General features: G+C 66.9%; 54 protein-coding genes and 2 tRNA genes (2 of these 56 only partly in view). 32 read left to right on the top strand and 24 right to left on the bottom strand.

Translation table 11 applies throughout. The features are described from left to right. The 3 genes from WS54_RS25650 to WS54_RS25640 all read right to left on the bottom strand — a co-directional run. Positions 1-1,101: the 5' portion of an MFS transporter gene (locus WS54_RS25650; RefSeq protein ID WP_034208110.1), read on the bottom strand. 204 nt of this gene lie to the left of the window's left edge; only the first 1,101 of its 1,305 coding nucleotides appear in the window; its start codon is at positions 1,099-1,101; its stop codon lies off the left edge, out of view. Between the two features lie 146 nt (positions 1,102-1,247). Further along, complete coding sequence (locus WS54_RS25645; RefSeq protein WP_034208109.1) at positions 1,248-2,006, bottom strand: SDR family oxidoreductase; 759 nt, start codon at positions 2,004-2,006, stop codon at positions 1,248-1,250. A 204-nt stretch (positions 2,007-2,210) separates the two neighbouring features. Beyond that, positions 2,211-3,650 carry an aldehyde dehydrogenase family protein gene (locus WS54_RS25640; RefSeq protein WP_059782315.1) on the bottom strand — a complete coding sequence of 480 codons (1,440 nt, stop codon included), beginning with the start codon at positions 3,648-3,650 and terminating at the stop codon, positions 2,211-2,213. 389 nt (positions 3,651-4,039) lie between these two features. Here WS54_RS25640 and ppa point away from each other — a divergent pair, with 389 nt between their 5' ends. After that, entirely contained in the window at positions 4,040-4,567 is a 528-nt protein-coding gene (ppa, locus tag WS54_RS25635; protein ID WP_034208107.1) for an inorganic diphosphatase, read from the top strand. Between the two features lie 54 nt (positions 4,568-4,621). On the opposite strand, the gene WS54_RS25630 is transcribed toward ppa, so the two are convergent. Further along, complete coding sequence (locus WS54_RS25630; RefSeq protein WP_059782316.1) at positions 4,622-5,452, bottom strand: GIY-YIG nuclease family protein; 831 nt, start codon at positions 5,450-5,452, stop codon at positions 4,622-4,624. Between the two features lie 49 nt (positions 5,453-5,501). Next, positions 5,502-6,536, bottom strand: coding sequence for a helix-turn-helix transcriptional regulator (locus tag WS54_RS25625; protein ID WP_059782318.1), 1,035 nt, complete (start codon positions 6,534-6,536; stop codon positions 5,502-5,504). A 152-nt stretch (positions 6,537-6,688) separates the two neighbouring features. Here WS54_RS25625 and WS54_RS25620 point away from each other — a divergent pair, with 152 nt between their 5' ends. After that, positions 6,689-8,935, top strand: a complete 2,247-nt coding sequence (locus tag WS54_RS25620) for a glycoside hydrolase family 3 C-terminal domain-containing protein (protein WP_059782321.1) — start codon at positions 6,689-6,691, stop codon at positions 8,933-8,935. Between the two features lie 71 nt (positions 8,936-9,006). On the opposite strand, the gene WS54_RS25615 is transcribed toward WS54_RS25620, so the two are convergent. Further along, entirely contained in the window at positions 9,007-10,185 is a 1,179-nt protein-coding gene (locus WS54_RS25615; protein WP_059782323.1) for a GNAT family N-acetyltransferase, read from the bottom strand. A 109-nt stretch (positions 10,186-10,294) separates the two neighbouring features. Between WS54_RS25615 and WS54_RS25610 the strand changes: the two genes are divergently transcribed. Beyond that, on the top strand, positions 10,295-12,028 hold the full coding sequence (locus tag WS54_RS25610; protein ID WP_059782325.1) for an NAD+ synthase: 1,734 nt from the start codon (positions 10,295-10,297) through the stop codon (positions 12,026-12,028). Positions 12,029-12,111: 83 nt separating this feature from the next. Continuing rightward, on the top strand, positions 12,112-12,450 hold the full coding sequence (locus WS54_RS25605) for a P-II family nitrogen regulator (RefSeq protein WP_006398637.1): 339 nt from the start codon (positions 12,112-12,114) through the stop codon (positions 12,448-12,450). Between the two features lie 176 nt (positions 12,451-12,626). On the opposite strand, the gene WS54_RS25600 is transcribed toward WS54_RS25605, so the two are convergent. Then, positions 12,627-13,706 (bottom strand): porin, encoded by a 1,080-nt coding sequence (locus WS54_RS25600; protein ID WP_034208101.1) that lies wholly within the window; start codon positions 13,704-13,706, stop codon positions 12,627-12,629. A gap of 541 nt (positions 13,707-14,247) precedes the next feature. Continuing rightward, a complete protein-coding gene (locus tag WS54_RS25595; protein WP_034208100.1) occupies positions 14,248-15,174 on the bottom strand; it encodes a LysR family transcriptional regulator in 927 nt (308 codons plus the stop codon). A 135-nt stretch (positions 15,175-15,309) separates the two neighbouring features. Between WS54_RS25595 and WS54_RS25590 the strand changes: the two genes are divergently transcribed. Further along, positions 15,310-15,807 carry a GNAT family N-acetyltransferase gene (locus tag WS54_RS25590; protein ID WP_059782326.1) on the top strand — a complete coding sequence of 166 codons (498 nt, stop codon included), beginning with the start codon at positions 15,310-15,312 and terminating at the stop codon, positions 15,805-15,807. Positions 15,808-15,873: 66 nt separating this feature from the next. Here WS54_RS25590 and WS54_RS25585 read toward each other — a convergent pair whose 3' ends face one another. The 4 genes from WS54_RS25585 to WS54_RS25570 all read right to left on the bottom strand — a co-directional run bounded on the left by WS54_RS25585 (position 15,874) and on the right by WS54_RS25570 (position 19,083). After that, on the bottom strand, positions 15,874-16,653 hold the full coding sequence (locus tag WS54_RS25585; protein WP_034208098.1) for an ABC transporter ATP-binding protein: 780 nt from the start codon (positions 16,651-16,653) through the stop codon (positions 15,874-15,876). Between the two features lie 18 nt (positions 16,654-16,671). Continuing rightward, complete coding sequence (locus WS54_RS25580; RefSeq protein ID WP_034208097.1) at positions 16,672-17,385, bottom strand: ABC transporter permease; 714 nt, start codon at positions 17,383-17,385, stop codon at positions 16,672-16,674. After that, complete coding sequence (locus WS54_RS25575; RefSeq protein WP_059782328.1) at positions 17,382-18,071, bottom strand: ABC transporter permease; 690 nt, start codon at positions 18,069-18,071, stop codon at positions 17,382-17,384. Before WS54_RS25575 ends, WS54_RS25580 begins: the two co-directional genes overlap by 4 nt. A 229-nt stretch (positions 18,072-18,300) precedes the next feature. Then, positions 18,301-19,083, bottom strand: coding sequence for an ABC transporter substrate-binding protein (locus tag WS54_RS25570; RefSeq protein ID WP_059782352.1), 783 nt, complete (start codon positions 19,081-19,083; stop codon positions 18,301-18,303). A gap of 364 nt (positions 19,084-19,447) precedes the next feature. On the opposite strand from WS54_RS25570, the gene WS54_RS25565 reads away from it, so the two are divergent. Continuing rightward, a complete protein-coding gene (locus WS54_RS25565) occupies positions 19,448-20,158 on the top strand; it encodes a pirin family protein (RefSeq protein ID WP_059782330.1) in 711 nt (236 codons plus the stop codon). Between the two features lie 69 nt (positions 20,159-20,227). Here WS54_RS25565 and WS54_RS25560 read toward each other — a convergent pair whose 3' ends face one another. Beyond that, a complete protein-coding gene (locus WS54_RS25560; RefSeq protein WP_059782332.1) occupies positions 20,228-20,782 on the bottom strand; it encodes a periplasmic heavy metal sensor in 555 nt (184 codons plus the stop codon). A gap of 224 nt (positions 20,783-21,006) precedes the next feature. Here WS54_RS25560 and WS54_RS25555 point away from each other — a divergent pair, with 224 nt between their 5' ends. Both WS54_RS25555 and WS54_RS25550 read left to right on the top strand, forming a co-directional pair. Next, on the top strand, positions 21,007-21,732 hold the full coding sequence (locus WS54_RS25555; RefSeq protein ID WP_006493394.1) for a response regulator: 726 nt from the start codon (positions 21,007-21,009) through the stop codon (positions 21,730-21,732). Next, positions 21,716-23,035 carry an ATP-binding protein gene (locus tag WS54_RS25550; RefSeq protein WP_059504872.1) on the top strand — a complete coding sequence of 440 codons (1,320 nt, stop codon included), beginning with the start codon at positions 21,716-21,718 and terminating at the stop codon, positions 23,033-23,035. Before WS54_RS25555 ends, WS54_RS25550 begins: the two co-directional genes overlap by 17 nt. 42 nt (positions 23,036-23,077) lie before the next feature. On the opposite strand, the gene WS54_RS25545 is transcribed toward WS54_RS25550, so the two are convergent. After that, on the bottom strand, positions 23,078-23,344 hold the full coding sequence (locus WS54_RS25545) for a double-stranded DNA-specific endonuclease (protein ID WP_011545926.1): 267 nt from the start codon (positions 23,342-23,344) through the stop codon (positions 23,078-23,080). Between the two features lie 509 nt (positions 23,345-23,853). Between WS54_RS25545 and WS54_RS25540 the strand changes: the two genes are divergently transcribed. From WS54_RS25540 to WS54_RS25500, 9 genes are all read left to right on the top strand, one after another. Further along, positions 23,854-25,611 (top strand): ABC transporter permease, encoded by a 1,758-nt coding sequence (locus tag WS54_RS25540; RefSeq protein WP_059504874.1) that lies wholly within the window; start codon positions 23,854-23,856, stop codon positions 25,609-25,611. A gap of 22 nt (positions 25,612-25,633) precedes the next feature. Continuing rightward, positions 25,634-26,971 (top strand): ABC transporter ATP-binding protein, encoded by a 1,338-nt coding sequence (locus tag WS54_RS25535; RefSeq protein WP_034208090.1) that lies wholly within the window; start codon positions 25,634-25,636, stop codon positions 26,969-26,971. Positions 26,972-27,475: 504 nt separating this feature from the next. Further along, positions 27,476-30,475, top strand: a complete 3,000-nt coding sequence (locus WS54_RS25530) for a type VI secretion system Vgr family protein (RefSeq protein WP_034208089.1) — start codon at positions 27,476-27,478, stop codon at positions 30,473-30,475. A gap of 95 nt (positions 30,476-30,570) precedes the next feature. Further along, positions 30,571-31,257, top strand: a complete 687-nt coding sequence (locus tag WS54_RS25525) for an ankyrin repeat domain-containing protein (RefSeq protein ID WP_236872774.1) — start codon at positions 30,571-30,573, stop codon at positions 31,255-31,257. Positions 31,258-31,354: 97 nt separating this feature from the next. Beyond that, positions 31,355-32,170 (top strand): DcrB-related protein, encoded by an 816-nt coding sequence (locus WS54_RS25520; protein WP_059781217.1) that lies wholly within the window; start codon positions 31,355-31,357, stop codon positions 32,168-32,170. Between the two features lie 12 nt (positions 32,171-32,182). After that, positions 32,183-33,526, top strand: a complete 1,344-nt coding sequence (locus tag WS54_RS25515) for a PAAR domain-containing protein (protein WP_218929447.1) — start codon at positions 32,183-32,185, stop codon at positions 33,524-33,526. Between the two features lie 5 nt (positions 33,527-33,531). Further along, a complete protein-coding gene (locus tag WS54_RS25510; RefSeq protein ID WP_159086705.1) occupies positions 33,532-34,002 on the top strand; it encodes a hypothetical protein in 471 nt (156 codons plus the stop codon). A 64-nt stretch (positions 34,003-34,066) separates the two neighbouring features. Next, a complete protein-coding gene (locus WS54_RS25505) occupies positions 34,067-34,549 on the top strand; it encodes a tetratricopeptide repeat protein (RefSeq protein WP_034208085.1) in 483 nt (160 codons plus the stop codon). A gap of 70 nt (positions 34,550-34,619) precedes the next feature. After that, on the top strand, positions 34,620-35,306 hold the full coding sequence (locus WS54_RS25500; RefSeq protein WP_059781221.1) for a hypothetical protein: 687 nt from the start codon (positions 34,620-34,622) through the stop codon (positions 35,304-35,306). Between the two features lie 21 nt (positions 35,307-35,327). Here WS54_RS25500 and WS54_RS25495 read toward each other — a convergent pair whose 3' ends face one another. Then, positions 35,328-35,822, bottom strand: a complete 495-nt coding sequence (locus tag WS54_RS25495) for a hypothetical protein (RefSeq protein ID WP_050017462.1) — start codon at positions 35,820-35,822, stop codon at positions 35,328-35,330. Continuing rightward, on the bottom strand, positions 35,819-36,370 hold the full coding sequence (locus tag WS54_RS25490; protein WP_059499103.1) for a hypothetical protein: 552 nt from the start codon (positions 36,368-36,370) through the stop codon (positions 35,819-35,821). Before WS54_RS25490 ends, WS54_RS25495 begins: the two co-directional genes overlap by 4 nt. Before the next feature lie 287 nt (positions 36,371-36,657). On the opposite strand from WS54_RS25490, the gene WS54_RS25485 reads away from it, so the two are divergent. The 3 genes from WS54_RS25485 (at position 36,658) to WS54_RS25475 (ending at position 39,058) form a co-directional block, all read left to right on the top strand. Next, a complete protein-coding gene (locus tag WS54_RS25485) occupies positions 36,658-36,867 on the top strand; it encodes a hypothetical protein (RefSeq protein WP_082725076.1) in 210 nt (69 codons plus the stop codon). 138 nt (positions 36,868-37,005) lie between these two features. Next, a complete protein-coding gene (otsA, locus tag WS54_RS25480) occupies positions 37,006-38,427 on the top strand; it encodes an alpha,alpha-trehalose-phosphate synthase (UDP-forming) (protein ID WP_034208082.1) in 1,422 nt (473 codons plus the stop codon). After that, positions 38,420-39,058: an AAA family ATPase gene (locus tag WS54_RS25475; protein ID WP_236872773.1), complete on the top strand. Its 639-nt coding sequence runs from the start codon at positions 38,420-38,422 to the stop codon at positions 39,056-39,058. Before otsA ends, WS54_RS25475 begins: the two co-directional genes overlap by 8 nt. 30 nt (positions 39,059-39,088) lie before the next feature. Here the strand turns inward: WS54_RS25475 and WS54_RS25470 are convergent, their stop codons facing one another. Together WS54_RS25470 and WS54_RS25465 are read right to left on the bottom strand one after the other, a co-directional pair. Next, the gene (locus WS54_RS25470) at positions 39,089-40,456 is read right to left on the bottom strand and encodes an MFS transporter (RefSeq protein WP_059781224.1); all 1,368 of its coding nucleotides are present in this window, start codon (positions 40,454-40,456) and stop codon (positions 39,089-39,091) included. Positions 40,457-40,641: 185 nt separating this feature from the next. Then, a complete protein-coding gene (locus WS54_RS25465) occupies positions 40,642-41,022 on the bottom strand; it encodes a DUF5594 family protein (protein WP_034208080.1) in 381 nt (126 codons plus the stop codon). A 117-nt stretch (positions 41,023-41,139) separates the two neighbouring features. Here WS54_RS25465 and WS54_RS25460 point away from each other — a divergent pair, with 117 nt between their 5' ends. Next, complete coding sequence (locus WS54_RS25460) at positions 41,140-41,496, top strand: hypothetical protein (protein ID WP_059781226.1); 357 nt, start codon at positions 41,140-41,142, stop codon at positions 41,494-41,496. A 186-nt stretch (positions 41,497-41,682) separates the two neighbouring features. Here the strand turns inward: WS54_RS25460 and WS54_RS25455 are convergent, their stop codons facing one another. Further along, a complete protein-coding gene (locus tag WS54_RS25455) occupies positions 41,683-42,012 on the bottom strand; it encodes a hypothetical protein (RefSeq protein ID WP_059499109.1) in 330 nt (109 codons plus the stop codon). 143 nt (positions 42,013-42,155) lie between these two features. Here WS54_RS25455 and eco point away from each other — a divergent pair, with 143 nt between their 5' ends. Then, positions 42,156-42,656, top strand: coding sequence for a serine protease inhibitor ecotin (gene eco / locus WS54_RS25450; RefSeq protein WP_034208077.1), 501 nt, complete (start codon positions 42,156-42,158; stop codon positions 42,654-42,656). A 21-nt stretch (positions 42,657-42,677) separates the two neighbouring features. Here eco and WS54_RS25445 read toward each other — a convergent pair whose 3' ends face one another. Beyond that, complete coding sequence (locus WS54_RS25445) at positions 42,678-43,310, bottom strand: TetR/AcrR family transcriptional regulator (RefSeq protein WP_059781228.1); 633 nt, start codon at positions 43,308-43,310, stop codon at positions 42,678-42,680. 115 nt (positions 43,311-43,425) lie between these two features. Between WS54_RS25445 and WS54_RS25440 the strand changes: the two genes are divergently transcribed. Then, positions 43,426-44,166 carry an SDR family NAD(P)-dependent oxidoreductase gene (locus WS54_RS25440; protein WP_059781231.1) on the top strand — a complete coding sequence of 247 codons (741 nt, stop codon included), beginning with the start codon at positions 43,426-43,428 and terminating at the stop codon, positions 44,164-44,166. Positions 44,167-44,221: 55 nt separating this feature from the next. On the opposite strand, the gene WS54_RS25435 is transcribed toward WS54_RS25440, so the two are convergent. Continuing rightward, positions 44,222-44,554, bottom strand: a complete 333-nt coding sequence (locus tag WS54_RS25435) for a hypothetical protein (protein WP_059781233.1) — start codon at positions 44,552-44,554, stop codon at positions 44,222-44,224. Positions 44,555-44,776: 222 nt separating this feature from the next. Continuing rightward, positions 44,777-44,853, bottom strand: a tRNA-Met gene (locus WS54_RS25430). Positions 44,854-45,026: 173 nt separating this feature from the next. Between WS54_RS25430 and WS54_RS25425 the strand changes: the two genes are divergently transcribed. From WS54_RS25425 to WS54_RS25410, 4 genes are all read left to right on the top strand, one after another. Continuing rightward, complete coding sequence (locus WS54_RS25425; protein ID WP_082725077.1) at positions 45,027-45,608, top strand: RNA polymerase sigma factor; 582 nt, start codon at positions 45,027-45,029, stop codon at positions 45,606-45,608. A 12-nt stretch (positions 45,609-45,620) separates the two neighbouring features. After that, positions 45,621-45,929 carry a hypothetical protein gene (locus WS54_RS25420; RefSeq protein WP_034208072.1) on the top strand — a complete coding sequence of 103 codons (309 nt, stop codon included), beginning with the start codon at positions 45,621-45,623 and terminating at the stop codon, positions 45,927-45,929. A gap of 2 nt (positions 45,930-45,931) precedes the next feature. Then, positions 45,932-46,228 (top strand): 4Fe-4S binding protein, encoded by a 297-nt coding sequence (locus WS54_RS25415; RefSeq protein WP_059781237.1) that lies wholly within the window; start codon positions 45,932-45,934, stop codon positions 46,226-46,228. Between the two features lie 97 nt (positions 46,229-46,325). Further along, positions 46,326-47,048: an O-methyltransferase gene (locus WS54_RS25410; protein ID WP_108041966.1), complete on the top strand. Its 723-nt coding sequence runs from the start codon at positions 46,326-46,328 to the stop codon at positions 47,046-47,048. Positions 47,049-47,086: 38 nt separating this feature from the next. Here the strand turns inward: WS54_RS25410 and WS54_RS25405 are convergent. Both WS54_RS25405 and WS54_RS25400 read right to left on the bottom strand, forming a co-directional pair. Then, positions 47,087-47,161: transfer RNA gene (locus WS54_RS25405), tRNA-Arg, on the bottom strand. 147 nt (positions 47,162-47,308) lie between these two features. Then, on the bottom strand, positions 47,309-47,491 hold the full coding sequence (locus tag WS54_RS25400) for a rubredoxin (protein ID WP_034190709.1): 183 nt from the start codon (positions 47,489-47,491) through the stop codon (positions 47,309-47,311). 198 nt (positions 47,492-47,689) lie between these two features. Between WS54_RS25400 and WS54_RS25395 the strand changes: the two genes are divergently transcribed. The 5 genes from WS54_RS25395 to WS54_RS25370 all read left to right on the top strand — a co-directional run. Next, the gene (locus tag WS54_RS25395; protein WP_059781239.1) at positions 47,690-48,094 is read left to right on the top strand and encodes a DUF4399 domain-containing protein; all 405 of its coding nucleotides are present in this window, start codon (positions 47,690-47,692) and stop codon (positions 48,092-48,094) included. Positions 48,095-48,370: 276 nt separating this feature from the next. Then, the gene (locus WS54_RS25385) at positions 48,371-50,320 is read left to right on the top strand and encodes an ATP-binding cassette domain-containing protein (protein WP_034208058.1); all 1,950 of its coding nucleotides are present in this window, start codon (positions 48,371-48,373) and stop codon (positions 50,318-50,320) included. A gap of 220 nt (positions 50,321-50,540) precedes the next feature. Beyond that, a complete protein-coding gene (parE, locus tag WS54_RS25380) occupies positions 50,541-52,523 on the top strand; it encodes a DNA topoisomerase IV subunit B (protein ID WP_034208057.1) in 1,983 nt (660 codons plus the stop codon). 69 nt (positions 52,524-52,592) lie between these two features. Next, a complete protein-coding gene (gene parC / locus WS54_RS25375; RefSeq protein ID WP_034208056.1) occupies positions 52,593-54,914 on the top strand; it encodes a DNA topoisomerase IV subunit A in 2,322 nt (773 codons plus the stop codon). Positions 54,915-55,161: 247 nt separating this feature from the next. Next, positions 55,162-55,576, top strand: partial view of a CopD family protein gene (locus WS54_RS25370; RefSeq protein WP_059499163.1) — the 5' portion only. It continues 44 nt past the right edge of the window; the window shows 415 of its 459 coding nt (coding positions 1-415); it begins with the start codon at positions 55,162-55,164; the stop codon falls past the right edge of the window.

Raw genomic sequence — 55,576 nt, 5'->3', positions numbered from 1 at the left:
CGCGGTCGGCAGGCTCCAGAACAGCGGCAGCGTCGTCAGGATGCCGATCGTCGCGAGCGTGAGGCCGAGCATCGCGAGCGCAGTCTGGTGCGCCCAGATCACCGACAGCACGAGGCCGAGCGCGCCGATCGCGGCCGGAATCGCGAGGTGCCAGCGGCGTTCGCGGCGCTTGTCCGCGCTGCGCGCGATCAGGATCATCGCGACCACCGCGGCCGCATACGGAATCGCCGACAGCAGGCCGATCACGATCGTATCGGTCACGCCCGTCGCCTTGATGATCGTCGGCAGCCAGAAGCCGACGCCGTAGAGCCCCATCACGAACGAGAAGTAGATCAGCGCCATCAGCCACACGCGCGGGCTCGACATCACCGCGCCGAGCGGCAGGTCTTCCTTGGTGGCTTCCTCGGCGTCGACGTTGCGGGCGAGCAGCGCCTTTTCTTCATCGGTCAGCCAGGTCGCCTTCGCGATCCGCTCGTCGAGCGTGAAGAACACGAGCACGCCGGCGAGCACCGACGGAATGCCTTCGAGCAGGAACAGCCATTGCCAGCCGTGCCAGCCGCTCACGCCGTCGAACGCCTTCAGGATGAAGCCCGAGATCGGCCCGCCGATCACGCCGGACAGCGCGACGGCCGTCATGAAGAACGTCGTCATCCGGCCGCGCCGGTGCGCGGGATACCAGTAGGTGAGGTAGAGGATCACGCCGGGAAAGAAGCCCGCTTCGGCGACGCCGAGCAGAAAGCGCATCACGTAGAACATCGCGGGCGTCGTGACGAACATCGTCAGGATCGAGATCACGCCCCACGTCGCCATGATGCGGGCGATCCAGACGCGTGCGCCCACGCGGTGCAGGATGATGTTGCTCGGCACCTCGAACAGGAAATAGCCGAAGAAGAAGATCCCGGCGCCGAGCCCGTACACGGTATCGCTCAGGTTCAGGTCGCTCGCCATCTGCAGCTTCGCGAACCCGACGTTCACGCGGTCGAGATACGCGACCACGTAGCACAGCAGCAGGAGCGGCACGAGTCGCCACGACACCTTGCGGTAGGTTGCTTCCTCGAATGCGCCGGACGAGCCCGGCAGCGACTGCGTCGATGTTGCCATGTTGTCTCCTGTCGATCAGGGTGGGCGCTCGAGCGATTGTCCGGATCCCGTGCGCCACTGTCGTTGTCGTTGGCCGGAGCAGACGCAGCGGTGCGTCCGAGCCGGTTTCGTGCGAAGCAAGAGAATGATCGTGATGCCCGGTACGGCTAGATGCAGCGCCCGCCGTCGACTTCGAGGCAGACGCCGGTGATGAATTCGGCCTCGTCGGACGCGAGGTACAGCGCGGCGTTCGCGATGTCCTGCGGCGTCGAGAAGCGGCCGAGCGGGATCGTCGCGAGGAAGCGGCGGCGATTTTCCGGGGTGTCCTCGCAGCCCATGAACTCGGTCATCAACGCGGTTTCGCCGAGTACCGGGTTGATGCAGTTCACGCGGATGCGGTCGGCGCCGAGCTCGGCCGCGAGCGACTTGCTCGCGGTGATCATCGCGCCCTTCGTGCTGTTGTACCAGACGAGGCCCGGGCGCGGCCGCACGCCGGCCGTCGACGCGACGTTCACGAACACGCCGCCGCCCTGGGCGCGGAAGTACGGCACGAAGGTCTGCACGCACCAGAACAGGCTCTTCATGTTGACCGCGTACACGCGGTCGAATTCGGCTTCCGTCACGTCGAGCACGGGCTTGTTGCGGTGCGTGGTGCCGGCGTTGTTCACGACGATCTGCACCGCATGGAAATCGTCGAGCGCCGCCTGCAGCAGCGCGCGCCAGTCGTCCTCTTTCGATACGTCGCCGGCCACCGCGATCGCCTTGCCGCCCGCGAGCGCGATCTCGCTCGCGACGCGCTCGGCCGCCGCGCCGTTCAGGTCGTTGACGACGACGTTCGCGCCTTCGCGCGCATACGTCTTCGCGATGCCTTCGCCGAACCCCGAGCCGCCGCCCGTGACGATGGCCGTCTTGCCGCTCAACCGCATGGTGTGTCTCCTCATATCTTCGATTTGCTTCGAACTTCAGTTGTGGCCCGCTGTGAGGCGGGCTGCCTGACCGGTTGGCGGCCATGGCACAGCGTGTGTCTCATGCGAGCCATCGAGTTCGAATCACGGCTGTGCCGGTCATGAGAGTCGTCGTGCGTCGGCAGGCGCCCGGGCGTTGCCTGCCGACTGTCGCGCGCCGTGCGTTCAGCCGTGCCGGATCGCGATCGTCTTGAGCGCGGTGAAGCCGTAAAGCGCCTCGAAGCCTTTCTCGCGGCCGTGGCCCGAATGGCCGACGCCGCCGAACGGCAACTCGACGCCGCCGCCCGCGCCATAGTTGTTGATGAACACCTGGCCCGCGCGCAGGCGCCGCGCGAGCCGCATCTGGCGTGCGCCGTCGCGTGTCCAGATGCCCGCGACGAGGCCGTACGGCGTGCCGTTCGCGAGCGCGACGGCTTCGTCCTCGTCGACGAAACGCATCGCCGCGAGCACGGGGCCGAACACTTCCTCCTGCGCGAGCCGATGCGCCGGCGGCACGTCGCGCAACAGCGCGGGCGCCTGGTAGAAGCCGCTTTCGGGCGCGTCGGCGACGACCTGCCCGTGCGCGGCCATCGGAATGCCGTCGTGCTGCGCGTCGGACAGGAAATCCCACACGCGTTGCTGCTGCTTCGCGTTGATCAGCGGGCCGCAGTCGAGATCGGCGCGGCTCGGGCCGACGCGCAGCCCGTTGAACGCGGTGGCGAGGCGCTCGACGAGCGGCTCGTATACCGCGCGCTCGATCAGCACGCGGCTGCCGGCCGAGCAGGTCTGCCCGCCGTTCTGCACGATCGCGGACACGAGTACGGGCAGCGCCGCGTCGAGATCGGCATCGGCGAACACGATCTGCGGCGACTTGCCGCCGAGTTCGAGCGTGACCGGCACGTGGTTCTCGGCCGCCATCTGCGTGACCAGCTTGCCGGTGGCCGGGGATCCCGTAAACGAGATGTGGTCGATGCCCGGATGGCGAGCGAGCGCGGCGCCCGCTTCATGGCCGTAGCCGGTGACGACGTTGAGCGCGCCGGCCGGCAGCCCGGCTTCGGCGGCCAGCTCGGCGACGCGCAGCACGGACAGGCACGCGTCCTCGGCCGGCTTGACCACGCAGGCGTTGCCGGCCGCGAGCGCCGCGCCGACGCTGCGCCCGAAGATCTGCATCGGGTAGTTCCACGGCACGATATGGCCCGTGACGCCGTGCGGCTCGCGCACCGTCAGCACCGTGTAGCCGGCCTGATAGGGGAGGGTTGCACCGTGCAGCTTGTCGGCGGCGCCCGCGTAGAACTCGAAGTAGCGCGCGAGCGCGGCGGCATCGGCGCGCGCCTGCTTGAGCGGCTTGCCGGTGTCGCGCGCCTCGATCGCGGCGAGTTCCTCGAGATGGTCGGCCACGCGAGCCGACAGCCGCATCAGCACGCGGCCGCGTTCGGCGGCGCTCGCGGCGCCCCACGGGCCTGCGAATGCGTCGCGGGCCGCGGCGACCGCGCGTTCGACGTCGGGCGCCGTGCCGCGCGCGATCGTCGCGAACGGCTGGCCGTCGGACGGATCGACGACCGCGATGGTTTCCAGTTGCGCGGGCAACGTCCATTCGCCCGCGATGAAGTGCTTCGCCTCTTCCATGCCTGCTCCTGTCGACCCAAGTTAGCGCTTTAGCGCTTACTTGGGTCCCATGCAACGCGGTCGACCCAAGTTAGCGCTTCAGCGCTTGCTTGGGTCCCATGCAACGCGGTCGATCCAAGTTAGCGCTTCAGCGCTTGCTTGGGTCCCATGCAACGCGGTCGACCCAAGCTGGCGCGTTGGCGCTTGCCCGGATCCCGTGCTTTGCGGTCGACGTGCAACGCCGCCGCCGGTTCGACGGCCGGACATCCGGAACGATTATCGCGCCGATCGTCATCCGGACGCCACCGGTCGATTGGCTATAATGGCGCATTCCTTTTGGGGGACGCCCGCGGCGGTGCATCGGCCGAGGCGCCCTGTCCCGAATTCCCATCGACCTACAGAGAGTGCTCATGAGCTTCAATCATGTTCCGGCCGGCAAGGACCTGCCGCAAGATTTCAACGTGATCATCGAGATTCCCGCGCAAAGCGATCCGGTGAAGTACGAGGCGGACAAGGAACTGGGCCTTCTCGTCGTCGACCGCTTCATCGGCACGGGCATGCGCTACCCGGTGAACTACGGCTACATCCCGCAGACGCTGTCGGGCGACGGCGATCCGGTCGACGTGCTGGTGATCACGCCGTTCCCGCTGCTGGCCGGTTCGATCGTGCGTTCGCGCGTGCTCGGCATGCTGCAGATGACGGACGAATCGGGCGTCGACGCGAAGCTGATCGCAGTGCCGCACGACAAGATCTGCCCGATGACGGCGAACCTGAAGACGATCGACGACGTGCCCGAGTACCTGAAGGACCAGATCAAGCACTTCTTCGAGCAATACAAGGCGCTCGAGAAGGGCAAGTGGGTGAAGGTCGAAGGCTGGGCCGGCATCGAAGCCGCGCACAAGGAAATCACCGACGGCGCCGCGAACTACAAGAAGTAAGCGGCGTGCCGGCCGACGGCCGGCTCGTGCGCAACGCGAACCGCGCGTGTCTCCTCAGGAGGCCGCGCGGTTTTGTTTTGCGCGCGCGGTTTTCCGGCGGGCGGACGGGGAGACGGGCGGCAGCGGGGTGGCCGGTGCCGGCTTCGCGCGTTTCGCGCGGGGCGGGGCAACGGCCGGAGCGATCGCCGCGGCGGCTTTCGTGGCCGCCGGTCGGCGCCGGCCCGGTGCGGAAGCGGCGTCTTCGCGTACGTTCGCGGCCGCTGCGGCGGCAGCCGGGGCCCTTCTTTTCGACTGCGTGGAGGAGGGCGAGCGTGCCTTTTTTACCGGTGTGCCACGCGACGCGGTCTTTTTTGCGGCGGCATCACCGTCGGTTTTTGCATGTTTCGCGTCCGGCGCGGCTTTATTTGCCTTCGTCGACTTCGACGCTTGTTTGCCCTTCGCAGGCTTCGCGGCCGTTGCGGATCCGGCACGTTTCCCGGTCTTCGCCTTTTTCGCGGTGGCCGCCTCCGTTGCAACTGTCTTCTCCGCATCGTCGACGTTTTCCGCCTTTTTCTTCCGCCCGCGCGCCATCGCGTTCGTCCCGGCCGTGTCGCGGCTTTCGTCGAGCGTGATCGCCGCCGGCAACACCGATTCCAGCGTCCGCAAACCGGCCGCCAGCTCGCGCTTTTTCGCGGGCGTGAGCCGCTTCACCCAGTATTCGGCGCGCGACGCGCTCGACCGGTCGGGCAGCGGAAACGACGCGAGCACCGCGCGCGGCTTGCGCGAGCGCGTGTAGCGCGCGCCCTTGCCGGACGCGTGTTCGTCGAAGCGCGCGGCGACATCGGTCGTGATGCCCGTGTAGACGCTGTCGTCGGCGCATTCGATCAGATACAGAAACCAGGACATGGCAGGGCGGCGGGATGCGAAGCCGCCAGTGTCTCAGAAAAAATGCGCGTCAACGCCACCGGTCGCCATGCCCGTCGCGAAAGCGGCTCGGCGCCGCACCGAGTTCGCGCGTGAAGAAGCGCGTGAACGCGCTCGTCGAACGGAAGCCGACGCGCACGCCGATCTCGCCGATCGGCAACCGCGTGTTGAGCAGCAGGTCGCGTGCCTCGCCGAGCCGCGCCCGAGCGACGAGCGCGTGGAAACCGACCGCTTCGCGATGCAGGCGCCGGCGCAACGTCCAGCGCGACATCGCGAAGCGCGTGCATACGTGCTGCATCAGCGTATCGGTCGGCACGTCGGTGTCGTCGGACGTGCGCAGCCAGTCGCGCACGCATTGCTCGACCGACGAGCCGAACGTCGAACGTGCGCGCACGCGCTCGCGTGCGGCGTCGGCCGCATGACGCTGGATGCCGGCGAGCGGCGCGTTGTAGCGCTCGAACGGCGTGTCGAAGCGCGCGGAGCGCAGCACGATGCGGTTGTGCGCGGCATCGAACGACACCGGCGCGCCGAGCGTGTCGCGCAGCACGGCAACGGGCGCGAACGCGCGGCCGGCGAATGCGGCGTCGTCGACGTGCACGTGCGGATCGTACAGGCGCGCGAGCGCCGCGAGGATCGCGAGATTCGCGAACGCGCTACCCGCGTGCCGGCCGTCGCCTTCGTTCACGTACTCGAGCGCGATCGCGTCGCCGTTCTCGTGCGCGAACACCCAGTCGACGTTGCCGATCAGGTCGCGATAGTGCAGGTAGCCGTGCAGCGCGTCGCGCAGCGTCGCGGCATTGCACGTGATGCCCGCGAGTTCGGGAAACGGCACGAGCCACGGCACGACCTGCGGCGGCGGGCGATGCCACGACAACGGCCAGCCACTCGTCAGTTGCATCGCGGCCACGTGCCGGTCGCCCGCGATGCGGCGCGTGTCGTCGGCGAGCTCGGCCGGCCCGATGCCGAGCGTTTCGTAAAGCGGTGCGGGATCGATGCCGTTCGCACGCGCGTCTTCGCACAGCCAGCGGTAGATCCGGACGGATACCGATTTCTGTTGCAACTCCATGTCTGTCTCCCTGTCGTCATGCCGTTCGGGTTTGTCCCCGCTGCGAGAGGTCAACGCATGCTCCTGCCGGTCAAGCGTGGTGACCGGTCGATTTTTAGACTTGGACGCTGGAGTGAGACGACAAGTACTAACAGAACGATTCTGGAGGATCAATGAAAACTTCGCTGTTCCGGTATTCGACGATTGCGTGCGCATGCGCGCTCACGGTGTTGCTCGCATCGTGCGGCGGCGACGACATTCACGCCCCGGCCGACCCCGACGCGGCAGCCGACCAGCGCGCGGCGGCCCTCGTCGCGCAACTGACGACCGACGAAAAGCTGCAGCTCGTGCATGGCACCGGCATGCCGGCGCTCGGCCTGGGCGGCCCGTTTCCGGCCGATGCGCTGAATGGCGCGAGCTACATCCCGGGCGTGCCGCGGCTCGGCATTCCGGCGGTCAGCAGCGCCGATTCGGCGGGCGGCGTGAACGTGAAGAACGCACGCGTCACCGCGCTGCCCGCGCCGGTCGCGCTTGCGGCGACGTGGGACCCGGCGCTCGCGGGCGCCTACGGCACGCGCATCGCGCTCGAGCTGCGTGCGCTCGGTTTCGCGGAGGGGCTCGGCGGGGGCGTGAACCTCGCGCGCGAGCCGCGCAACGGCCGCACCTTCGAATACATGGGCGAGGACCCGGTGCTCGCGGGCACGCTGAGCGCCGCGCGCACGCAGGCCACGCAGGCGCAGAAGGTGGTCGCGACGATCAAGCATTTCGCGTTCAACGACCAGGAAACCAACCGGATGACGGTCGATTCGGTCGTCGACGAGCGAACCATGCGCGAGGCGGAACTGCTCGCGTTCGAGATCGGCGTGAAGGACGGCCAGCCGGGCAACGTGATGTGCTCGTACAACAAGCTGAACGGCGTATATGCGTGCGAGAACCCGTATTTGCTGACGACGGTGCTGAAGAACGAGTGGGGTTTCAAGGGCGTCGTGCAGTCCGACTGGGGCGCGACGCACTCGACGGTCGCGGCCGTGCAGGCCGGGCTGGACGAGGAACAGCCGGGCGCGGCCGACGACGGCAACGCGCCGCTCGGCTCGTACTTCAATTCGAAGCTGCGCGCGGCGCTGCAGGCCGGCAGCGTGTCGGTCGCGCGGCTGAACGACATGGTGCAGCGCAAGCTGCGCACGCTGATCCGCATCGGCGTGATGGACGCGCCGCCGAAGCCGGGCGGCGCGATCAACGAAGCCGCCGGCAATGCCGATGCGCTCGCGATCGCACGGCAAGCGGCGGTGCTGCTGAAGAACGCGGCCGCGCCGGGCGACACGCAGCCGGTGCTGCCGCTCGCCGCCGGCGCGCTCAAGTCGGTCGTCGTGATTGGCGGCCATGCGGACGCGGGCGTGCTGTCGGGCGGCGGCTCGGGGGCGGTGCCGGCGATCGACGGCAATGCGGTGACGTCCTGCCAACAACCGGCCGGCATGCTGTTCGGCGGCTGCGCGACCTGGTACAAGTCCGCGCCGCTCGCGGCAATTCGCGCGAAGGCGCCGAGCGCGTCGGTCAGCTATCTCGACGGGACCGACGCGAATGCCGCGGCGAGCGCGGCCGCACAGGCCGATGTCGCGATCGTGTTCGCCACGCAGTGGCAGACGGAAGGGCTCGACCTCGCGAGCCTGTCGCTGCCCGATGCGAAGGCGGACCCGTACAACCAGCAATACGACCAGAATGCGCTGATCGCCGCGGTCGCCGCGAAGGCCAGGCGCGTGATCGTCGTGCTCGAGAACGGCAGCCCGGTGCTGATGCCGTGGCTCGCGAACGTGCATGGCGTGCTGGACGTGTGGTATCCGGGCGCGCAAGGCGGCCAGGCGATCGCCGACCTGCTGTTCGGCGACGCGAATCCGTCGGGCCGGCTGCCGCTGACGTTCCCGAAGCAGGAGGCCGACCTGCCGCAGCCGACGATCGATCCGTCGAACCTGCAGAACGTTTATGCGGAAGGGCTCGCGTACGGCTATCGCTGGTTCGACGCGAAGGCGATCGAGCCGCTGTTCCCGTTCGGCTACGGGCTGTCGTATACGACGTATGCGTTGTCGGCGATGTCCGCGCAGGCCGACGCCGCCGGCAACGTGACGGTCGGCGTGACGGTGACGAATACCGGGGCGCGCGCCGGTACGCATACGGTGCAGATCTACGCGGCGCTGCCCGCGTCGCTCGGCGAGCCGCCGAAGCGGCTCGTCGGCTGGGCCAAGGTCGCGCTGCAGCCGGGCGAGGCGCGCACGGTCAGCGTCGCGGTGCCGGCGCAGCGCTTCGCGGTGTGGGATGCGAGCGCGCACGCGTGGCGGGTCGGCGCGGGCAGCTACGGGCTGTCGGCGGCCGCGTCGTCGCGCGACCCGCAGGCGCTGTCGCAGACGGTGACGCTCGCCGCGCACTGAGCCGGCGGCGGTCGTGCGGCATGCGGCGAGCCCATGCGTGGCTTCGCCGCATGCCGGTGCGCGGGATGACGCTAGCGGGCGCCGCGCCGAAACGGATCGTGCTCGCGCAGTTCGTCGACGTACGCGTGGATATGCTCGGTCTCGCGTTCGAGAAAGCGCGCGACCGCGTCGGAAAAAGCCGGATGCGCGAGCCAGTGCGCGGAGTGCGTGACGGTCGGCAGGAAACCGCGCGCGAGCTTGTGTTCGCCCTGCGCGCCGCCCTCGAACGTGTCGAGCCCGGCCTCGATGCAGAATTCGAGCAACTGGTAGTAGGCCGTTTCGAAGTGCAGGCAGGGCACGTGCTCGATCGCACCCCAGTAGCGGCCGTACAGCGTGCCGCCGCCGTGTTCGCCGCGCCGGTAGACGGCGAGCGCGCTCGCGATTGGCCGGCCGTCGGCTTCCGCGATCACGAGCAGCAGGTTCTCCGGCATCGTCGCGCCGATCGTGCGGAAGAAGTCGAGGTTCAGGTACGGGCTCGAATAGTGCTCGCGGTAGGTCTGCCGATAGCAGCGCGAGAAGAAGCGCCAGTCGGCGTCGGCGATTCGATCGCCGGTGAGCCGCCGGAAGGTCACGCCCGCGTCGTGCACCTTGCGCCGCTCCGCGCGGATGTTCTTGCGCTTCTTCTGCTCGAGCGTGCCGAGGAAATCGTCGAAGTGCCGGTAGCCGTCGTTGAGCCAGTGGAACTGCACGCCTTCGCGCAGCATCATCCCCATCGATTCGAGCAGCCGCGCTTCGTCGCCGGTCGGAAACAGCACGTGCAGCGACGACACGTCGCTCTGCTCGGCGAACGCGAGCAGCGTGGCCGCGAGCCGGCGGCGCGCGTCGTCGTCGACCGCGAGCAGCCGCGTGCCCTGCACCGGCGTGAACGGCACCGCGCACAGCAGCTTCGGGTAATAGGGCAGGTCGTTGCGCTGGTACGCGTCGGCCCACGCCCAGTCGAACACGTATTCGCCGTACGAATGCTGTTTCGCGTAGACGGGGGCGGCGGCCGCGAGGCGGCCGGTGCGCGCGTCGGTCAGCGTGACGAAGTGCGGCGACCAGCCGGTGTCGTCCACCGCGCAGCGCGCGACGTGCAGTGCGTCGAGGAATTCGTGGCGCAGGAACGGCGTGGGCTGCGCGTCGCGCGCGAGCAGCGCGTTCCATTCGTCGGCCGGCACCTCGGCGGGGGACGACAGGATGCCCGTGCGATAATCGATGCGTTCGTGTTTCAAGCGTGAATCCGTACCGTTGGATGTTGCCGGGTGCGGGCCGCCATGGCCCGCGCCCGGGTCGATTTCGTCAGCCGCTCGAGGCGCGCCGCCGGGTTGCGCCGATCCCGCCATGAAGACCCGACTCGCTCTCGCCCAGATCAACGTCACCGTCGGCGATTTCGCCGGCAACGTCGCGCGCATCGTCGCGGCCGCGCGTGCCGCGCACAACGATGGTGCGCAGCTGATGGTCGCACCCGAACTCGTGCTGTCCGGCTATCCGCCCGAAGACCTGCTGCTGCGGCCCGCGTTCTACGCGGCCGCCGCCGCCGCGCTCGACGCGCTCGCCGACGCGCTGAAGGCGTTCGACGGGCTCGCGGTGCTGGTCGGTCATCCGATGCGGGGTCCGGGCAGGGGCCTGGGCAGGGGTCCGGGCGGCGGTGCGGACAGCGCGTCAGCCGTCGATGGTAATGCAAACCGCCCGATCGAGCGTGGCGTGCCGCCCACCGACACCTTCAACGCGGTGTCGCTGATCGTCGGCGGCGAGATCGTCGGCACCTACCGCAAGCAGGATCTGCCGAACGCCGAGGTGTTCGACGAGAAACGCTATTTCGCGACCGACACCGAGCCGCTCGTGTTCGAGCTGAACGGCGTGAAGTACGGCGTGATCATCTGCGAGGACGCGTGGCATGCGTCGGCCGCGCAGATCGCGAAGGCGGCGGGCGCGCAGGTGCTGCTGATCCCGAACGGCTCGCCGTATCACATGAACAAGGAAGCGGTGCGCATCGACATCCTGCGCGCGCGGATTCGCGAGACCGGGCTGCCGATGGTGTACGTGAACCTCGTCGGCGGCCAGGACGAACTCGTGTTCGACGGCGGGTCGTTCGTGCTCGACGCGCAGGGTGCGCTCGTCGCGAAGATGCCGCAGTTCGACGAAGGGCACGCGATCGTCGAATTCGACGGCGCGCGGCCGCTGCCCGGCGCGATCGCGCCCGAGCTGTCGACCGACGCGCAGGTGTATCGCGCGCTCGTCACCGGCGTGCGCGACTACATCGGCAAGAACGGCTTTCCCGGCGTGCTGATCGGGCTGTCGGGCGGCGTCGACTCGGCGCTGGTGCTGGCCGTCGCGTGCGATGCGCTCGGGCCCGAGCGCGTGCGCGCGGTGATGATGCCGTCGCGCTTCACGGCCGACATCTCGACGACGGACGCGGCGGAAATGGCGCGGCGCGTCGGCGTGCGCTACGACGAGATCGCGATCGCGCCGATGTTCGATGCCTTCCGCGCCGCGCTCGCGGGCGAGTTCGCGGGCCGCGCGGAAGATGCGACGGAGGAGAACATCCAGGCACGCATCCGCGGCACGCTGCTGATGGCGCTGTCGAACAAGTTCGGCTCGATCGTACTGACGACCGGCAACAAGAGCGAGATGGCGGTCGGCTACTGCACGCTGTACGGCGACATGGCCGGCGGGTTCGCGGTGATCAAGGACATCGCGAAGACGCTCGTGTACCGGCTGTGCCGCTATCGCAACGCAACGGCCGATTACGGGCTGCGCGACGTGATTCCCGAGCGGATCCTGACGCGCGCGCCGTCGGCCGAGCTGCGCGAGAACCAGACCGACCAGGACAGCCTGCCGCCGTACGACGTGCTCGACGCGATCATGCGGATGTACATGGAGGAAGACCGGCCGCTCGCCGAGATCGTCGCGGCCGGCTACGCGCGGGCCGACGTCGAGCGCGTAACGCGGCTCATCAAGATCAACGAATACAAGCGCCGGCAGGCGCCGATCGGCATCCGCGTCACGCATCGCGCCTTCGGGCGCGACTGGCGCTACCCGATCACGTCACGCTTTACCGAACGGCTCGATTGAGCGGCGCTGGGCCGGATGCGGCCCGCCGGCTTACAATCGGGAAAGCGATTTTTCATCCAAACGAGCATTGGGGGACAACCACCATGAAACGCATTACCGCCATCATCAAGCCTTTCAAGCTGGACGAAGTCCGCGAAGCGCTCGCCGAAGTGGGGCTCACGGGCCTGACCGTGACGGAAGTGAAGGGCTTCGGTCGCCAGAAGGGCCATACCGAGCTGTATCGCGGCGCCGAATACGTCGTCGACTTCCTGCCGAAGATGAAGATCGAGGTGGTCGTCGCGGAAGCGCAGGTCGATCAGGTGATCGACGCGGTGATCGGTGCGGCGCGTACCGGCAAGATCGGCGACGGCAAGATCTTCGTGTCGGACGTCGAGCGCGTGATCCGCATTCGCACCGGCGAAGAGAACGAAGCGGCCGTCTGAGCGCTGCGTCCGCGCCGTTCGGTCACGCGCGGCCGCTTCGGCCGAGCGCGCGCCGGGTCGCACGAACCCGCCGCCCAAGAAAAAACGGTGCGGATACCCGGTTGGGTACCGCACCGATACGCGCCTCTCGCAGCAGCGTGGAAAGTGTTGTCGAATCGTTCTTTGACGGCGCCTGATCAGAACAGGTGCTGGATGCCGGCGTAGACGCCGGTCTGGCTGCCGCCCGGATGCGGGTTGCCGGTCGACACGGCCGTGCCGGCGTTGTTCGCGTTCAGACCGAAGTTGGCCGTCGAGCTGTTACGCACCGTCGCGACCTGCAGGTCGAACAGCGTGCGCTTCGAGATGTTGTACGAGCCGCCGACCGTGTAGATGTTCGCGTTGCCGCCGCCGTGGTTCGCGTTCACGTGATACACGGCCGCGATCAGCGCCGCTGCCGGCGTTGCTTGCCACGTCACGCCGCCCCACACCTGTTGCGTACCCGTCACGCCGGCGTTCACTGCCGGGCCACCGCTGCCGTCGGCGCGCGATGCCTGGTAGGCCGCCTGAACCTTGAACTGGCCGAGGAACACGTTCACGCCCGCGAAGTATTCACGCGAGTAGTTGAACACGTCCGAGAAGCGGCCGTTGCTGTCGCGCGTTTCGTCGTAGATGCCGCGCAACTGGAACAGCGAGTTCGTGTAGGTGACCTGACCGCCCATTGCACGGCCCGGTTGGCCGGCCGTCGTGTTGCCGTTGAAGCTGGTCGAGTTCGAGAACGAGAACTGGCCGTAGAAGTCGAGGCCGTAGAGCGACGGCGACTGGTACGACACGTTGTTGCTGGTCTTGTTCCAGTTACGGCCGCGTACCAGCGAGGCCGTCGACCACGCCGACTGGCCGAACGGGTCGAAGTCCCACACGCCGTTGGCGATCGCGAGTTCGCGACCCAGCAGCAGCGTACCGTAACGGTCGTTGGAGATACCGACGGTCGCGAAACGATCCCAGATCGAGCCGCTGAAGCCGCCCGTCATCGTGTTGAACGCGCCTTCGAGGTGGAACAGGACCTTGTTGCCGCCGCCGATGTCCTCGCTACCCTTCAAGCCCCACAGGCTCGTGCCCCAGTCGCCGCTTTCCGCGCGCACTTGGTGGCCGTTTTGCAGGCCGTTCATGTACTCGATGCCTGCATCCAGGCGGCCATACAGCGTGACGCTGCTCTGCGCGTGCGCCGTCACCACCCCAGCAGCCATCAGCGCGGCCGCGACCAAAGCTTTCTTCATCATCTCCTCCATACCCTGTCAAAAAGTCAACCCAGACTGCACGAGATGCCCGGAGCGCGAGCGCCGGGCAAAAGCGGGATAACCAGGGAGACCTCGTGCAGGGCCGGTAAGCGCGGCACGCGGGCAAGCAGACGGAAAACCGTTGAGCGGTCCCGCGCAGCCGGGTCGGCCTGCGGGGTCTCCTTGTTGTGTCGTGAAGCTAAACTACATTTCACGAACTTCGTTTTGCTACTTTGGTTACTAATTTAGCAAAAATACAATTTTGTGGCGACGGAAATCGTTGTTTGACTAACCGCTGTCGCCAAATTGCCATGCAACACGCTGCGCAACAGGGGGGGCAAGGGTGCTCGATTGCCGGAAAACCCTTGTCCCGCAAGGCAGACATGGATTTCGCAGGCATGGGTCAAGGATTGCCACTATTGACGTTGCCGAGGCGCCGGCGTAAGCGCGAAAGTCGCGAAATTGGTAAGTATTTCGTAATGATTCGGGCGATTGCCGCCTCGTCGATCGATGTCTGAAATGCCCGTCGCGCAACGCGTCGCGCTTAGGCCGGGCGCGGTCGTGCGTCGAGCAACTGGGCGCGAATCCAGCGATGGGCATCGGTGCGCGCGTGCTTCGCATGCGAGTAGACCTTCACCGTGTAGCGCGGGATCTCGAACGGCGCCGGGAAGATGCGGATCGGCGCCGCGTGGCGCAGCGCCTGCGCGGCGCGGTTCGGTACGGTCATCAGCAGCGCCGACTCCGCGATCACGAACGGCGCGGCCAGCACGGTCGGCAACTGCACGGCCACCTGCCGCGCGAGACCGAGCCGGTCGAGCACGTGGTCGACGACGCCGCGCGCTTCGTTCCACGGCGTGACGACCACGTGGCGGGCCGCCAGATACTGGTCGAGCGTCAGCCGCCGACGGATGTCCGGATGCGTGGCGCTCGCGATCACGACATAGTCGTCGGAGAACCAGTCGAAATCCTCGATGCCGGGCGCGTCGGCCGCCGATTCCTCGTGGTAGCCGAGCGCGAAGTCGATGCGGCCGGCCGCGAGCTCGTCGACGGAAATCTTGCGGTCCGAATGGATGACGCGGATCCGCAGGTGCGGCGCGACGTGCTGGATGCGGGCCAGGAACGCCGGCAGCACCGCGAACGCCGTGTAGTCGGTCGCGGCGAATACGAACGTGCGGTCGCTTTGCGCGGGATCGAAGCGGCGCGCGCGGGCGAGCCCCTTCGACATCGCGTCGAGCGCGTCGCCGGCCCACGTGGCGATGTCGTCGGCGCGCACGGTCGGCTGCATCTCGTTGCCGAGGCGCACGAACAGCGCATCGCCGATCGCGTCGCGCAGCCGCGCGAGCGCATGGCTCAACGCCGACGGGCTCAGCGCGAGTTCATGCGCGGCCGCCGCGACCGACCGGTGGCGGTACAACGCGTCGAACACGAGCAGCAGGTTCAGGTCGAGGCGGCGCAGGTCGGGATGCATCATGTTCAGGTCGGAATGAAAAGACTGCACTTCCTGCAGTTGTGCCGTGAACGTAGCATGTCGATCCGACCGGCGCCAGTGCGAGAGCGCCGGCGCCGTATTCCGTTTTCCGTCCGGGCCGAAGGAGGGCTCCCCACCGTGCAAATCGATATCCGTTCCGCCACCGTCGCCGACGCGCCGCTGATCCTGCGCTTCATCACCGAACTGGCCGTCTACGAGAAGGCGCAACACGAAGTCGTCGCGACGCCGGAATCGCTCGAGCGCAGCCTGTTCGGCGAAGGCTCGCCGGCGCGTGCACTGATCTGCGAGGTCGGCGGCGAGCCGGCCGGCTTCGCCGTGTATTTCTTCTCGTATTCGACGTGGCTCGCGCGGCAGGGGCTGTATCTGGAGGATCTGTACGTATCGCCGCGTTTTCGCGGCGCCGGCGCGGGGCTGCGGCTGCTGAAGGCGCTCGCGCGGATCGCGGTCGAGTCGGGCTGCGGGCGTTTCGAATGGAGCGTGCTCGACTGGAACGAGCCGGCGATCCGCTTCTACGAGCGCGTCGGCGCGGCGCCTCAGAGCGAATGGGTGCGTTACCGGCTGGCGGGCGACGAATTGCGCGCGTTCGCCGACGGCGCGTCGGTGAGCGCCGCGTAAACGCAAAACGGGCGCCGCGCGGCGAACCGCGGGGCGCCCGTTCGGGCGTCGTGCGTGACGGACGCGTTACTTGAGGCTGCCCGACAGGAACCCGCGCAGGCGCTCGCTCTTCGGATTGGCGAACACCTCGGCCGGCACGCCTTCTTCCTCGACGCGGCCCTGGTGCAGGAACATCACGTGATTCGACACGTTGCGCGCGAAACCCATCTCGTGCGTGACGACGATCATCGTGCGGCCTTCCTCGGCCAGCTTCTGCATCACCTTCAGCACTTCGCCGACCAGTTCCGGATCGAGCGCCGAAGTCGGCTCGTCGAACAGCATCACGTCAGGATGCATCGCCAGCGCCCGCGCGATCGCGACACGCTGCTGCTGGCCGCCGGACAGATGCGACGGATACTGCTTCTCGACGCGCGGCGCGAGGCCGACCTTCTCGAGGTATTCGCGCGCACGGTCCTCGGCTTCCTTCTTCGGGATGCCGAGCACGTTCACCGGCGCTTCCATCACGTTCTCGAGCACGTTCATGTGCGACCAGAGGTTGAAGTGCTGGAACACCATCGACAGCTTGGTGCGCACGCGCTGAAGCTGCTTCGAATCGGCCGCGCGCAGCGCGCCCGTCTTGTCGAGCGCGGTGCGCACTTCCTCGCCGTCGACGAAGATGCGGCCCGCGTTCGGCTGCTCGAGGAAGTTGATACAGCGCAGCATCGTGCTCTTGCCGGAACCGGACGAGCCGATCACGCTGATCACGTCGCCCGAGTTCGCCTTCAGCGACACGCCCTTGAGCACCTCGTTGTCGCCGTACCGCTTGTGGAGATCGTCGACGAAAAGCTTTTGATTCTGGGAGTTCATCAGTATTCCTGCGGAAACTTACTTGCCTTGCGGGCGCAGATACGCGAGCCAGCGGCGCTCGGCCTGGCGGAACAGCCACACGAGCGTGAACGAGATCACGAGGTAGAGCAGGGCGGCGATGCCGAACGCGTGGAACGACATGTAGGTCGCCGAGTTCACGTCGCGCGCGATCTTCAGGATGTCCGGCACGGTCGCGGTGAACGCCACCGTCGTCGCGTGCAGCATCAGGATCACTTCGTTGCTGTACAGCGGCAGCGCGCGGCGCAGCGCCGACGGCAGGATCACGCGGCGGTACATCGTGAACGTGGACATCCCGTATGCGCGCGCGGCTTCGATTTCCCCGTACGACGTCGCCTTGATCGCGCCCGCGAAGATTTCGGTGGTGTATGCGCAGGTGTTCAGCGTGAACGCGAGCAGCGTGCAGTGCATCCCGTCGCGGAAGAACGCGTCGAGCATCGGCGTGCCGCGCACGACCTGCAGGCTGTAGAGGCCCGTGTAGCAGAGCAGCAGCTGCACGTAGAGCGGCGTGCCGCGGAACACGTACGTGTACAGCCACACGGCGCCCGACAGCCACTTCTTCTTCGACACGCGCGCCACGGCGAGCGGCACCGACAGGCAGAAGCCGAGGCCGATCGACACGACCAGCAGCCACAGCGTGATCGCGACGCCGGTGATGCGATAGCCGTCGGTGTAGAGATAGTTGCGCCAGTATTCTTGGATGAGTTCGATCATAGGTCAGCCTTGCGGACGCCGGTCGAGTAGCGCTTTTCGAGCCACATCAGCACGAAGTTCGAGATCGTCGTGATGGCGAGGTAGACGGCACCCGCGATCAGCGTGAAGAAGAAGAACCGCAGCGTGCCCTTGCCGGCGTCCTGCGACGCCTTCACGACGTCGGCCAGGCCGATGATCGACACGAGCGCGGTCGACTTCACGAGCACCTGCCAGTTGTTGCCGATGCCCGGCAGCGCGAAACGCATCATCTGCGGGAACATGATCCGCGTGAACACCTGCCAGCTCGTCATCCCGTAGGCGCTGCCGGCTTCCAGCTGGCCACGCGGCACCGACAGGAACGCGCCACGGAACGTCTCGGTGAAGTACGCGCCGTAGATGAAGCCGAGCACGAGCACGCCGGCGAGGAACGGATCGATGTCGATCTGGTCCCAGCCGAGCGCGTCGGTCGCCATGTTCAGCCAGATCTGCAGGCTGTAGAACAGCAGCAGCATCAGCACGAGATCGGGTACGCCGCGGATCAGCGTCGTGTAGAGGGTGCCGACGCCGTTCGTCACGCGATTGCGCGACAGTTTCGCGCCGGCGCCGAGCAGCCCCAGCAGGAACGACAGCGCAAGCGAAAGCACCGCCAGTTTGACGGTTTGCCAGGTGCCGGCGAGGATCAGCGGGCCGTAGCCTTGTAGAAACATATGGGGTCCCTGGTGTGGTCCCTGAGGGCGCACGCAGTGCGCCGCGAAAGACGCGCCCGCCAAGCTGCGCGGAACGCCCCGTGCGTATCATGACCGTCCGCCCCGGCAACGGGGCCGGGCCCGCCCGTCGCGCGAGCGGCGGGCAAGGGAGCGGGCGGCGCGTGGTTGACTGCCTGTACTGCCCGGACGCGGGGCCGCCCCCGCATCCGCTGCTGCTTCACGTCGGCGCTCAGCGAGCCGGCGCCGAATAGACGCTGAACGAGAAGTACTTGTGCGACAGCCGGTCGTACGTGCCGTCCTTGTGCATGTCGGCCAGCGCCTGGTTGATCTTGCGCTTCAGGTCGGTATCTTCCTTGCGCAGGCCGATCGCGGTGCCGTCGCCGATCGTCTTCGGATCCTTCACCTCCGGCCCGGCGAACGCGAAGCCCTTGCCGCGCGGCGTGCGCAGGAAGCCGTAATCGGCCTGCAGCTCGTCCTGCAGCGTCGCGTCGAGGCGGCCCGAGCCGAGATCGGTATAGACCTGATCCTGATTCTGGTAAGGAACGATCGTCACGCCCTGCGGTTCCCAGTACGTCTTCGCGTAGGTTTCCTGCGTCGAGCCCTGCTCGACGCCGACGCGCTTGCCTTTCAGCGACGCGACCGTCGGCAGCAGCGGCGAGCCGGTCTTCGCGATCATTCGCGCGGGCGCGTCGTACACCTTGTCGGAGAAGTCGATCTGTTCGCGACGCTTGTCCGTGACGGTCAGCGACGACACGATGACGTCGTACTTCTTCGCCTTCAGCGCCGGAATGATCCCGTCGAGATCCTGCGCCACCCACACGCATTTCACGTTGATCCGCTTGCAGATTTCCTTGGTGAGATCCACGTCGAAACCGACGATCTCGCCGCTCGGCGCGGTCGACTCGAACGGCGGGTAGCTGGCATCGACACCGATCCGCACGGTCTTCCACTCCTTCGCGAAGGCGCTGCCCGCCACGAGGGCGAGGGCGGCGCACAGGGCGGCCTTCTTCATTTCCATCCTTCTGTTGCTGACTTTCCGGGGGCGCTCGCGGCCGGTCGGACCGGGCGCCGCGGCGTATTCTAGACGGCCAAAAATCGCCGATCGGCGCTCTGGCGTTGGCGGCTGCCGGAACGGCGAACGCCAAAAGGGCGGTATTTTACCCGAACGCGATACCCGGAAAACGGCAATCCGGCACGGTCGACCGATTCCTCGATTCGGCTGTTGCGGCAATCGTGGCATTCGGGGCGGATATTCCGGCAATTGATTGCGCGAATGCAACGATGCGGTGCGCGGGCGACGGATTGTGGCGTGTTCGACCCCACCCTACAGTGGAGGTAAACCCGAACCGACACTCTGCGTCCCGAGCGTTCACCCCATGTTCCAGATCCTGCGCGCCGAAGACCGCTGCCACACGCGCCACGGCTGGCTCGAATCGAGTCACAGTTTTTCGTCCGCGTGCCGCTCCGCACCTGCCCATGCGCCGGTGCGTCCGCCCGTCGGCGCGCTGTGCGTGCTGAGCGAGGACCTGATCGCGCCGACGCGCGGGTTCGGGATGCAGCCGCGCCGCGACGTGGAGATCGTCACTTACGTGCTGGACGGCGCGCTCGCGCACCGCGACAGCCTCGGCTGCGGCGCGATCGTCCGTGCCGGCGGCATCCAGCGGATGAGCGCCGGCACGGGGCTCGTGCATAGTGAAACCAACGCGTCGCGCGATCGGCCGCTGCACCTGTTGCAGATCTGGCTGCAGCCGGCCGAGCGGGGCGGGCGGCCCGGCTACGAGGAACGGCGTTTCGCCGACGACGAGAAGCGCGGCCGGTTGAGGCTCGTCGCGGCGCCCGATGGCGGCGACGGCGCGCTGTCGATGCGGGCGGACGCCCGCATCTTCGCGGGGCTGATCGACGGCGACGAGACGACCGCATTCGACGTGCCGGCCGGGCGCAGCGTCTACGTGCACGTGGCGCGCGGCGAGGTCGAGATCAACGGCCGCGCGCTGGCCGTCGGCGACGGCGCGCGGATCGGCGGCGTGGACGCGGTGGCGTTCGCGCGCGGCCGCACGGCCGAGGTGCTGCTGTTCGACGTCGCCTGAAACGAAAAGGGGAACGCAGGCAGGTGCCTGCGTTCCCCTTCCGCGCCGCTGCGGGCGCGGCCCGCCGGCTTACTGCGCCGGCGCCGACGCGCTCTTGGCGGCCGCGCGATGCTGCTCCCAGCGCTCCTTCATCTTCTCGTGGCGCTGCTCCATCTTCGCGAACTGCTGCTTGAGCGCCGTGCTGACCATCGTCTTCTGCGAGTCGTTCAGCCCGTTGTAGAACGTGAGCCACGCGGCGGACGTCTGCTCGCGCAGTTGCGCGTTCTGCGCCTCCGCCTGCTGGCGTGCCGAATGCATCGCGCTCAGGTCGAGGATCGGCTGGTTCTGCTGCGCCTTGAACTGCTCGCGCATCTGCTCGTGGCTCTTGCGCATTGCGTCACGGTTCTGCTTCATCGTGTTGACGGCCGCCTGCCATTGCTGCTCCTGCGACGCGTTGAGCTTCAACTGATCGTGCAGTTTCATGATCGCGCCGAACGGGCCGCCTTCGTGGCCGTCATGCATCCGGTGCATGCCGGGGCCGCCCGGCGGCGGCATGTCGTTGGGCTGCGCGGCATGCGCGGTGCCGAATGCGAGAGCGAGCACGGTGGCGGCCGCGATGGCCACGCGGGAAGTCTTCTTATACATTTCAGAAACTCCTTGTATCCAAAGGGTCCGGCGATGCGGTGCCGGGAAAGCCGGGTACCGCATCCGGTAAGACGCAGGTTAGCGATCCGGGCCCCGACGGGTGTTACGCGGGGTGGCGGCCCGGTTACCGTGCATTACAGTTCCCTTGCGCGGTAACCCGCAGTAACCCTTTCGCCCCTTTGTTTCGTTCTTCCACTCCGCCCTCGCGCGATAAACTTCGAGCCATGACTACCCAGATCCTCATCGTCGACGACGACCAAGAACTCCGAGACCTGCTGCGCGACTATCTCGTGCGCCAGGGGATGGAAGTGTCCGTGCTGCACGACGCGGCGACGCTCGAGAAACGCCTCGAGCGCGAACGGCCCGACCTGATCGTGCTGGACCTGATGATGCCGGGCGTGGACGGCCTGACCGCGCTGCGCCAGTTGCGCGCGGCCGGCGACGACATCCCCGTGATCATGCTGACCGCGCGGGCGGACGACGTCGACCGCATCGTCGGGCTCGAGCTCGGCGCGGACGACTACCTCGGCAAGCCGTTCAACCCGCGCGAGCTGCTCGCACGCGTGCAGGCCGTGTTGCGCCGCCGCCGCGCGACGCCGTCGGCGGCCGCGCCCGAGCAGCGCGAGCCGTTCGCGTTCGGCCGCTTCCTGCTCGACTTCCAGGCGCGCACGCTGTCGGTCGACGGCAAGCCGGCCACGCTGTCGAGCAGCGAATTCGCGCTGCTGAAGATCTTCGTGAACCACGCGCTGCGCACGCTCACGCGCGAGCGGCTGCTCGAGTTGCTGCACGGGCCCGAGTACGACGGCACCGACCGCGGCATCGACGTCCAGGTGTGGCGCCTGCGCCGCATCCTCGAAACGGATCCGTCGACGCCGCGCTTCATCCAGACGGTCCGCGGGCGCGGCTACGTGTTCGTGCCCGATGGCGAGGCCCATGCGCAAACCCATTGATTCGCTGTTCGGGCGGCTGGCGCTGCTCGTCGTCGGCGTCCTGCTCCTGTCGCACTTCGCGTGGTTCTTCGCGATGCGGCTCGAGCGCAACCAGATGCAGACGCGTTATGCGGTCGAGGAGGCGGCGTTCCTCGTCGATGCGGTGCGCCAGCACGTGGCGCGCACGCCCGACCAGCCGCTGCCGTCGCGCGTGCGGCTCGTGTCGCCGGACAGCGCCGACGTGCCGAAGGGCGGCGATGCGGGGCTGCCGCCGCCGCTGAAGCGGTTCCGCGACGACGTGAGCGACCGCATGCCGCCCGGCACGCAGGTCGAGATCGGCACGCCCGGCCATCCGCCGGTGCTGTGGGTGAAGGAGCCGGCCGACCGCAACTGGATCGTGGTGCCCGTGCAGCCGCTGCGGCCGCCGCGCTCGCTCGACCGGATGCTGCTGTGGCTCGGTACGATCTTCTCGGCCGGCGTGATCGCCGCGCTGTTCGCGGCCTGGCAGTTGCAGCAGCCGCTGCGCTCGCTCGCGCGCGCGGTCGCGCGTTTCGGCCGCGGGCAGCCGGTGCCGCCGCTGCGCGAACGCGGGCCGCGCGAGCTGCGCCAGCTCACGCGCGGCTTCAACCAGATGGTGGAGCAGGTGTCGCAGGCCGAGAGCGATCGCGCGGTGATGCTGGCCGGCGTCGCGCACGACCTGCGCACGCCGCTCGCCCGGATGCGCCTGCGGGCGGAAATGATGGACGACGCGCGGCTGCGCGACGGCGTCGTGCGCGACGTCGACTCGATGTCGCACATCGTCGACCAGTTCCTGGTATTTGCACATGGCGGGGCCGATCGCAGCGAGCCGGTGCCGGTCGACCAGGCGTGCGAGCGGATCGCGCGCAGCTACCGCGCGGTCGCGCCGAACGCGCCGACGGTCCAGACGCGGCTGGAGGCCGATCCCGGCTTCCGGCTGCCGACGGCGACGCTCGACCGGATCCTGTCGAACCTGCTGGACAACGCGCATGCGTACGGCGCACCGCCCGTGCTCGTCGAGACGGCGCGCACGCCGACCGGCTACGTGCTGTCGGTCAGCGACAGCGGCGGCGGCATCGCGCCGCGCGACCTCGCGGCCGCCACGCGGCCGTTCGTGCGGCTCGATCCCGCGCGCGGCGGGAACGGCCACAGCGGGCTCGGGCTCGCGATCGTCGAGCGGCTCGTGCTCAGGCTCGGGGGCGCGTGCGACATCGGCAATCGCCCCGAAGGCGGTCTGCGCGTGTCGATGACGTTCCCGTTCGAGGTCGTGCCGAAGGACGACGAACGTCACGCACAGGCCGCATGAGCGGCCGCGGCGCCTGCCCCACCGGGCAGGCGCCGCGCGGCGTCATTCGCCGAACAGCGTGCCGAGCGTCTCGGCCGCGTTGCTGTCTATCGTGTTGTAGGTCACCGTGGTGGCCTCGAAGATGTAGACGGTCGTATACCGGCCGAGACGCTCCAGGATTTCCTCCTGCAGCGATTCCGGCACGACGTTCATGTTCAGGTACCACGCCGTGGACGACAGCCGCGTCTGGAACGACCCGTATTCCTGCATGAGTTCATAGAACGCATCGGCATCCTGATCGCGACAGACGATCACCAAGTTTCCTGCCATTCCCTTCCTCCCGCTCGTCGGTCGATCCCCGGGGCCTGTCGACACGAAGCGCGTGCGCATTGCCGCGACACGGCCGAAACGACCCCCGGGGGCTAGCCCCGATCATACCTGCTTCGTCGTCTCCGGCTGCTGATGCCGGACACGGTTTGTGCCCGCGTGCGGGTGGCGGGTTCACGGCCGGCCCGGATCGCGGCATAATTCGGGCCTGCGTGCCGGCCGCGGGATTGCGGCCAGGCCGTTCCGTACCGCGCGCCCGCCATCCGCCCACGCGCCGGGCACGATCCCTGCGCTGCCTGCGCCGTCCGGGGACGGTTGTACCTGAAATACAGGTTGGTGTAGTGTCGTGCCGTCGCGGCCCGGCTCGACCGGCCGCGGCTGCGCATGCGTGCGTGCACGGCGCGCCGCGCGTGCACGAGATCGCCAGTCAATCGAATTACCGCGCCCGTGCGCTTTGCCATGAATCAACATCGACTGCCGGCTTCGATCGGCCTTACCGGGGAGGGCGCCTGATGAACGTCGGATTCTTCAATCCGAACCGGACCGCCAACGCATCCGCGTGGCGCGTGCTGCCGAACCGGTGGGACTTCATCGCATTTCCGCTGATCATCTGCCTGATCGCGATGGCGGTGGTCGGCTTTCACGAAACGATGGCGCCGATCGGCGTGCTGCAGACGCAGAAGATCTCGCTCGATCCGTCGAACCTGCCCGAATATGCGCTGCGCACCACGCTGCGGATGCTCGCCGCGATGGTCGCGTCGCTCGTGTTTACGCTCGTCTACGGCACGCTCGCCGCGAAAAGCCGCCGCGCGGGCATGGTGCTGATCCCGATCCTCGACATCCTGCAGTCGGTGCCGGTGCTCGGCTTCATCTCGTTTACGGTCACGTTCTTTCTCGCGCTGTTTCCGAGCCGCGTGCTCGGCGCCGAGCTGGCCGCGATCTTCGCGATCTTCACGAGCCAGGCGTGGAACATGACGTTCAGCTTCTACCAGTCGCTGCGCACGGTGCCGCGCGATCTGGACGAAGTGTCGCGCGGCTTCCACCTGACGTCCTGGCAGCGCTTCTGGAAGCTCGAAGTGCCGTTCTCGATGCCGGGCCTGATCTGGAACATGATGATGTCGATGTCGGGCGGCTGGTTCTTCGTCGTCGCGTCGGAGGCGATCACGGTCGGCAACCAGACGATCACGCTGCCGGGCATCGGCGCGTATCTCGCGCAGGCGATCTCGGACAAGAACTTCGGCGCGATCGGCTGGGTGATCCTGACGATGACGGTCGTGATCCTCGCGTATGACCAGTTCCTGTTCCGCCCGCTCATCGCGTGGGCCGACAAGTTCCGGATGGAGAACACCGCGTCGGGCGACGCGCCGCAATCGTGGCTGCTCGACCTCGTGCGCCGCACGCGGCTGATCCATCAGCTGCTCGTACCGGCCGGCTGGTTTTTCGCGAAGGCCGCGCGGATCCCGCTGCGCCTGCCGCTGTCCGGTGCGATGCGCTTCACGTTGCCGAAAGTCGAGAAGAAGGCGTCGCGCACGGTCGACATCGCGTGGGCGGGGCTCGTGCTGATCGGCACCGCCTATATCGTATGGCGCGTCGTCAGTTTCGTCGCGACCGGCGTGACGATGGCCGAGGTCGGCCACGTGCTCGTGCTCGGGCTCATCACGCTGCTGCGCGTGGTCGTGCTGATCTCGATCGCGTCCGTGATCTGGGTGCCGATCGGCGTGTGGGTCGGGCTGCGCCCGAAGCTGGCCGAGAAGCTGCAGCCGCTCGCGCAGTTCCTCGCCGCGTTCCCGGCGAACCTGCTGTTCCCGGTGTTCGTGATCGTGATCGCGCGCTTCCACCTGAACGCGGATATCTGGCTGTCGCCGCTGATCGTGCTCGGCACGCAGTGGTATATCCTGTTCAACGTGATCGCCGGCGCAACGTCCTACCCGAACGACTATCGCGAAGCGGCGACCAACTTCCGCATTCGCGGCTGGCAGTGGTGGCGTCAGGCGATTCTGCCCGGCATCTTCCCGTACTACGTGACGGGCGCGATCACCGCATCGGGCGGCGCGTGGAACGCGAGCATCGTGTCGGAAGCCGTGCAGTGGGGCAGCACCAGGATCGAGGCGCACGGCCTCGGCGCCTACATCGCGCAGACCACCGCCGCCGGCGATTTTCCGAAGATCATCCTGGGCATCGCCGTGATGTCCTTGTTCGTCACCTTGTTCAACCGCCTGCTGTGGCGCCCGCTGTATGCCTTCGCCGAAGCGAAGCTGCGGCTCGACTGAGACCGATTGAGAGCGAAACGCGATGCACAATCCGAATGCTGTAAACGCCCCCGTCCAGACGTCCCAGCCGCCGCGCCTCGGTGAAGAGATCCTGCGCGTCGATCACGTCTGCCGCGGCTTCAACAAGACACAGGGCGAGCTGCTCGTGCTCGACGACGCGAACCTGTCGCTGCGCGAAGGCGAGATCGTCGGCCTGCTCGGCCGATCGGGCTCGGGCAAGTCGACGCTGCTGCGCATCATCGCCGGCCTGATCGAGCCGACCGACGGCGAAGTGACCTATCTCGGCAAGCCGTTGCGGGGCCCGGCCGAGGGCGTCGCGATGGTGTTCCAGACCTTCGCGCTGTTCCCGTGGCTCACCGTGCTGCAGAACGTGGAAGCCGGGCTCGAGGCGCTCGGCGTCGGCGCGCGCGAGCGGCGCGAACGCGCGCTGGCCGCGATCGACCTGATCGGCCTCGACGGCTTCGAGAACGCGTATCCGCGCGAGCTGTCGGGCGGGATGCGCCAGCGCGTCGGGTTTGCGCGCGCGCTCGTCGTCGATCCGACCATCCTGCTGATGGACGAGCCGTTCTCCGCGCTCGACGTGCTGACCGCCGAAACGCTGCGTACCGACCTGCTCGATCTGTGGACGCAGGGCCGCATGCCGATCAAGTCGGTGCTGATCGTCACGCACAACATCGAGGAAGCGGTGTTCATGTGCGACCGGATTCTCGTGCTGTCGTCGAACCCGGGCCGCGTGATCGCCGAGATCAAGGTGCCGTTCAAGCATCCGCGCAATCGTCTCGATCCGGCGTTCCGCAAGCTGGTCGACGACATCTACGCGAAGATGACCGCGCGCCAGACCGGCGAGGCGACGAAGAAGGGGCTCGAACTCGGCAGCTGGCTGCCGCAGGTGTCGACCAACCTGATGGCCGGCCTGATCGAGACGCTCGCGATGGCGCCGTACCACGGTCGCGCCGACATGCCGGAAATCGCGCGCACGCTGCATCTGGAGGTCGACGACCTGTTTCCGATCGCGGAAGTGTTGCAGTACCTCGGCTTCGCGGACGTGCGCGAAGGCGACGTGTTCCTGACGCCGCCGGGGCGCGTGTTCGCGGAATTCGGCACGCAGGAGCGCAAGCTGATGTTCGCGGATCACCTGCTGAAGCACGTGCCGCTCGCCGCGCGGATCAAGAAGGTGCTGAACGAGCGTCCGGGCCACCGCGCGCCGCGTGTGCGCTTCGAGCAGGAGCTCGAGGATTTCCTGTCGGACGGCGCGGCCGAGGAGACGCTCGACGCGGTGATCGACTGGGGGCGGTACGGGGAGATCTTCTCGTACAACGACCAGACCGAAATCTTCAGCCTCGAGGACGTCGAGTCCTGATGCGGTCGGGGTGATTCCGGCGCATCCGCCGGAGTCGTCCCGATGCTCGCTGTGGCTGGATTCGGCCGCAGCGAGCCAAGGACCTGCGGCCCGACCCTGGCGGTCGCAACGGGCGCCGGGTCATGGATCACCTGATGGCCGGATCGTGCCCCTGCCGGAGGCGCGGCGGATGTGGCGTTCGCCGAGAGTGCCGCGCCCGGCTTCACGCATCGACGGCGACGCTTCGTTCACTTCTCCCGCCGTCTTCCCCGTTACCACGCATTGAATGCCCGCCGCATTGGTGCGGTGCGCTTGCATCGGCGCGCGATCGCGCCCGTCATCGGCGATAGATATTGGGGATCGATCGGGTAGTTGTCGGCGCAGAATATTAGATGCTGACAAGTGGTTATGAATTTCCCTACGGTTTGATATATTTGGCGCCTTCAAGGTGGCTGAGAGCGCCTTGTTGGTGCGATAGCGTCCGGATCGCGGCGGGTTCGCCCGACGACAAGAACGAGGTTAAAAATGAGTTTCGCAGCAAACGGAAACCCCGCCGGGATGGGAGGGGGCGGTGCGGCCTTGGCCGGCGGCTTGAGCAACCTGGGTTCGCTCGCCGGCATGGCGGGCCAACTGGGGGCGCTGACCGGGATGCCGGGCGCGGGGCTATTGGGCGGCGCCGCGAGCGCGGTGCAACTGGCGCAAACCGGCTTGTCGCTGATGGGCAAGGCCCCGGAGTCGATCGCCGACGCCATCAACAGCCTGACGGGCGCGGTTCCGCGCCTGACCCAGGACAATCGCTTCATCACGATCGAAACGCCGCTCGGCCCCGACGTGCTGCTGGTCAGCGCGGCGGTCATCGACGAACACGTCAATCAGCTGACCGAAACGCATCTCGACCTGCTTTCCCACCGCAACAATATCGAGCCCCAGGAAATCGTCGGGCAGCGGGTCAAGCTCACGCTCGAGCCGCAGAGCCGCAATTTCAGCCTGACGCGCGTCGTGACGTCGGCGGCGGATACCGAGACGAAGCGATATTTCGACGGTTACGTCGCGTCGTTCGGCCGCGTCGGAAAATCCGGTTCGGTGACCCGCTACGAAATGTCGGTCGTGCCGTGGTTCTGGTTTCTCACGCGCTCGACCGATTGCCGGATCTTCCAGAACCAGACGCCGCAGGACATCCTGAGCGACATTTTCCGCGAGATGGGCTTTTCGGATTTCGCGTTCGCGATGCAGGGCGAACGTCCGAAGCTCGAATACATCGTCATGTACGACGAGTCGTACTACAGTTTCTGCTCGCGCCTGATGGAGCAGGAAGGGCTGATCTGGACGATCCGCTACGAACAGGATAAACACATCCTCGTGATCGGCGACACCAACGCGGTGTTCCAGCCGATTCCGAACCTGAAGACCATTCCGTACCAGGCCAACAGCGCCGCCAGCGAGCAGAACGGCATCGACCGATGGGACGAGGCGTTCAGTTTCCGGGTCGGCAAGATCACGTACCGGGATTTCAACTACAACCAGCCGTCGTCGCAGTTGATGCACGTCGAGGTGCCGACCGTCAATCTGAAGCATCCCAACATCCAGACGACCGAGCGCTACCAGTTCCATTCGCTGTATGACCACGGCGACGACGGGCAGCGTTACGCGTGCTACGCGATGGAAGCGGAAGAAGCGCTCGCGCATCGTTTCAACGGCGCCGGTCATGCGCACGGGATGACGACGAGCGGGCGCTTCACGCTGGTCAATCACGACACGTCCGCATACAACAACAAGGATTTCGTGATCCTGCGCGTGCGTCACCAGGTGGCGAACGACTATACCCAGCAGACCTCGAAACTGCCGTACCACAACACGTTTACGTGCCTGCCGATCGACATTCCGTTCAGGCCGGAACGGCGTACGCCCAAGCCGCACATGCAGGGCACGCAGTCCGCGATCGTGGTCGGGCCGAAGGGCGAGGAAATTCACACTGACGGCAGCCGCGTCAAGCTGCATTTCATGTGGGACCGGCGCGGCAAGCTCGACGGTTCGGATTCGATGTGGGTGCGCGTGTCGCAACCGTGGGCAGGCAAGGGCTGGGGCGGCTCGGCGATCCCGCGAATCGGCCAGGAGGTGCTCGTCTCGTTCAATCAGGGCGATCCGGACAACCCGATCGTCGTCGGCCGCGTGTTCAACGGCGAATCGGGCAACCCGTATCACGGCAGCGGCGGCCAGACGATGGGGATGCGCAGCCAGACGCACAAGGGCGAAGGCTTCAACGAACTGCGGTTCTCTGACGTGAACGGCGCCCAGGAAGTCTTTCTGCATGCGCAGAAGGACATGAAGACGATCGTCAAGGACAGCGAATCGCACACGGTCGAATCCGGCGCGCGGAACGTGTCGGTGCTGAAAGGCGACGAGAACAAGCATGTCGCGCAAGGCAGCCTGTCGGAAAAGATCGCGAAGGCGCGCTTCACGACGGCCAACACCGTCGGCGTGCAGGCGCTCGCGGGCGACGCCGGGCCGGGCAAGCAGAGCTATCAGGCGACGGACGAGATCGAGCACCGGGTCGGCGCGAGCGTCGTGACGCTGAAGCCGGACAGCATCAAGCTGTCTCACGGCGCGTCGAGCATCCTGATCAATCAGAGCGGCATTTTCCTCGATGGCCCGGTGATCCACCTAAACCAGGGTCTGTTCGTGACGCCCGAGCAGGCGATGGCGATCGAGTGGGCCAATCAGCAGGCGATCATCGCGGCGGGTCTCGCGTCGGCCGATCCGAAAGTGCAGGCCGCCGCACGCAAGCTTCAGGCGACGGTGAAGGCGCAGCAACTGGCCAAGCTCGCGGAGGCGGTGTACACGCCGGGCACGGCGCCGCCGGGATGGAAGAACGTGTCGAACGATCCGGAAGCGTTGAAGAAATTCGGCATGCGGCCGCAGGACCTGCAGATTCCCGGCAGCAATTTCGGTGCGCAAGTCTATGCGCCCGATCCGGCTGTGTTCGGCGACAGCATGAAGCCGACGCTCGCCTTCAAGGGCACGCAGCCGACGGTCAAGGAGGACTGGTCGAACAACCTCAGCCAGGGGCTCGGCGACAATTCGCCGTACTACGATCGCGCCGTGACCCTCGGCAAGAAGATCTACGGCTCCGGCAATGCGGGCGGCCTCGACCTTACCGGTCATTCGCTGGGCGGCGGGTTGGCGGCGGCGGCGTCGCAGGCGAGCGGCGCCGGCGCGACGACCTTCAACGCGGCGGGCCTCAATCCTGAAACGCTGCCGCTATACGGGGCCACGCCGCGCGCGTCGTCGATCGCGAATTATCGCGTCGACGGCGACATCCTGACGGGCTCGCAGGAGGGCGGGCTGGGCCCGATCAGCGATGTGACGTCGCTCCTGATGCCCAAGGCGGTCGGCGAGCAGATCACCATTCCGGGCACCAGCGTGACGACGGTCCAGCGGCACATGATGGGCCAGGTGACGAGCGGGCTGAATACGACCGTCGCCGAGCAGCAATCGTCGCTGCTGAGTCAACTGCAGGGACATTGATGAAATACAACAAGGTCATCGCCGCGGGCGCGGTTGTCGCGGTCATCGGTTTGTCGTCGCCGTTCTGGTGGCCGACTCATGCACAGGAAACGAAAATGGCAGACTTCAAACGTTACCCGCCCGAAGATTTTTTCACGGGGCAGCAACTCGAGCTGGCGCGTGCCATTCGCGACGGCAATCTGGAGCGGGTCAAGGCGCTTGCGACGCATACCGATCTCACCGCGCTGGGCAACAAGAAGGCCAGCCTGCTGTCGTTCGCGGTGCAGGAAGCCGTGCCGGTGAAGACGGACGCCGGCAACGTGCGCCTTCAGATCGTCAGCGAACTGGTCCGGGACGGCGCCAGGCCTGAACAGCCGTTCGGCGAGAATGGCGCGAACGTCGCATATCTGGCCGCGCGTGCCGACACGCCGAACCTGCTGCGGGCGTTGCTGGCCGGCGGCATGAACCCGGATCTCAAGTACGACGGCGATACGCCGCTGCTCTTCGCGACCTGCAAGGATTCGCTGCTGCCGCACATGCGCGTGCTGGTCGAGCACAAGGCGAACGTCAATCTGCGGGACTCGATGAAGGAAACCGCGCTCTACGAAGCGACGCGCCTGCGGCAGTGGGACGTCGTCGATTATCTGCTCGAGCATGGCGCCGATCCGTCGGTGAAGAACGACAACGGTCTCGCGTACGCGAAAGTCCTCGGCGACGAACTGCAACAGACGCCGAAAGGCTCGCCGCAACTGGGTCGCATCGAAGCCATTCACAAGCGCCTGGTCGCGGCCGGCGTGCGGTAACGCCGCCGCCTGACGGATGTGCCGGCGGCGCGTGCGCCGCCGGCGAACAGTTTCAATCCGGCGCCCACTCCGACGGGCTGGCCGAACCGAGAAGAGCATGTCCGAATATCAGATGAACGATGCCGTCATTGAGTTGCCGGCGCACTTCAAAGACAAGACGATTCACCTGTTCACGGTCGACGAGGCAGGTAGCAGCGGCTTCACCTTCGTGGTGTCGCGCGCGCCGATGGAGCCGGACGACACGGTCGATACGTTCGTGACCCGACTGGTCTCGGAGATGCGCAAGTCGCTGCCGCGTTTCGAATTGAAGCATCTGGAAAACCGGGAAATCGACGGCGAAACCGCGCGCGAAATCGACTACCAGTGGGTGTCGGAAGGCGCGCCGCTGCATCAGCGCCAGACGGTCGTGATGTCGCCGAAGGCGGGGCGCGAGCGCATGGCGATCAGCTTCATTGGTACCTGTCCGAAGTCGTTCACGGAGGACAAGAGCAAGGAATACAAGAACCTGCTCGCGAGCGTCGTGCTGGCGCGGCCCGATCAGGCAGCCTTCGCGCCGCGGGCGCTCGGCCAGGACGAGGCCGGCATCGTGTTCGTGCTGCATGAGCCGAGCGCGACGCTGTATGCGCTTACCGGCATCGCCGAACTGTACCGGCACGACGTCACGGAAATGTTCGACGACACCGCGTTCTTCGGCCCGGCCGGCGAGCCGCTGGCGTTGCAGCTTGCACCGCACGGGCAGCCGGCGTGGCGGGCCGTGGATGGCCGTCAATTCGCGCTGTGGACGACGGATTCGCACGCGCACGCGTCGCTGGGCGATCGGCTCGGTGACGTGACGGCGGTGAAGGGCATGGTCGGCATGCAGAACGTCGAGGCCGTGCGGGCTTATCTGACCGCGGTGGCGAACGCAGGCTGACGGGGAGCGCGCGTGGATACATTGCTTGCTGCTGCGCGGTTCGGCGATCCGATCGCGCATACGGCGTCCAAGGGATGGATGATCGCCGGGATGATTGCCGGCGCGGTGATCGGCGCCGTGGCGGTGGTCGCGACCGGCGGCGCGGCGTTGACGGTGATTGCCGCGGTCGCCGCGGGGGCTGCCGCCGGCGGCGGACTGGGCGAAGTGCTGGGCACGATGTCGTGGGCGCCGCGGCACGTCACCGGAAGCCTGATAAAGGGCTCGCCCAACGTCTTCATCAACAGTCGCCCCGCGATACGGGCCATTTTGAGCCTCGGGCTGTGCAGCGACCACGCAGGCCCGCCGCAGGTGGTCGCGCAGGGGTCGTCGACGGTGTTCATCAACAGCCAGCCGGCGAGCCGCAAGGAAGACCGGATGATGTGCGGCGCGTTGATCAACGACGGATCGCCGAACGTGTTCATCGGTGGCCCGGCAGTCGGGGAGTTCAATCCCGAGATCCCGGCGTGGGTGAACTGGACGATGGCCGCGGTGGGCATTGCCGGCGCGGCCGTTCTTGCGGGGCCGGCGCTGGCGTTTCTCGGCGCGGCCGGCGGCTTTCTCGGCGGTGAAGTCGGCGGGTGGCTGGGCGGAAAGATTTTCGGCGAGGGGTCGGACGGGCAGAAGTGGTCGATGCTTGGAGGAAGCTTGCTGGGCGGGATGGGGGCGGCGAAGGGCGCCGGGCTCGTCGGCGGGGCGAGGGGAGCGGGCGCCGCGGCTGGCGAACTGTCGGCGCTGGAAGCGGCCGAAGGCGCCGCAGGGGCGACGGAGCAGCCGACGATTTCGCTGTTCGGTGTGCGTGGCGGCGGGCGGGCGTCCGATGTCGAAGGCGGGATGCATCCGTATCAGTACACTGGCCACGTCGGGTATTCGCTGGACGGCGGCAAGACGATATGGGGTTTTGGCCCCGCAACGGGCGATGCGAGCCTGGCGGAAGTGTTTACTCATTTGAAGGGATCGGGCAGCTACCCCGGGATGATTACCGCGGATCAAGATGCATTCATCGCGATCGCGAAAAATCCGATGGCTGCCCGTGGTGGTGGCGGAGCGCTACAGACGGTGTACGAGCAAAAGATACCGGTCACGCAGGAGCAGTACGAATCGATACTGGCGGCGCACGAGGAACTGGTCGCGCGCGGGCCGATGGATGACATTCGGTATCAATGGCCACCCCAGTCTGGCGAATGGCCGGCAAACCACTATAACTGTGCGACGTTTCCCGGTCGCCTCGGCATTCCCATTCCCGAAGGGACAGGGAAATTGCAGAATTACATGCCGGAGCTCGAGAAAGTGGGTACGCCTTGGATGCCAGGAAGTTAAATCTTATGAACGCGTCAGAAAGCCTCTATTCCGTCGCTGCCAGAATGCACGATCTGGTGCTCGTGTCCGTCATCGATTCACCGAGTCCGCACGTTTTTCGCGCAAGAATCGAGCAGATCTATTCCTGCGGGAAGGGCATCACGCCGGATCGTCTCGGAACGGAGTTCGAGTTTTACAGCGGACCTGCGACGTGGGGGAACGTACCGCTCCAGATCGGGGAGCGGGCGCTGCTCTTCGTGCATCAGGTGTCCGGCGTGTTCAACGAATATCCATGGCGCGGCCACATGGTCCTGGAGGAAATCGACGGTGAATCGTACGCCCGGTTGCAGATTCCCGAGTTGTGGTTGAGGGACGATCTGCCGGAAGCCGTGAAAGCTGCGGCGGCGCCTCATCCAACCAGGCGAAACGCGTCGATTGTCAGGTTCGGCGTGCTCGAGAACTACCTGAAAGGGCTCATCGAAAAAGCGGTTCGCTGAGCCGGGACGGTTTCCGGACGGCGAAGCGGATAATGCAAGTGCGAAGTTTTTGGAGTTGAATTGAATGACCGACAAGAACCCCGATTTTTCACCGATGCGCGTGCGGGCACGTGGATTCGTGTCGCAAGGCCGCATCGAGGACGCGCTCGGGTTGTACGGCGACATCCTGAAAGTGGCGCCGGACGATGCAGCGACGTATGCCGATCGCGGCACGACCTTCGCGATGATCAAGAAGACCGATCTCGCGCTGAACGATCTGAACCGGGCCATCGAACTGGGCTATACGGACCCGTCGGCGTATTGCACGCTCGCGACCATTTACCTCGAGGGCGGCGCGTACCAGAAGTCGCTCGATTACTTCGATCGGGCGCTGAAGCTCAATCCCGACCAGCCTTTCGTCTATTTCAATCGCGCGCGGGCATACGAGACGCTGGGTGACATCAAGGCGTCGATCGCCGATCTGGAGCGGTGCCTGACTTACGACCCGGACGATGCGTTGTCCGCGAAGATCAAGGAACGGGTGGCGCAGCTTCGCACGCGTCTGTGACGACCGCTCCCGGATGTGAAGGTGCGGTCTCGACCCGGAAGAATCCGGGCGAATGGCTTGGGGAGTCGTGATGTTGAAGCGGGACAGGTTGCCGTATGCCGCGCTGCCTTCATCGTTGGCGGCGTTGGTCCCCGAGACTGTTTTTCTGGAGGCGTTCGAGCATGCCGAGTCGCAAACGGTCATCGTTTGGTACGTCGACGCGCAAATCGGTCGTCAGCGTGAAATCGAGTTTTCGCCGAGGCTCGGACGTCCGCTGTCGCGCAGCGAGCGCGAAGTGCAATTCCCGCCGGAGCGGCAGCGCATCCTGCAAGACGGAATTCGGGTGCACATAGGCAACAGACTCGAGGCCGATACCGACGTTCGCTACGAAACCTATACCGCATACGATCCGGTGACGTCGTCGAAGCTTGTCGTCGGCGAACAAATGTTCTTCGTGCGGTTTCTGGACGATCCCGAGGCAGTCGTTCGGCAGGCGATCGAACGAGCGACGTTTCCGAACACGTATGCGGGATGGAGCGCAATCGAGCGCACGCGTTATTGGGTGGGCGTGCTGTATCGTGCGCGACGCCAGACGGGGGAGTCGGGTATCAACGAAGACGAAGCCTTCCGGCCTGCATTGTTGAAGCAGATGAGGGCGGTGGATCCGGATGTCGATGGCATGCTTGCGGCGGTGCTGGCCGAGCTGGGTCGAATGGAAATGGTCGACCCGGATGACATGCGCGCTGCATTCAATCGACGTACAGGCGCATCGGTTTGATTGCGCGGCGCATCGCCCCCGTTACTGCAAATTCCCCCACCGATCGACTGCCGGTTCCGCCGACGCCCACTTCCAGTGCGTGCCTTGCTGGCACGCATTCGCGAAATACCAGTCGGCCTTGTCGCCGTCCTTCACCGAGAACGCGAATTCCTTGCACAGCGCGAGCGCCGACGAGTACGCGCGCGTGACCCGCACCTCGCCTTCGCCGTTTTCGAGCGGCAGCGTGTTCTTCACCTTCCACGGCTTCACTTCGCCGACGGCGAGACTGCCGGCCGTCTTCGCGATCGCGTCCTGCTGGTTCTGATGGAGCTGCTTCATCGTGCGGTTGACGGCTTCGTCGGTCGCGGCCTGCACGGCGATCCCGACACCGACGCCGACCGCCGGGTTCGCGGTGACGAGACCCGTCGCCGCGCCGGCCAGCGCGCCGCTCGCCGCGCCGACCGACCCGCAGCCCGACAGCGCGACCGTCGCCGCGCACAGCGCGCCGATCGCCGCGATACGAATCGCGACGCTCATTGCAGCGCGCCCCAGCGTTCGGTCGCCGGTTCGGCCGACGCCCATTTCCACACGGGCCCGTCGCGGCAGATGGTGGCGACGTAGAACGCCGATTGCGCGGCCTTGTCGGCCTTCGCCGGCGTGTCGACCGCGAACACGATTTCCTTGCAGTCGAGCGGACCGACGCTGATCATGCGGCTGACCGTCACGCGGCCCTGCTCGTCGTCCTCGATCGGGAACGAATGGTGCGTCGACCACGGCGCGACGCCGCCGACGTCGAGCGGGCCGGCCGCCTTCGCGATCTGCTCCTGCGTGTAGCGGTGCGCGACGCGTTGCGTGTACTGGACGCCGGCCCGCGCGCCGGCGACGGCGCCGAGGCCGATGCCCGTCGCGACGGCGGCATTGTTGGTGACCTTGGAGGCGATCGCGGCGCCCGCGATACCGGCGCCGGCCGTCGCGCCTTCGCTGTACAACGAATTGCAGCCGGACAGCAGTGCGGCCGTGGCGATCGCGGCCAGCACGACGCGCGCCGGCGTGGCCCGGCGCGGCGATTCGAAACGAATGTTCATCCCTGAGTGCAAGTCCTGTCTGGGTGAGCGGCGACGCGTGCACGCCTGATGCCGCGTCATTGTTTCGCAATTGTCATGGGAAAACTGCAAAGCTTTGACAAATCGCCGCGCGGCAGGCCGCGTGCGCGCGGGCGGCGTTATTGTCGGATAGATGATCGACGAAGGGTCGAAACGTTACAAATTGAAGGTAATTGTTACCATCGGCCGCGCTGACGCGACCTAGACTGTTTTGCTATGGAATGTTTCTACGACGGCCTCGAGCCGCGCCGCAGATGAGACACCCAGCCATGCGCCGTTCGAAACGGTTGTCACACCGGCCGCCTGATGCGGCGGCCGGCCATTCGGAAGACCGCCCGCGTCCGCAGACCGACGCGCCATCGGCGCCGCCTGCGGGCGCGCCGGACGAGACGCCGTCGGACGGCGATCACAACCAGGGTGGTGCTCGCCCGGAAGGGCTCGACTATCAACGCGACCTCGGTCAGGAGCAGGACGCTTGATACGGTCGTCGCCGCATTCCACCGCCGTATTTCATTGCAATTCTCGGAACTGAGTCGCCGCGCGGCCGCCTTCGGGCCGCCGCGCCCGCTTCGGCGTGCGTTGCGCGCCAGCCAATCGAATCGAGGAGGGGAAGTCGCATGAGCAGATTGATCGTGGTATCGAATCGTGTCGCCGCCGGCGAGGACACGCGCCCGAGCGCGGGCGGCCTGGCCGTCGGCGTGATGGACGCGCTGAAGGAAACGGGCGGCGTCTGGTTCGGCTGGAACGGCGAGATCGTCGGTGCGCCGGATGCCGAGCCCGCGATCCAGCGGGACGGCAACGTGACGTATGCGACGGTCGGGCTGACCCGGCGCGACTACGACCAGTACTACCGCGGCTTCTCGAACGCGACGCTGTGGCCGGTGTTCCATTACCGCGGCGATCTCGCGCGCTTCGATCGGCAGGAGTACGCCGGTTACCTGCGCGTGAACGCGATGCTCGCGAAGCAGCTCGCCGCGCTGCTGCGGCCGGACGACCTGATCTGGGTGCACGACTACCACCTGCTGCCGTTCGCGCACTGTCTGCGCGAACTCGGCGTGAAGAACCCGATCGGCTTCTTCCTGCACATCCCGTTTCCGTCACCCGACATGCTGCGCCTCGTGCCGCCGCACGAGGAGCTCGTGAAGTTCATGTGCGCGTACGACGTCGCGGGTTTCCAGACCGAGGCCGACAAGCAGGCCTTCACCGACTACATCGAGCGGCGCGGCATCGGCGCGGCGAGCGACGACGGGATGCTGCACGCGCATGGCCGCGTCGTGAAGGTCGCGGCCTATCCGATCGGCGTGCATCCGGACGCGATCGCGCAGGCGGCCGTCCAGTACGGCACGCGCAAGCCGGTGAAGATGCTGCGCGAGGCGCTGGGCGACCGCAAGCTGGTGATGAGCGTCGACCGTCTCGATTACTCGAAGGGGCTCGTCGAGCGCTTCCAGTCGTTCGAGCGGATGCTCGCGAATGCGCCGGGCTGGCAGGGGCGCGTGTCGCTCCTGCAGATCGCGCCGCCGACGCGTTCCGACGTGCAGACCTATCAGCACATCCGCGAAACGCTCGAAGGCGAGGCCGGCCGCATCAACGGCCGCTTCTCGCAGCTCGACTGGACGCCGATCCAGTACCTGAACCGCAAGTACGAGCGCAACCTGCTGATGGCGTTCTTCCGGATGTCGCAGGTCGGCTACGTGACGCCGCTGCGCGACGGGATGAATCTCGTCGCGAAGGAATACGTCGCGTCGCAGGATCCGGCCGATCCGGGTGTGCTCGTGCTGTCGGAGTTCGCGGGCGCGGCGGCCGAGCTGACCGGCGCGCTGCTCGTCAATCCGTACGACCTGTCGCAGATGGCCGAGGCGCTCGAGCGCGCGCTGTCGATGCCGCTCGCGGAGCGCCAGGCGCGTCACGAGGAGAACCTCGCGCGGCTGCGCGAGAACGACCTGTCGGTCTGGCGCGACACCTTCGTCGCCGACTTGCGCAGCGTCGCTGCCGCGGCGTCGGTCACGCGGCGGGCAGGCCGGCGGGTCGCGCATGCGTGAATTCGCGCCGGGCGCCGCCGCGCCGGGCGCCACCGCGTCGGGCAATGCGCCGAGCGCCGCCGATCGCGACGACGAAGCGGTCGACGACTCGACCGGCCGCTTCTTCGTCGTGACGGGCGGCCCGGGTTCGGGCAAGAGCACGTTGCTCGATGCGCTCGAGCGCGCCGGGTTCGCGCGCTCGCAGGAGGCCGGGCGCGGCGTGATCCGCGACCAGATGGCCGTCGACGGCCCGGCGCTGCCGTGGCGCGACCCGGCCGCGTTCGCCGAGCTGATGCTGAGCTGGGAGATGCGGTCCTACCATCTCGCGCGGCAGGCGCGCGGGCCGGTGTTCTTCGACCGCGGCGTGCCGGACGTGATCGGCTATCTGACGCTGACCGGGTTGGCGGTGCCCGCGCACGCGGAAGCCGCGGCGCGGCGTTTCCGCTATCACCGGCGCGTGTTCATCGCGCCGCCGTGGCCAGACATCTATGCGCAGGACACCGAGCGCCGGCAGGATTTCGCGGAGGCGGTGCGGACCTATGACGCGATGGTCGATTGCTATACGTCGTATGGCTATCGGCTGATCGAGTTGCCGCGCGTGAGCGTGAAGGCGCGCGTGCGCTTCGTGATGGATACGCTCGACGCCGCATGACGTCCGCCGCCCGTGCGGCGCGCGATGGTGTCAGGCCGCCGTGTCCGGCCGCGGCGACGCGATGCGCAGCAGGCTCACGACCGCGGCCACCGCCGCGAACGCCGTGGCGACATAGAGTGCGATCGTCGGCCCGCGGTCCGGCGCGAGCCCGAAAATCAGCGCGACGAGCGCGGCGCCGAGCGTCTGGCCCGTCAGGCGCGCGGTGCTCAGCATGCCGCCGGCGCCGCCGCTGCGCTCGCGCGGCGCCGACGACAGCATCGCGCGATTGTTCGGCGACTGGAACAGCCCGAAGCCTGCGCCGCACAGCGCCATCCGCCACACGATGTCGAGCGTGCCCGGATGCGCGCCGATTGTCGCGAGCGACAGCAGCCCGGCGGCGAACAGCGCGAGCCCGATCCCGCCGAGCATGCCGGCCGAATAGCGGTCCGACAGCACGCCCGCGAGCGGCGCGGCGAACACGATCACGAGCGGCCACGGCGTCATGTAGAGGCCCGTCTCGACCTGCGAGAACCCCAGCGAATTCTGCAGCCAGAACGGCAGCGCGACGAACGCGAGCATCTGCGACGTGAACGACGCCATCGACGTGTAGATCGACAGCGCGAACATCGGGATGCGCATCAGGTCGACCGGCAGGAGCGGCGCCGGCTGCGACAACTGACGCTTCACGAAGAAATAGCCGACCACGAACGCGACGGCCAGTTCGGCCGCGACGTATGCATGACCTTCGCCGTGACCGAGCCCGTCGACGGCCGTGATCAGCAGGCCGAACACGCATGCGTTCATCAGCGCGCTCGGAAAGTCGTACGGCGCATCGTGCAGCGGGTTGGCCGGCAGCGCGCGCAGGCTGCCGAGCACGGCCGCGATGCCGATCGGCACGTTGACCGCGAAGAGCCACGGCCACGACGCGAACGACAGGATCGCCGACGCGACCGTCGGCCCGATCGCCGACGACAGCGCGACCACCATCGCGTTGATCGACAGCCCGCGCCCGAGCATCGAAGACGGGTAGATCATCCGCACGAGCGCCGCGTTGACGCTCATGATGCCCGCCGCGCCGAACCCCTGGATCACGCGCATCACGGCCAGCACCGGCAGCGAGCCGGCGAGTGCGCAGCCGAGCGATGCCGCGGTGAACAGCGCGAGCCCGGCGATGTAGATGCGACGATAGCCGATACGTTCGCCGAGCGACGCGAGCGGCAGCAGCGTGATCGTGACCGCGAGCTGATACGCGTTGACGATCCAGATCGACGCGGCGTCGGACGCGCGCAGGTCGCGCGCGATGGTCGGCAGCGCGACGTTCGCGATGGCGCCGTCGAGCACGGCGAGCGTGATGCCCAGGGCGACGCAGACGATCGCCCAGTAGCGTTGCGGAAGCGGCAGGCCGGTATCGGCGTTCATGACGGGAGCGAGAGCATGGTTGTCCGCGCGCCCGCTTGCCGGTTGCGTGCGCAACCATGTGCACGGGTGGAGGCGGCGATGAACGGCCCGGCCGGCGTGGCTGCACCGGGACGGGGCCGGTCGAGTGTATCACCGGGCCGCATCGCGCGACGCCGAGCCGTACGGCCGCCGGCCGACGCGCGCATTCAGCCTTCGAAGTCGAGACCGCCGAGCCGCACGAGCGGGTCGGCCTGCGTGCGCGATGCGAGATCGATGTCGCGCGCGCCCTGCCACGCCCCGAGCTTTCTCGGCAGCGCGGCGAGGTAGTGCTCGAAGCGCTGCCGGCCGTCGGGTTCCATCAGCCGCTCGATCTCGTCGGTGTCCCATGTCAGTTCGAGATTCAGCGGATGCACGAAGCCGCTCACGTGCTCGTGCGGCGCGCTGCGGATCTGCACGCGCGTCGGATGCCCGTGCCCGCCATAGGGGACGACGTCGGTCTGCACGTGATCGGCGAAGAACGCGGCGATGGCCTGCGCGATGCGCGGTGCGAATTCGGTATCGAAACGGCGGGCGGTTTCGGGCTGCATGACGTCGTCTCCTGTATGCCGAAAATCGTAGCACGGCGACGGCGCGTTTCGCCGGGGGCGATGCCGGTAATCGCGCGTTACCACTTGCTGCATCTATTACGGCCGCGTACCGCCACAATGCATCGCATCCAGTACCACTTCGCGTGGGAGTCCATCATGAAAAAGATTGCCGCAGTATGTGTCCTTGCCGGTTCGCTCGCGGTCGCGGGCCCGGCGTCCGCGCATGGCCGCGACGGCGGCGCCGTCATCGGCGCATTGATCGGCGGCGCGGTGCTGGGTGCGATCGTGACGTCGGCGATGAATCCGCCCGTCGCATATCAGGCGCCCGCGTACCAGCAGCCTGCCTATCCGACCTATCAGCAGGCGCAGTACCAGGACGACGGCCCGAACTATTGCTACGACCGCTACCAGCGTGCGTACGTGTGCGGCGCGCCGGTGCAGCAGGGTGGCTACGTGCAACCGGCCGGCTGGTAAGCGGCGGCGCGCGAGCGGGTTCGGTGCCTGGCGGCCACGCCCTCGCCGACGCTCGCTTCGCCCGGCCGGACGACGAAAGGCCCTCGCTCGATGCGAGGGCCTTCGTCTTTGGCGTGGCCGTCCGTTCGCCGGTGTGATGCGCCGCCGGTCATCGGCCGTGCGTGGATACAAACGGTTGCAATTGCGTCAGTGGCGATGACCGCCGCCGTCGCCGCGACCGTGTCCGCCGCCACCGCCGCCTTCGTTCCAGTCGCCGCGGCGTCCGCCGCCGCGCCACCAGCCGTTGCCGCGGTTGCCGCGATCGCCGTCCCAGTGATGGTAGTCGCGTCGGCCGCGATCCCAGTCGCGTCCGCCGCCACCGCCCCAGATGTTGACCGTGCCGTACACGGGAGACGGGGCGTACGCATAGCCGGGATCGGAATAGTAGGGCTGCCCGTAGCCGTATCCGGCGTCCGGGGCGACGACGCAGCCGGCCAGCAGGGTGGCGACGCCGGCGGCGGCAATGAGCTTCAGCATGATGTTCTCCGTTGGTTCCGCTATAAGTACCGCGCCCGGGGATTGCCGGCTGTTTGCAATTGTGTCGCCAAATTACAGCCTCGTAAGGTCTTGCGACGAAAGTGTTAGCATCCGGGGCTCATTAGTTTTTCAGGAGCACATCGATGAAATTCGCGATCCGGGCCGCACTGGCCGCCTGCTGCGTGACGACGGCCGCCGCATGCGTGGCCGCGCCGGCATCCGCACCCGCCGTGCCGGCCGAGTCGATCAAGATGTTTCCGCAGGCAGCCGCCGGCCAGCAGCGCGTCGTGATCGCGCTGCCCGCGCTCGAGAACGAGGGCGATGCGCGCGTCGAGCTGATGATCGGCAAGACGCTGGAGACCGACTGCAACCAGCAGTGGTTCGGCGGCGAGCTGACCGCCGAGGACGTCAAGGGCTGGGGCTACACGTATTACCGGCTCACCGACGTGAAGGGGCCGGCATCGACGCTGATGGCGTGCCCGGGCCAGGCGCCGCAGCAACGATTCGTGCAGGTGCGCGGCGACGGTCAGCTGCTGCGCTACAACAGCCGCCTGCCGCTCGTCGTGTATGTACCGGATGGCTTCGACGTGCGCTATCGCGTGTGGCATGCGTCGAAGGACGTGCAGCAAGCCGCGAAGCAGTAATCTCCCGGCGGCGTCCTGCCGCTATCCGCCGGTCGCGCCGGCCGCGCCGCGCGCGCCGACGAGCGCCGGCCATGCGGCCAGCGCGGCCTGCGCGACGGCCTCCAGATCGCGGCGGCTCGCGCCGTCGCGCGCCTGGATCGACATCCCCTGCTGAACCGTCACGTAGTAGCGCGCGATCGCATCGAGGTTCGCGTGCGCCGATATTTCGCCGGTCGCGACGCCTTGCGCGAGGCGTTCCCGCAGCGCATCGACCGTGCCCTCGCGCATCGCAATCAACGTTTGCCGGACCATGTCGGAACGTTCGGCCGGATGCAGCGCCGACAACACGATCAGACAGCCGGCCGGCTTCGAACGCCGCGTGAACACGCGTGCGGTATCCATCAGGTAGTTCCGCACGGCGTCGTATGCACTGGCCGCCCGTTCGACGCCCCCCCAGATTTCCCGCCCCTCGGTTGCGCGGTAATGCTCGAGGGCTTGCCGGAACAACGCTTCCTTGCTGCCGAAGGCCGCATACAGGCTCGGCGACGCGATGCCCATCGCGGCCGTCAGGTCCGTCATCGACGCCCCTTCGTAGCCGAGACGCCAGAACACCTCCATCGCGCGATCCAGCGCCGCTTCCTTGTCGAAGCTTCTCGGTCGGCCTCGTTCAGCCATTGCGTCCGTTCCTTCGTCGATATCTGTATCGATCGATAAAATAAATCAATTGACTGTGCGGCGCAACTTGCCACATTCTGTGTCGGTCGTTACACAAATGAGGAAAGGAACCGATATGAACCGACTTCAGGGCAAGCGTGCACTCATCACCGGCGGCAGCCGCGGCATCGGCGCGGCGATCGCCAAACGGCTGGCGGCCGACGGCGCCGACGTGGCGATCACGTATGAAAAATCGGCCGAGCGGGCGCAGGCCGTCGTCGCCGGCATCGAAGCGCTGGGCCGTCGCGCCGTGGCGATCCAGGCCGACAGCGCCGATCCGGTGGCCGTGCGCAACGCGGTCGATCGTGCCGCGCACGCGTTCGGCGGCCTCGACATCCTCGTCAACAACGCGGGGATTTTCCGGGCCGGCGCGCTGGACGAGCTCACGCTCGACGATATCGACGCGACGCTGAACGTGAACGTGCGTGCGGTGATCGTCGCGTCGCAGGCGGCGGCGCGTCATCTCGGGGAGGGCGGGCGCATCGTGTCGACTGGCAGTTGCCTCGCGACGCGCGTGCCCGATGCGGGAATGAGCCTCTATGCGGCGAGCAAGGCCGCGTTGATCGGCTGGACGCAGGGGCTCGCGCGCGATCTCGGCTCGCGCGGCATCACGGTGAACATCGTGCATCCGGGCTCCACCGATACCGATATGAATCCGGCCGATGGCGAGCACGCCGATGCGCAACGTTCGCGGATGGCGATTCGGCAGTACGGCAAGGCCGACGACGTAGCCGCGCTCGTGGCGTTCATCGTCGGGCCGGAAGGGCGATCGATCACCGGGACCGGGTTGACGATCGACGGCGGCGCGAATGCATGAACACTGATGTGCGCTGCGTGAACGGGCCGGGTGACGGTTGGTTCGTCGTCGTTCGCTATCGGCAGCCGACGCGCTGGTGCTCGGCTTCCAGGTCGGCCCGTTTGTCGTAAGCCCGCAGTTCGTTGCGCGGTTTGCCGTCTGGGCCCATCCCGCGCACGACCTTCTGGCCGCGGTCGGGCGAGTGCGTGACCGCGTCGATGCCGGCGGCCAGTTCCCGGCAGCGGGTGTCGGGGGACGTGTTGTCCGGACGCGGGGCTGCCGACGCAGTGACGTTGGCGATGCCCGGGCTGACGTAGCGCTGTTCGGCGGAGGCCGTGTCGGTGTCGGCGGCGTTGGCCGTGCCGGTCATCGCTGAAAGCGCGGCGAGCGCCGCGATCATCCGAAGCATGGGCGGAGTCCGTGTGCTGAACTGAAGAAGGTTCGGAATTCTACGCAATGTTCAGTGCATGTCGGCGGCCAACGGGCGAGGTGCGCGCGCGTGTCGCATATCGTGGTGAATGCCCGATTGCACACGTCATTCGTGTGCCGCCTGCGCGCGTCAGCAATATCGCGGACCGCTGAATGGCAAAAAGCCCGCTTGCTTTCGCAAAGCGGGCTTTTTTTCGGTATTTGGTTGCGGGGGTAGGATTTGAACCTACGACCTTCGGGTTATGAGCCCGACGAGCTGCCAGACTGCTCCACCCCGCGGCGCGAAGTGTACTTGGGTCGGTGCGCAGAGTCAAACGATTCGTGCGAAGACGGCCCGATCTCATATCGGGCCTGTTCCTTGAAACGACTGCCGCGCGCGGAAACCGACGCGTACGGCCGGAAAATTTTCATCTTCGCCACAATATTCGCGCGCCTGAAACGTCTTCAGACGCATGGAACCGCCACCCACTTCGCAAACGATGACCGACCCAGACCGCGACATCACTGCGACGGTGATGCGTGAACGAACGAGGCTAGGGAACTTCATTCGGCGCCGGATACGCGACCCGGACGACGCCGAGGACGTTCTGCAGGATGTGCTTCACGAATTCGTCCAGGCTTATCGACTTCCTGCGCCGATCGAACAGGCGAGCGCGTGGCTGTTCCGTGCCGCGCGCAACCGCATCATCGATCGTTTCCGCAAAAAGAAGGAGCAGCCGCTGACCGATCTGCTCGATGCCGACGACGAAGCGGACAGCGAGTATCGCCTGGATCTCGCGTTACCGGCGCACGACGCCAGCCCTGAAGCGCGCTACGCACGCACGCTGTTGCTGAAAGCGTTGCAGGATGCGCTCGACGAGTTGCCGGCGAATCAGCGCGAGGTTTTCATCGCACACGAACTGGAGGGGCTGTCCTTCAAGGAAATGGCCACGCAAAGCGGCGTCACGCTCAATACGCTGCTGGCGCGCAAACGCTACGCGGTCCTGCATCTGCGTGCTCGACTGCAACCCATTTACGACGAACTGGATATCTAGAGGAGTCGACGGATGAATCTTCGAATCAGATGTGCGGGCAAGGCATTGCTCGTGGTGGTCGCCATAGGCGTGCTCGGATGGATCGTCATGATGCTGTGGAACTGGGTGATGCCGGCGCTGTTCGTCGGCGCCCGGACGATCGACTTCGCGCATGCGCTAGGCCTGCTCGTGTTGAGCCGCATCCTGTTCGGCGGATTTCGCGGACACCGCGGCTGGCACGGCCGGCGCCACTGGCGCAAGTGGGAAGCCATGACACCCGAAGAGCGCGAGCATTTCCGGGCCGCATGGCGATCGCGCGGCAACCGGCGCCCGGAGGAGTGAGCATGCGCGAAAAATCAACGCACGACTGCAAGCAGAAGGCGGGGGTGATCGCGCCGGTCGTCGACCTGAAACGTTGCGAAGGCAAGGGGGATTGCGTCACCGTTTGCCCGGAAAACGTGTTCGAGGTGCGGCGCATCGATCAGGCCGATTACCTCGACCTCGGGCTGATGCATCGCTTGAAACTGCGCGTGCATGGAATGAAAGTCGCCTATACGCCGAATGCGCAAGCCTGCCGGTCATGCGGGCTTTGCGTGACGGCGTGTCCCGAACGGGCGATCACGCTTGCCAGAAGGGCATAGCGTCGTCCGGGCCCGCCGATGACGGCGCGGTATCGCTCGCAGTCCGACGGATGGCAGCCGCTGGATACGCCGTTCACGTGATCAATCTCATCAAGGAATGCACTTGGCTTCAACCATCGACGTTCTTTTGCAACGGCTTCATGAAGAAAGCCGGAGCGAAATCATCGCCCGGGCCCGCGCCCAGTTCCAGGGGCCGAATGAGGCGTTTCCGACGCTCGTCGACGAATACGAAACGCTCACCCCCCGGCTGCGAGGGCGCTTTCTCGAAACGTTCGGCCTCTTCAGCGACGATTTCGAATCGTCGGAAAGCGGTGCGCTGTCGTTGGCCGTGTCGGCGGAGACGGGGCGATTCCTGCGCAACATCGTGCTGTCGCAACGGTCGGCCAGAATCCTCGAGCTCGGGAGTTCCTGCGGCGTGTCGACCCTGTATTTGGCCGACGCGCTGCGTACGTTGGGCCGTGGCGTGGTCATCGCGACCGAACGTGATGCGCTCAAATGCGCGCGCCTGCGGGCACACGTCGAAACAGCGGGGCTGGATGCCTATGTCGACGTGTGGGAGGGCGATGTATTCGAAACGGTTGCCGAACTGGACGGGACCGTTGACATGGTGTTTATCGACGTATGGGCTGACGCGTATCTGAAGCTATTCAGGCAGATCGAGCGCCTGCTGCGGCCGGGGGCGGTCGTGCTCGCCGACAATATGTACACGGCCGAGGATGCCGTTCGACCGTACAAGGATTACCTCGACGAGGATCCGCGTTTTTCGACCACGACGCTGGATTTCGAGTCGGGGGTCGAGTTTACGGTGGTCGTTGGTTGAGCGGGGGGCTGTGGATCTTGGGGGAGTTGGAGCTTGGCTGGTCCCCCCGACAGGAATCGAACCTGTATCTAGCGCTTAGGAGGCGCTTGTTCTATCCATTGAACTACGGGGAGAGCCAAGTCCGGGCATTCGCGCAAGAGATGGCGAACCGGACGGCGGTGTGGACAGCGCGCAGAGTATAGCAAACGCACGGCGCGTCGGCGGCTCGGAATGCACACCGACGCGCGTATCGCGTAATCGACCGCGATCGGAACGGAAAATCAGAAATCGACGACGACGAAATCTTCCTTGCCCACGTCGCACAGCGGGCAGCGCCAGTCGGCGGGAATGTCGGCGAAACGGGTGCCGGCAGCGATGCCTTCGTCGGGCAGCCCTTCCGCTTCGTTGTAGACCCACCCGCAAATCAGGCAGACCCAGCTCTGGTATTCGGTTACTTCGCTCATGTTGCGCTCGGGACAATGAAAATTCGGCGATGCCGTCCGCAGCCTCGCCGGCGGACGAAAGGCGCAATGGTACCGGAATTTCGCCGAACACCTGCGCAACGTCGTTTTAAACGTACGCATCGCGAACAACCGACGCCGGCGCGTCGACCGGGCACGCGGTGTATGCTTCGTGGGCCTGTCAATCAGAAGGAGGAAACGATGCTCAACAGAAAGTGGATCGCGGGTGCAGTCTGCGTCGCGGCGCTGGCCGTGTCGACGCTCGCGCGCGCCGAAGCGCGTGTGTTCTTCGTCGAGCCGCAGGACGGCGCGACGGTGTCGAGCCCCGTGCACGTGAAATTCGGTCTCGAAGGCATGGCGCTCAAGCCGGCCGGCGACATGACCCCGGATACCGGTCACCATCACCTGTTGATCGACGGCAAGCCGGTGCCGAAGGGCGACGTGATCCCGGCGACCGAGCATTCGCTGCATTTCGGCAAGGCCCAGACCGAAACCGACGTGAAGCTGCCGCCCGGCCAGCACACGTTGACGCTGCAGCTCGGCGACGGTGCGCACCGTTCGTACGGCCCCGAAATGAGCTCGACGATCACGGTCAACGTGAAATAACGAAATAACCGCGCATCCCGCGCAGGCGCCCGATGCGTCGCGCGCGGGATCTGCCGATCGGCCGGCCGCGCGGGCATCCGGCCGGCATTCGGTCGTTTTCGCGGGTACGCAAACCGCGGCCGGCATCCGCACCGGAGCCCGGCCGCCACCCGCTCGCGGCACCGCGCCGACGCGCGTCGAGCGCCGCCCGCGGCCTTCGTCCGTCCGGCCGAGCCGATACCGGCCTCCGCGACCGGTACAATGGGCGCTTCCGATTTCTCTCATCGCCGTCTCCCCATGTCGCTCTATTCCATTACCGGCGCGCAGCTCGCGTTCGGTCACGTCGCGTTGCTCGATCACGCGGATTTCTCGCTGGAGGCCGGCGAGCGCGTCGGCCTGATCGGCCGCAACGGCGCGGGCAAGTCGTCGCTGCTGAAGATCGTCGCCGGTCTCGCGAAGGCCGACGACGGGCTGGTCACGCGCCAGCAGGAGCTCGTGACCGTCTACGTGCCGCAAGAGCCCGAATTCGAGCCGGGTGCGACGGTGTTCGACGCGGTCGCGTCGGGGCTGGCGCACACGCGCGAACTGCTCGAAGAATACGATTCGATCGCGCACCGCCTCGCGGAGATACCGGAAGGCGCCGAGCACGATGCGCTGCTCGCGCGGATGAACGCACTGCAGTCGTCGCTGGACGCGCACGACGCATGGAACTGGCGCACGCGCGTATCGATGACGCTCGCGCAGATCGGCCTGCAGGACGGCGACGCCCGCGTCGACGCGCTGTCGGGCGGGATGCAGAAGCGCGTCGCGCTGGCGCGCGCGCTGGTGCTGCAGCCCGACGTGCTGCTGCTCGACGAACCGACCAACCACCTCGACTTCGACGGTATCCGCTGGCTCGAAGAGCTGCTCGTCGCGCAGCGCGCGGGCCTGCTGTTCATCACCCACGATCGCGCGTTTCTCGACCGCGTCGCGACGCGCATCGTCGAGCTCGATCGCGGCCGGCTGCTGTCGTATCCGGGCAATTTCTCCGCGTACCAGACGCGCAAGGCGCAGCAGCTCGAAGTCGAGCGCGTGGAGAACGAGAAATTCGACAAGCTGCTCGCGCAGGAAGAAGTGTGGATCCGCAAGGGCGTCGAAGCGCGCCGTACGCGCAGCGTCGGCCGCATCGCGCGGCTCGTGCAGATGCGCAACGAGCGCGCCGAGCGCCGCAATGCGCAGGGCAACGTGAAGCTCGACGTCGCGCAGGGCGAGAAGTCCGGCAAGATCGTCGCGGAGTTGACCGACGTGACGAAGCGTTACGGCGGCCGCACGGTGGTCGACCGTTTCTCGACGACGGTCATGCGCGGCGACAAGATCGGCTTCGTCGGCCCGAACGGCGCCGGCAAGACGACGTTGCTGAAGCTGATCCTCGGCGACCTGAAGCCCGACGAAGGCACGGTGCGCACCGGCACGAACCTGCAGGTCGCGTATTTCGACCAGATGCGCGCGCAGCTCGACCAGGAGAAGAGCCTCGCGGATACGATCAGCCCCGGCAGCGAATGGGTCGAGATCGGCGGCGTGCGCAAGCACGTGATGAGCTATCTCGGCGATTTCCTGTTCGCGCCGGAGCGCGCGCGCTCGCCGGTGAAGTCGCTGTCGGGCGGCGAACGCAACCGGCTGCTGCTCGCGCGTCTGTTCGCGCGCCCGGCCAACGTGCTGGTGCTCGACGAGCCGACCAACGACCTCGACATCCCGACGCTCGAACTGCTCGAAGAACTGCTCGCCGACTACGACGGCACGGTGCTGCTCGTCAGCCACGATCGCGCGTTCCTCGACAACGTCGTGACGTCGGTGATCGCGGCGGAGGGCGACGGCAAGTGGCGCGAATACGTCGGCGGCTTCACCGACTGGCAGATCCAGAGCGCACGCTCGGAGCAGCTCGCGCAGCAGGAGGCGGCGAAGCGCGCGGTCAAGGAAGCGGCGCCTGCGAAGGACGAGCCGGCGAAGAGCGCGGCGGGCCGCAACGCGCAGCGCACGGTGAAGCTGTCGTTCAACGAGCAGCGCGAACTCGATTCGCTGCCGGAGAAGATCGCCGCGCTCGAAGCGGAGCAGAAGACGATCAATGCGCAGCTCGAGGACGGCTCGATTTTCGCGAAGGATCCGCAGGAGGGCACGCGCCTGACCGAGCGGTTCGCGGCGATCGACGACGAACTGCTCGCCGCGCTCGAACGGTGGGAAACGCTCGAAGCGAAGCGCAAGCCGGCGTGACGCGTGCGGCGCGCGCCGATCCCGCGATTGGCGCGCCACGCGGAACCAGTAAAATACCGCGCGTTCAGGGGCGCGCCGCGCACGCCGCGCGCCCGCTTTCGGAGCAGTCCAAGCACACCGTTGTTTCGATTCGCTTTTTTACGGAACTCAACGTTTTGTCCACGACGTTATCCACACGAGGTGTGGACAACGTCCCGATGAATGACGAAATTCAGCGCCTATGTCAACGAAGAAACCCAGCGCGGCCTATAGCGAAGCATCGATCAAGGTGCTCAAGGGTCTCGAGCCGGTCAAGCAGCGACCCGGCATGTACACCCGTACTGAAAATCCGCTGCACATCATCCAGGAAGTCATCGACAACGCGTCCGACGAGGCGCTCGGCGGCTACGGCAAGCAGATCACGGTCACGCTGCACGCCGACCAGTCGGTGTCGGTCGAAGACGACGGCCGCGGCATTCCGTTCGGGATGCACCCGGAAGAAGGCGTGCCGGTCGTCGAGATCGTGTTCACGCGCCTGCATGCGGGCGGCAAGTTCGACAAGGCCGCCGGCGGCGCGTATACGTTCTCAGGCGGCCTGCACGGCGTCGGCGTGTCGGTGACGAACGCGCTCGCGACGCGTCTGGACGTGACGGTCTGGCGCGACGGCAAGATCGCCGAGCTCGGCTTCGCCGACGGCGACGTCGTGAAGCCGCTCGCGACGCAAGCCGCGGGCCGCAGCGAGAAGAAATCCGGCACGCGCGTGCAGGTGTGGCCGAATCCGAAGTACTTCGATTCGCCGAACCTGCCGCTCGGCGAGCTGCAGCGCCTGCTGCGCTCGAAGGCCGTGCTGCTGCCGGGCGTCGAGGTCGTGCTCGTCAACGAAAAGACCGGCGAGCGTCAGACGTGGAAGTACGAAGACGGTCTGCGCGGCTACCTGCTCGACGAAATGAACGGCAGCGAGCTCTTGATCCCGCTGTTCGAAGGCGAGCGTTTCGCCGATTCGCGTTCGACCGACGAAACCTTCGCCGAGGGCGAGGGCGCGTCGTGGGTCGTCGCATGGAGCGAGGAAGGCTCGCTCGTGCGCGAGTCGTACGTGAACCTGATCCCGACGCCGGCCGGCGGCACGCACGAGTCGGGCCTGCGCGACGGTCTCTATCAGGCGGTGAAGAGCTTCGTCGAGCTGCACAATCTGCAGCCGAAGGGCGTGAAGCTGCTCGCGGAAGACGTGTTTGCGCGCGTGTCGTTCGTGCTGTCCGCGAAGGTGCTCGATCCGCAGTTCCAGGGGCAGATCAAGGAGCGGCTGAACAGCCGCGACGCGGTGAAGCTCGTGTCGTCGTTCTCGCGTCCGGCGCTCGAACTGTGGCTGAACCAGCACGTCGAGCACGGCAAGAAGCTCGCGGAGCTCGTGATCAAGCAGGCGCAGGCGCGCACGCGCGCGGGCCAGAAGGTCGAGAAGCGCAAGAGCTCGGGCGTCGCGGTGCTGCCGGGCAAGCTGACCGATTGCGAGACGGAAGATATCGCGCGCAACGAACTGTTCCTCGTCGAGGGCGACTCGGCGGGCGGCTCCGCGAAGATGGGCCGCGACAAGGAATACCAGGCGATCCTGCCGCTGCGCGGCAAGGTGCTGAACACGTGGGAAACCGAGCGCGACCGCCTGTTCGCGAACAACGAGGTGCACGACATCTCGGTCGCGATCGGCGTCGATCCGCACAGCCCGGACGACTCCGTCGACCTGTCGAACCTGCGCTACGGCAAGATCTGCATCCTGTCGGACGCGGACGTCGACGGCTCGCACATCCAGGTGCTGCTGCTCACGCTGTTCTTCAAGCATTTCCCGCAATTGATCGAGCGCGGCCATGTCTATGTGGCGCGCCCGCCGCTGTTCCGCGTCGACGCGCCCGCGCGCGGCAAGAAGCCCGCGCAGAAGCTCTATGCGCTCGACGACGGCGAGCTCGAAGCGATCCTCGACAAGCTGCGCAAGGACGGCGTGCGCGACACGCAGTGGAGCATCAGCCGCTTCAAGGGCCTCGGCGAAATGAGCGCCGAGCAGCTGTGGGACACGACGATGAACCCGGATACGCGCCGCCTGATGCCGGTGAAGCTCGGCGAGCTCGACTACGAGGCGACCGTCGCGCGGATGACGATGCTGATGGGCAAGGGCGAGGCAGCCGCGCGGCGCGGCTGGCTCGAGGAAAAGGGCAACGACGTCGAAGCGGACATTTAAGCGGACCTGCCGCGCGGCCGGGCATGACGCCCGGCCCGGCCTCACGCCACTTACGAATACGGAATTCAGATGGACGACAATACTTCCGATCTCTTTGCCAGCCCCGACGCGCCGGAGAGCGACGCGCTGACGCTCGGCAACTACGCGGAGCAGGCGTATCTCAGCTACGCGGTCAGCGTCGTGAAGAGCCGCGCGCTGCCCGACGTGTGCGACGGCCAGAAGCCGGTGCAGCGCCGGATTCTCTACGCCATGAACGAAATGGGCCTTGGCCCCGACGCGAAGCCGGTGAAGTCGGCACGCGTGGTCGGCGACGTGCTCGGTAAATACCATCCACACGGCGATCAGTCGGCGTACGACGCGCTCGTGCGTCTCGCGCAGGATTTCTCGTTGCGCTATCCGCTGATCGACGGGCAGGGCAACTTCGGTTCGCGCGACGGCGACGGCGCGGCGGCGATGCGTTACACGGAAGCGCGCCTCACGCCGATCGCGAAGCTGCTGCTCGACGAGATCGACCAGGGCACGGTCGACTTCATGCCGAACTACGACGGCTCGTTCGAGGAGCCGAAGACGCTGCCGAGCCGCATGCCGTTCGTGCTGCTGAACGGCGCGTCGGGCATCGCGGTCGGCCTCGCCACCGAAATCCCGTCGCACAACCTGCGCGAAGTGGCGGCCGCGGCGGTCGCGCTGATCCGCAATCCGAAGCTCACGCACGCGGAGCTGATGAACCTGATTCCCGGTCCGGATTTCCCCGGCGGCGGTCAGATCATCTCGAGCGACACCGAAATCTCGGCGGCGTACGAAACGGGCCGCGGCAGCCTGAAGGTGCGGGCGAAGTGGAAGATCGAGGATCTCGCGCGCGGCCAGTGGCAGCTCGTCGTGACCGAGCTGCCGCCGAACACGTCGGGCCAGAAGGTGCTCGAGGAAATCGAGGAGCTGACCAACCCGAAGCTCAAGCTCGGCAAGAAGACGCTGACGCCCGAGCAGCTCAACACGAAGAAGGCGATGCTCGACCTGCTCGACGCGGTGCGCGACGAGTCGGGCAAGGAAGCGGCGGTGCGGCTCGTGTTCGAGCCGAAGTCGCGCACGATCGACCAGACGGAATTCGTGAACACGCTGCTCGCGTACACGAGCCTCGAATCGAACGCGACGCTGAACCTGGTGATGATCGGCGCCGACGGCCGGCCGGGCCAGAAGGGCCTGCTGACGATCCTCGACGAATGGGTGAAGTTCCGCCAGCTGACGATGACGCGTCGTTGCCGCCATCGTCTCGCGAAGGTCGACGACCGCATCCACATTCTCGAAGGGCGGATGATCGTCTTCCTGAACATCGACGAGGTGATCCGCATCATCCGCGAGTCGGACGAGCCGAAGGCCGCGCTGATGAGCGCGTTCGGGCTCAGCGAGCGGCAGGCCGAAGACATCCTCGAAATCCGCCTGCGCCAGCTCGCGCGGCTCGAGAAGATCAAGATCGAGAAGGAACTCGAAGCGCTGCGCGACGAGAAGGCGAAGCTCGAGGAACTGCTCGCGAACGAAAGCGCGATGAAGCGGCTGATGATCAAGGAGATCGAGGCCGATGCGAAGCAGTACGGCGACGATCGCCGCACGCTGATCCAGCAGGAAAAGCGCGCGACGTTCGAGGCGAAGGTGGTCGACGAGCCGGTCACGGTCGTCGTATCGCAGAAGGGCTGGGTGCGTGCGCTGAAGGGCCACGGACTCGACCCGGCCGGCTTCACGTTCAAGGCCGGCGATCACCTGTACGCGGCCTTCCAGTGCCGCACGCCGGATCGGCTGATCGCGTGGGGCAGCAGCGGCCGCGTGTATTCGGTCGACGTGTCGGTGCTGCCGGGCGGGCGCGGCGACGGCGTGCCGGTCACGTCGCTGATCGAGCTCGAATCGGGCTCTCACCTGATGCACTACTACGCGGCGCCGGCCGACCAGCAACTGCTGCTCGCGTCGAGCAACGGCTTCGGCTTCCTCGCGAAGGTCGGCGACATGGTGAGCCGCGTGAAGGCCGGCAAGTCGTTCATGACGATCGACGCGGGCGCGGTGCCGCTCGCGCCGATGCCGGTGCTGCCGAACGCGACGCAGGTCGCGTGCCTGTCGAGCGGCGGTCGCTTGCTCGTGTTCGGGATGGACGAGATGAAGACGCTGTCCGGCGGCGGGCGCGGCGTGATCCTGATGGCGCTCGACGACAAGGAAACGCTCGTGCAGGCGCTGGCGATCGATCCGGCGGGCGTCGTGCTGATCGGCACCGGCCGCGGCGGCAAGGCGCAGGACGACACGCTGTCGTACGCCGGGCTCGCGCCGCACATCGGCAAGCGTGCACGCAAGGGCCGCGCGCCGGAGACGAAGCTCAAGGTCGTCAACGAGCTGCGTCCGCTGCTCGGCTGACGCCGCGCGCGGTCGCCCGGTTCAGCTGCGATCGAAGGCCGCACGTCCGCTTCGGCGGGCGTGCGGCTTTTTCTTTTCGGCGCGGGGATGCGGGTAAGCAAGCGTGGCGTTGTCACGCGGAACTTGCAAAATAATGTGAAATCGCGCCGAGGGCCTGAACCGCGACGCGGCTGGCGGGTCGAACGTCGCTTGATGCCGCGTGCGACGCGGCCGTTCGTTGCACCCCACTCATCACAGGATCGTCCTCATGTCCCACGCCGTTGCCGTCGCGCTGTTTCTTCACCTGCTGGCCGTCGCCGTGTGGGTGGGCGGGATGGTCTTCGCCAACTTCTGCCTGCGCCCGGCGCTGTCCGACCTGTCGCCGCAGCTCCGGTTGCCGCTGATCGAAGGCGTGTTCGGCCGCTTCTTCAACTGGGTGTCGGGGGCCGTGATCGTGATCCTGCTGTCCGGCGGGTTCCTGTTGACGAGCTTCGGCGGGGCGCACGCGACGTGGTCGCTGCATGCGATGGCCGGGCTCGGCGTCGTGATGATGCTGATCTTCGGGCACATCCGCTTCGCGCTGTTCCCGCGCATTCGCCGTGCGGTGCAGGCGCAGAACTGGCCCGACGGCGCGCGCGCGGTGAACGCGGTGCGCCTGCTCGTCGTCGTGAACCTCGTGCTCG

Origin of the sequence: Burkholderia sp. NRF60-BP8 (assembly GCF_001522585.2) — a bacterium.
Taxonomy (GTDB): Bacteria; Pseudomonadota; Gammaproteobacteria; order Burkholderiales; family Burkholderiaceae; genus Burkholderia.
This window is presented reverse-complemented; position numbering and strand designations above follow the sequence as displayed.

Bases quoted from the DNA above. Each gene is read 5' to 3' on its own strand.
- WS54_RS25520 (WP_059781217.1), top strand. From the start codon at position 31,355: ATGTCCGAATATCAGATGAACGATGCCGTCATTGAGTTGCCGGCGCAC.
- WS54_RS25610 (WP_059782325.1), top strand. From the start codon at position 10,295: ATGAAGACCCGACTCGCTCTCGCCCAGATCAACGTCACCGTCGGCGAT.
- WS54_RS25495 (WP_050017462.1), bottom strand. From the start codon at position 35,822: ATGAGCGTCGCGATTCGTATCGCGGCGATCGGCGCGCTGTGCGCGGCG.
- WS54_RS25470 (WP_059781224.1), bottom strand. From the start codon at position 40,456: ATGAACGCCGATACCGGCCTGCCGCTTCCGCAACGCTACTGGGCGATC.
- parC (WP_034208056.1), top strand. From the start codon at position 52,593: ATGGACGACAATACTTCCGATCTCTTTGCCAGCCCCGACGCGCCGGAG.
- WS54_RS25400 (WP_034190709.1), bottom strand. From the start codon at position 47,491: ATGAGCGAAGTAACCGAATACCAGAGCTGGGTCTGCCTGATTTGCGGG.
- WS54_RS25530 (WP_034208089.1), top strand. From the start codon at position 27,476: ATGAGTTTCGCAGCAAACGGAAACCCCGCCGGGATGGGAGGGGGCGGT.
- WS54_RS25460 (WP_059781226.1), top strand. From the start codon at position 41,140: ATGCATCGCATCCAGTACCACTTCGCGTGGGAGTCCATCATGAAAAAG.
- WS54_RS25560 (WP_059782332.1), bottom strand. From the start codon at position 20,782: ATGTATAAGAAGACTTCCCGCGTGGCCATCGCGGCCGCCACCGTGCTC.
- WS54_RS25620 (WP_059782321.1), top strand. From the start codon at position 6,689: ATGAAAACTTCGCTGTTCCGGTATTCGACGATTGCGTGCGCATGCGCG.
- WS54_RS25555 (WP_006493394.1), top strand. From the start codon at position 21,007: ATGACTACCCAGATCCTCATCGTCGACGACGACCAAGAACTCCGAGAC.
- WS54_RS25605 (WP_006398637.1), top strand. From the start codon at position 12,112: ATGAAACGCATTACCGCCATCATCAAGCCTTTCAAGCTGGACGAAGTC.
- WS54_RS25565 (WP_059782330.1), top strand. From the start codon at position 19,448: ATGTTCCAGATCCTGCGCGCCGAAGACCGCTGCCACACGCGCCACGGC.
- WS54_RS25570 (WP_059782352.1), bottom strand. From the start codon at position 19,083: ATGAAGAAGGCCGCCCTGTGCGCCGCCCTCGCCCTCGTGGCGGGCAGC.
- parE (WP_034208057.1), top strand. From the start codon at position 50,541: ATGTCAACGAAGAAACCCAGCGCGGCCTATAGCGAAGCATCGATCAAG.
- WS54_RS25475 (WP_236872773.1), top strand. From the start codon at position 38,420: ATGCGTGAATTCGCGCCGGGCGCCGCCGCGCCGGGCGCCACCGCGTCG.
- WS54_RS25455 (WP_059499109.1), bottom strand. From the start codon at position 42,012: ATGCTGAAGCTCATTGCCGCCGCCGGCGTCGCCACCCTGCTGGCCGGC.
- WS54_RS25545 (WP_011545926.1), bottom strand. From the start codon at position 23,344: ATGGCAGGAAACTTGGTGATCGTCTGTCGCGATCAGGATGCCGATGCG.
- WS54_RS25585 (WP_034208098.1), bottom strand. From the start codon at position 16,653: ATGAACTCCCAGAATCAAAAGCTTTTCGTCGACGATCTCCACAAGCGG.
- WS54_RS25575 (WP_059782328.1), bottom strand. From the start codon at position 18,071: ATGTTTCTACAAGGCTACGGCCCGCTGATCCTCGCCGGCACCTGGCAA.
- WS54_RS25500 (WP_059781221.1), top strand. From the start codon at position 34,620: ATGTTGAAGCGGGACAGGTTGCCGTATGCCGCGCTGCCTTCATCGTTG.
- WS54_RS25510 (WP_159086705.1), top strand. From the start codon at position 33,532: ATGAACGCGTCAGAAAGCCTCTATTCCGTCGCTGCCAGAATGCACGAT.
- WS54_RS25540 (WP_059504874.1), top strand. From the start codon at position 23,854: ATGAACGTCGGATTCTTCAATCCGAACCGGACCGCCAACGCATCCGCG.
- WS54_RS25600 (WP_034208101.1), bottom strand. From the start codon at position 13,706: ATGATGAAGAAAGCTTTGGTCGCGGCCGCGCTGATGGCTGCTGGGGTG.
- WS54_RS25645 (WP_034208109.1), bottom strand. From the start codon at position 2,006: ATGCGGTTGAGCGGCAAGACGGCCATCGTCACGGGCGGCGGCTCGGGG.
- WS54_RS25535 (WP_034208090.1), top strand. From the start codon at position 25,634: ATGCACAATCCGAATGCTGTAAACGCCCCCGTCCAGACGTCCCAGCCG.
- WS54_RS25525 (WP_236872774.1), top strand. From the start codon at position 30,571: ATGGCAGACTTCAAACGTTACCCGCCCGAAGATTTTTTCACGGGGCAG.
- ppa (WP_034208107.1), top strand. From the start codon at position 4,040: ATGAGCTTCAATCATGTTCCGGCCGGCAAGGACCTGCCGCAAGATTTC.
- WS54_RS25420 (WP_034208072.1), top strand. From the start codon at position 45,621: ATGAATCTTCGAATCAGATGTGCGGGCAAGGCATTGCTCGTGGTGGTC.
- eco (WP_034208077.1), top strand. From the start codon at position 42,156: ATGAAATTCGCGATCCGGGCCGCACTGGCCGCCTGCTGCGTGACGACG.
- WS54_RS25505 (WP_034208085.1), top strand. From the start codon at position 34,067: ATGACCGACAAGAACCCCGATTTTTCACCGATGCGCGTGCGGGCACGT.
- WS54_RS25485 (WP_082725076.1), top strand. From the start codon at position 36,658: ATGCGCCGTTCGAAACGGTTGTCACACCGGCCGCCTGATGCGGCGGCC.
- WS54_RS25490 (WP_059499103.1), bottom strand. From the start codon at position 36,370: ATGAACATTCGTTTCGAATCGCCGCGCCGGGCCACGCCGGCGCGCGTC.
- WS54_RS25445 (WP_059781228.1), bottom strand. From the start codon at position 43,310: ATGGCTGAACGAGGCCGACCGAGAAGCTTCGACAAGGAAGCGGCGCTG.
- WS54_RS25595 (WP_034208100.1), bottom strand. From the start codon at position 15,174: ATGATGCATCCCGACCTGCGCCGCCTCGACCTGAACCTGCTGCTCGTG.
- WS54_RS25435 (WP_059781233.1), bottom strand. From the start codon at position 44,554: ATGCTTCGGATGATCGCGGCGCTCGCCGCGCTTTCAGCGATGACCGGC.
- WS54_RS25425 (WP_082725077.1), top strand. From the start codon at position 45,027: ATGGAACCGCCACCCACTTCGCAAACGATGACCGACCCAGACCGCGAC.
- WS54_RS25415 (WP_059781237.1), top strand. From the start codon at position 45,932: ATGCGCGAAAAATCAACGCACGACTGCAAGCAGAAGGCGGGGGTGATC.
- WS54_RS25580 (WP_034208097.1), bottom strand. From the start codon at position 17,385: ATGATCGAACTCATCCAAGAATACTGGCGCAACTATCTCTACACCGAC.
- WS54_RS25625 (WP_059782318.1), bottom strand. From the start codon at position 6,536: ATGGAGTTGCAACAGAAATCGGTATCCGTCCGGATCTACCGCTGGCTG.
- WS54_RS25630 (WP_059782316.1), bottom strand. From the start codon at position 5,452: ATGTCCTGGTTTCTGTATCTGATCGAATGCGCCGACGACAGCGTCTAC.
- WS54_RS25440 (WP_059781231.1), top strand. From the start codon at position 43,426: ATGAACCGACTTCAGGGCAAGCGTGCACTCATCACCGGCGGCAGCCGC.
- WS54_RS25385 (WP_034208058.1), top strand. From the start codon at position 48,371: ATGTCGCTCTATTCCATTACCGGCGCGCAGCTCGCGTTCGGTCACGTC.
- otsA (WP_034208082.1), top strand. From the start codon at position 37,006: ATGAGCAGATTGATCGTGGTATCGAATCGTGTCGCCGCCGGCGAGGAC.
- WS54_RS25410 (WP_108041966.1), top strand. From the start codon at position 46,326: ATGCACTTGGCTTCAACCATCGACGTTCTTTTGCAACGGCTTCATGAA.
- WS54_RS25395 (WP_059781239.1), top strand. From the start codon at position 47,690: ATGCTCAACAGAAAGTGGATCGCGGGTGCAGTCTGCGTCGCGGCGCTG.
- WS54_RS25640 (WP_059782315.1), bottom strand. From the start codon at position 3,650: ATGGAAGAGGCGAAGCACTTCATCGCGGGCGAATGGACGTTGCCCGCG.
- WS54_RS25465 (WP_034208080.1), bottom strand. From the start codon at position 41,022: ATGCAGCCCGAAACCGCCCGCCGTTTCGATACCGAATTCGCACCGCGC.
- WS54_RS25550 (WP_059504872.1), top strand. From the start codon at position 21,716: ATGCGCAAACCCATTGATTCGCTGTTCGGGCGGCTGGCGCTGCTCGTC.